At 48.6% G+C, this 57,671-nt stretch carries 42 protein-coding genes (2 of these 42 only partly in view); 9 read left to right on the top strand and 33 right to left on the bottom strand.

Annotation, left to right across the window (positions count from 1 at the left end):
* Both DL346_RS17470 and DL346_RS17465 read right to left on the bottom strand, forming a co-directional pair.
* Nucleotides 1-1,238, bottom strand: partial view of a PhoX family protein gene (locus DL346_RS17470; protein ID WP_112884024.1) — the 5' portion only. Its footprint begins 427 nt before the window's first position; the window shows 1,238 of its 1,665 coding nt (coding positions 1-1,238); it begins with the start codon at nt 1,236-1,238; the stop codon falls past the left edge of the window.
* A gap of 112 nt (nt 1,239-1,350) precedes the next feature.
* A complete protein-coding gene (locus DL346_RS17465; protein WP_420849579.1) occupies nt 1,351-1,662 on the bottom strand; it encodes a hypothetical protein in 312 nt (103 codons plus the stop codon).
* Between the two features lie 9 nt (nt 1,663-1,671).
* Between DL346_RS17465 and DL346_RS29115 the strand changes: the two genes are divergently transcribed.
* Nucleotides 1,672-2,121: a hypothetical protein gene (locus tag DL346_RS29115; protein ID WP_165822531.1), complete on the top strand. Its 450-nt coding sequence runs from the start codon at nt 1,672-1,674 to the stop codon at nt 2,119-2,121.
* Here DL346_RS29115 and DL346_RS17460 read toward each other — a convergent pair.
* The 9 genes from DL346_RS17460 to DL346_RS17420 all read right to left on the bottom strand — a co-directional run bounded on the left by DL346_RS17460 (nt 2,099) and on the right by DL346_RS17420 (nt 13,797).
* On the bottom strand, nt 2,099-3,751 hold the full coding sequence (locus DL346_RS17460) for a DUF4091 domain-containing protein (protein WP_112883433.1): 1,653 nt from the start codon (nt 3,749-3,751) through the stop codon (nt 2,099-2,101). The two genes, DL346_RS29115 and DL346_RS17460, sit on opposite strands and share 23 nt — an antisense overlap.
* A gap of 15 nt (nt 3,752-3,766) precedes the next feature.
* A complete protein-coding gene (locus DL346_RS17455) occupies nt 3,767-6,130 on the bottom strand; it encodes an alpha-L-rhamnosidase-related protein (RefSeq protein WP_112883432.1) in 2,364 nt (787 codons plus the stop codon).
* Between the two features lie 84 nt (nt 6,131-6,214).
* A complete protein-coding gene (locus tag DL346_RS17450) occupies nt 6,215-7,738 on the bottom strand; it encodes an ABC transporter substrate-binding protein (RefSeq protein ID WP_112883431.1) in 1,524 nt (507 codons plus the stop codon).
* A gap of 90 nt (nt 7,739-7,828) precedes the next feature.
* Nucleotides 7,829-8,701, bottom strand: a complete 873-nt coding sequence (locus DL346_RS17445; protein WP_112883430.1) for a carbohydrate ABC transporter permease — start codon at nt 8,699-8,701, stop codon at nt 7,829-7,831.
* Between the two features lie 29 nt (nt 8,702-8,730).
* Nucleotides 8,731-9,702, bottom strand: a complete 972-nt coding sequence (locus DL346_RS17440) for an ABC transporter permease (protein ID WP_112883429.1) — start codon at nt 9,700-9,702, stop codon at nt 8,731-8,733.
* Between the two features lie 94 nt (nt 9,703-9,796).
* Complete coding sequence (locus DL346_RS17435; protein ID WP_112884022.1) at nt 9,797-10,816, bottom strand: LacI family DNA-binding transcriptional regulator; 1,020 nt, start codon at nt 10,814-10,816, stop codon at nt 9,797-9,799.
* A gap of 114 nt (nt 10,817-10,930) precedes the next feature.
* Nucleotides 10,931-11,593, bottom strand: coding sequence for a discoidin domain-containing protein (locus tag DL346_RS17430; protein ID WP_112883428.1), 663 nt, complete (start codon nt 11,591-11,593; stop codon nt 10,931-10,933).
* Nucleotides 11,594-11,702: 109 nt separating this feature from the next.
* Entirely contained in the window at nt 11,703-12,542 is an 840-nt protein-coding gene (gene srtB / locus DL346_RS17425) for a class B sortase (RefSeq protein ID WP_112883427.1), read from the bottom strand.
* A gap of 661 nt (nt 12,543-13,203) precedes the next feature.
* Entirely contained in the window at nt 13,204-13,797 is a 594-nt protein-coding gene (locus DL346_RS17420; protein WP_112883426.1) for a class I SAM-dependent methyltransferase, read from the bottom strand.
* A gap of 366 nt (nt 13,798-14,163) precedes the next feature.
* On the opposite strand from DL346_RS17420, the gene DL346_RS17415 reads away from it, so the two are divergent.
* The 3 genes from DL346_RS17415 to DL346_RS17405 all read left to right on the top strand — a co-directional run bounded on the left by DL346_RS17415 (nt 14,164) and on the right by DL346_RS17405 (nt 16,610).
* Nucleotides 14,164-14,679 carry an RNA polymerase sigma factor gene (locus tag DL346_RS17415; RefSeq protein WP_112883425.1) on the top strand — a complete coding sequence of 172 codons (516 nt, stop codon included), beginning with the start codon at nt 14,164-14,166 and terminating at the stop codon, nt 14,677-14,679.
* Entirely contained in the window at nt 14,672-15,550 is an 879-nt protein-coding gene (gene rsiV / locus DL346_RS17410) for an anti-sigma-V factor RsiV (RefSeq protein ID WP_206098544.1), read from the top strand. Before DL346_RS17415 ends, rsiV begins: the two co-directional genes overlap by 8 nt.
* Nucleotides 15,551-15,638: 88 nt before the next feature.
* Nucleotides 15,639-16,610: a stalk domain-containing protein gene (locus DL346_RS17405; protein ID WP_112883423.1), complete on the top strand. Its 972-nt coding sequence runs from the start codon at nt 15,639-15,641 to the stop codon at nt 16,608-16,610.
* An 86-nt stretch (nt 16,611-16,696) separates the two neighbouring features.
* Here the strand turns inward: DL346_RS17405 and DL346_RS17400 are convergent, their stop codons facing one another.
* The 6 genes from DL346_RS17400 to DL346_RS17375 all read right to left on the bottom strand — a co-directional run bounded on the left by DL346_RS17400 (nt 16,697) and on the right by DL346_RS17375 (nt 26,806).
* Nucleotides 16,697-17,806: a glycoside hydrolase family 88 protein gene (locus DL346_RS17400; RefSeq protein ID WP_112883422.1), complete on the bottom strand. Its 1,110-nt coding sequence runs from the start codon at nt 17,804-17,806 to the stop codon at nt 16,697-16,699.
* A gap of 86 nt (nt 17,807-17,892) precedes the next feature.
* Nucleotides 17,893-21,288, bottom strand: a complete 3,396-nt coding sequence (locus DL346_RS17395) for a hypothetical protein (RefSeq protein ID WP_133257540.1) — start codon at nt 21,286-21,288, stop codon at nt 17,893-17,895.
* Between the two features lie 135 nt (nt 21,289-21,423).
* Nucleotides 21,424-23,277, bottom strand: a complete 1,854-nt coding sequence (locus DL346_RS17390; protein WP_112883420.1) for a heparinase II/III domain-containing protein — start codon at nt 23,275-23,277, stop codon at nt 21,424-21,426.
* A gap of 101 nt (nt 23,278-23,378) precedes the next feature.
* Nucleotides 23,379-24,896, bottom strand: a complete 1,518-nt coding sequence (locus DL346_RS17385; protein ID WP_112883419.1) for an ABC transporter substrate-binding protein — start codon at nt 24,894-24,896, stop codon at nt 23,379-23,381.
* A gap of 74 nt (nt 24,897-24,970) precedes the next feature.
* Nucleotides 24,971-25,864, bottom strand: a complete 894-nt coding sequence (locus DL346_RS17380; RefSeq protein WP_112883418.1) for a carbohydrate ABC transporter permease — start codon at nt 25,862-25,864, stop codon at nt 24,971-24,973.
* Between the two features lie 24 nt (nt 25,865-25,888).
* Nucleotides 25,889-26,806 carry an ABC transporter permease gene (locus tag DL346_RS17375; protein ID WP_240633259.1) on the bottom strand — a complete coding sequence of 306 codons (918 nt, stop codon included), beginning with the start codon at nt 26,804-26,806 and terminating at the stop codon, nt 25,889-25,891.
* A gap of 196 nt (nt 26,807-27,002) precedes the next feature.
* Between DL346_RS17375 and DL346_RS17370 the strand changes: the two genes are divergently transcribed.
* Entirely contained in the window at nt 27,003-29,375 is a 2,373-nt protein-coding gene (locus tag DL346_RS17370; protein WP_165822553.1) for an AraC family transcriptional regulator, read from the top strand.
* Nucleotides 29,376-29,524: 149 nt separating this feature from the next.
* Here DL346_RS17370 and DL346_RS17365 read toward each other — a convergent pair whose 3' ends face one another.
* From DL346_RS17365 to DL346_RS17330, 8 genes are all read right to left on the bottom strand, one after another.
* A complete protein-coding gene (locus tag DL346_RS17365) occupies nt 29,525-31,885 on the bottom strand; it encodes an immune inhibitor A domain-containing protein (RefSeq protein ID WP_112883416.1) in 2,361 nt (786 codons plus the stop codon).
* Between the two features lie 477 nt (nt 31,886-32,362).
* Nucleotides 32,363-33,250, bottom strand: coding sequence for a carbohydrate ABC transporter permease (locus DL346_RS17360; protein WP_112883415.1), 888 nt, complete (start codon nt 33,248-33,250; stop codon nt 32,363-32,365).
* Nucleotides 33,251-33,268: 18 nt separating this feature from the next.
* On the bottom strand, nt 33,269-34,174 hold the full coding sequence (locus DL346_RS17355; protein WP_112884018.1) for an ABC transporter permease: 906 nt from the start codon (nt 34,172-34,174) through the stop codon (nt 33,269-33,271).
* A 203-nt stretch (nt 34,175-34,377) separates the two neighbouring features.
* Nucleotides 34,378-35,895, bottom strand: a complete 1,518-nt coding sequence (locus DL346_RS17350; protein WP_112883414.1) for an ABC transporter substrate-binding protein — start codon at nt 35,893-35,895, stop codon at nt 34,378-34,380.
* Between the two features lie 63 nt (nt 35,896-35,958).
* On the bottom strand, nt 35,959-37,593 hold the full coding sequence (locus DL346_RS17345; RefSeq protein WP_240633257.1) for a response regulator transcription factor: 1,635 nt from the start codon (nt 37,591-37,593) through the stop codon (nt 35,959-35,961).
* Nucleotides 37,593-39,332, bottom strand: a complete 1,740-nt coding sequence (locus DL346_RS17340) for a sensor histidine kinase (protein ID WP_112883412.1) — start codon at nt 39,330-39,332, stop codon at nt 37,593-37,595. Before DL346_RS17340 ends, DL346_RS17345 begins: the two co-directional genes overlap by 1 nt.
* Before the next feature lie 34 nt (nt 39,333-39,366).
* Nucleotides 39,367-39,681, bottom strand: coding sequence for a 2Fe-2S iron-sulfur cluster-binding protein (locus tag DL346_RS29915; protein ID WP_165822552.1), 315 nt, complete (start codon nt 39,679-39,681; stop codon nt 39,367-39,369).
* On the bottom strand, nt 39,674-40,969 hold the full coding sequence (locus tag DL346_RS17330) for a DUF455 family protein (protein WP_112883410.1): 1,296 nt from the start codon (nt 40,967-40,969) through the stop codon (nt 39,674-39,676). The genes DL346_RS29915 and DL346_RS17330 overlap by 8 nt, the downstream gene beginning before the upstream one ends.
* A 166-nt stretch (nt 40,970-41,135) precedes the next feature.
* Here DL346_RS17330 and DL346_RS17325 point away from each other — a divergent pair, with 166 nt between their 5' ends.
* A complete protein-coding gene (locus DL346_RS17325; RefSeq protein ID WP_112883409.1) occupies nt 41,136-42,041 on the top strand; it encodes a helix-turn-helix transcriptional regulator in 906 nt (301 codons plus the stop codon).
* Between the two features lie 50 nt (nt 42,042-42,091).
* Here the strand turns inward: DL346_RS17325 and DL346_RS29775 are convergent, their stop codons facing one another.
* The 3 genes from DL346_RS29775 to DL346_RS29110 all read right to left on the bottom strand — a co-directional run bounded on the left by DL346_RS29775 (nt 42,092) and on the right by DL346_RS29110 (nt 49,768).
* Nucleotides 42,092-42,223 (bottom strand): hypothetical protein, encoded by a 132-nt coding sequence (locus DL346_RS29775; protein ID WP_276311564.1) that lies wholly within the window; start codon nt 42,221-42,223, stop codon nt 42,092-42,094.
* 145 nt (nt 42,224-42,368) lie between these two features.
* Nucleotides 42,369-48,998, bottom strand: coding sequence for a LamG-like jellyroll fold domain-containing protein (locus DL346_RS17320; protein ID WP_165822551.1), 6,630 nt, complete (start codon nt 48,996-48,998; stop codon nt 42,369-42,371).
* A 617-nt stretch (nt 48,999-49,615) separates the two neighbouring features.
* Entirely contained in the window at nt 49,616-49,768 is a 153-nt protein-coding gene (locus DL346_RS29110; protein ID WP_165822550.1) for a hypothetical protein, read from the bottom strand.
* Between the two features lie 227 nt (nt 49,769-49,995).
* Between DL346_RS29110 and DL346_RS17315 the strand changes: the two genes are divergently transcribed.
* The 3 genes from DL346_RS17315 (at nt 49,996) to DL346_RS17310 (ending at nt 52,593) form a co-directional block, all read left to right on the top strand.
* Nucleotides 49,996-50,592, top strand: a complete 597-nt coding sequence (locus DL346_RS17315) for a YjgB family protein (protein WP_112883407.1) — start codon at nt 49,996-49,998, stop codon at nt 50,590-50,592.
* A 168-nt stretch (nt 50,593-50,760) separates the two neighbouring features.
* Nucleotides 50,761-50,892, top strand: coding sequence for a putative holin-like toxin (locus DL346_RS29820; RefSeq protein WP_338066315.1), 132 nt, complete (start codon nt 50,761-50,763; stop codon nt 50,890-50,892).
* Between the two features lie 444 nt (nt 50,893-51,336).
* A complete protein-coding gene (locus DL346_RS17310; RefSeq protein WP_112883406.1) occupies nt 51,337-52,593 on the top strand; it encodes a stalk domain-containing protein in 1,257 nt (418 codons plus the stop codon).
* 60 nt (nt 52,594-52,653) lie between these two features.
* On the opposite strand, the gene DL346_RS17305 is transcribed toward DL346_RS17310, so the two are convergent.
* From DL346_RS17305 to DL346_RS17285, 5 genes are all read right to left on the bottom strand, one after another.
* A complete protein-coding gene (locus tag DL346_RS17305; RefSeq protein ID WP_112883405.1) occupies nt 52,654-53,589 on the bottom strand; it encodes a TauD/TfdA dioxygenase family protein in 936 nt (311 codons plus the stop codon).
* A gap of 225 nt (nt 53,590-53,814) precedes the next feature.
* Complete coding sequence (locus DL346_RS17300; protein ID WP_112883404.1) at nt 53,815-55,080, bottom strand: MFS transporter; 1,266 nt, start codon at nt 55,078-55,080, stop codon at nt 53,815-53,817.
* 27 nt (nt 55,081-55,107) lie between these two features.
* A complete protein-coding gene (locus DL346_RS17295; RefSeq protein WP_112883403.1) occupies nt 55,108-55,521 on the bottom strand; it encodes a GIY-YIG nuclease family protein in 414 nt (137 codons plus the stop codon).
* Between the two features lie 47 nt (nt 55,522-55,568).
* Nucleotides 55,569-56,333: a DUF2087 domain-containing protein gene (locus DL346_RS17290; RefSeq protein WP_112883402.1), complete on the bottom strand. Its 765-nt coding sequence runs from the start codon at nt 56,331-56,333 to the stop codon at nt 55,569-55,571.
* A 437-nt stretch (nt 56,334-56,770) separates the two neighbouring features.
* Nucleotides 56,771-57,671: the 3' portion of an MFS transporter gene (locus DL346_RS17285; RefSeq protein ID WP_112883401.1), read on the bottom strand. 326 nt of this gene lie beyond the right edge of the window; the window shows 901 of its 1,227 coding nt (coding positions 327-1,227); its start codon lies off the right edge, out of view; the stop codon is at nt 56,771-56,773.

Raw genomic sequence — 57,671 nt, 5'->3', positions numbered from 1 at the left:
CCCGTTTCGAAAATCCGCGTAATGTGACCGTGGATGTTGCCATGCGTATCGTTATTCGTGTGACTGATGAAGACCGTGTTGTCGAACGGCGAAATCTCGATGTCCTCCGGTCTGTCCGTTGGCGTTCCGCCTACCAGCAACGCGGCTTCATGACAGAACGTAACGACATCGCCCTGCGTTTGGAACTTTTTGAGCAGCTCTTCTTTTGTTCCGGAAATGCCGTACGGATTTTTGTACTTTTCGTTCGATAGAACTTTCTTTACTTCTGCAATCGTAACCGGCAGCCATTTACCCGTTTTAAGATTCGCCACATAGAGCGTGCCGTCTTCCAGCAAAGCGGAGTTATTGCGGCCCTTAGATTTATCGTATTTGCCTTTACTTACGAATTTATAAACGCATGCGTCCTTCTTGTCATCGCCCATATAGACAACGATTCTACCGTCAGCGGTGATTCCCATAGCGGTGTTCTCGTGGTTGAAACGACCCAATGCCGTATGTTTTTTGCGATATGACTGATCGAACGGATCGATTTCAACAACCCAGCCATAATGGGTTTCAGGAAGCTTAGAGGCTGCCGCTGTTTCAGAGAAGTTCTCTTCGCACGACAGAGCGGTATTCCAGAGCGTCACTCCGCCGGAGCAGTTCGCGAAGGTTCCGGTTGCGGTTGTTGCATTCCCAAGCGCGGAAGAACCTTTTGCCGGTCCCGTAAGTTCAAACTTCGTGAATCCGTTGATCCGGCGCGCATATTTCGAGAATGTGTCCATTTTCCAAGTGCCGTTCTCATCGCGGAATACTTCGATGACCGACATCCCTTGGTAGTACAGATTTTTTTGAATTTGATCCGCCGTCATTTTGCCATCGGCAATCGGACCCAGCAAGAAAATATTGGTATATTCATGGTTGGTTACCAATAATCCGCGCGTGCTGGAACCGTTGATTGGAAAGAACGCGTTGTAATCGGCACCTTGGCCAAACTTTTCGCCGGCCGTATTAATCACGTCGTCGAATGCGGCTACCACGTCGTATTTGAAGTTCTTCGGAAGCAAGAGATTGTCTTCGTTAGATGGTTGAATAGGTTCAAAGTATCCGCTAACCTTATTCGTTTTAAAGCCGAACAGATGGTCGGCAGTCGATGACATTGCGGACGCTTTGCCCTCCAAAGCACCCAGTCCCGCCGATGCTGCAGCCAACGCGGCCGCTCCGGTTCCTAGATAAGACAGAAACGTTTTACGATCCATGTTCTTATTCAAAATGCCCACTCCCCAAGATTATTATCTACGAGGACAAGCTTACTCAGCGAATGTAAACGTCATGTCATTTCATTTTGGATATATTGTAAAGCCTCCGAATCTAACTGACTTTGTTTTTGAGAACCGAAACAGCCCCCGCGGGATTTTGCTCTAAATAGAGTGCTTTATAGTAACAGTTCGCCCTTAATAATTCGTTATGGCTTCCGGATTCTACGATTCTTCCTTTCTTCATTACGAATATCGTATCCGCATGAAGGACTGTCGAAAGCCTGTGCGCAACCATAATCACAGTCTTGTCACGGCCTATCTCTTGAATGGACTGCTGAACCAGTTTCTCGCTTTCGTTATCCAAGGCACTGGTTGCCTCGTCCAGGAGGATGACCGAAGGGTTTCTCAGAAATAGGCGAGCCAAGGCAATGCGTTGTCTCTGACCGCCGGACAGCTTAACTCCTCTCTCTCCGATTTCAGCTCTGAAAAGAAAGAAGCATGGTGCGTAGCTATGGGGAATATGAAGCCGTTCAAACCGTACGTCAAGAAACAATTGGGCCTATATTCGATGGGCTTTCTCGGCAGTTTATTTCGATTTTTGATTGCTTTCCGTGCCGGTCGTGATTATGTGACCTCTTTTATTGGCATCGATTTTGATAGATATACACAGTCAAGGCAAGGGCCGCCGACAGCAGAAACTGGTTTTGAGCCATATTTGCGCGATCGGCTTCGCTGCAAATTCGGTGTCAATCTTTTTGCACAGAAAAAGGTACAGCCCTCAAAAATCTTGAGAGACTGTACCTATTCTTACCATGGAGACTTTTTCTGCGGCCTCAGCCGTGCGTTTCAGAGCATATCGGTTAACCCAAAATGTACTGTTTAATCATCCGATTGACGCGTTCCCGCATTTCGATCATCCAGTCGCTGCGTTTCTCGTAATCCTTGAAAGTGATCGGCCGATCCATGTCCTGCTCCAGGCACCGCACCGTCTCTTGCTTACCTATAAGTCCTTCCAGCAGCTGCAGTGCTCGAATATCTTGCATCGCTTCCCGCATAACGGCCATGCGGATGGAGCAGACCGGACCTTCCTTTCCCGGATAAACGAGAAAGGCGTCTCCTGACGGAAAAGCCATGTCCGCATCCGTTACCTGGTAAGGATTGATCGGCTTCAACGACTTTTGCGAGTACCAGTGGTTATATCCCCAGTGCAAAAATCCTTGAATACCGAATTTATAAAGCTGAACGCCGATCATGCGGGTACGCGACGAAGGCATGTTGAAGAACCGGTTCGACAGATGCTCCCGATATTCATTGCAGCAATAATACGCCCACAAATTCGGGGTGTTATTCTCGATAAATCGCTCAATATGACCGGTGGCTACAACCGGATGCGTCAACAGGCCCGTAGAATAGAAATCGTATTCCGATAAGGCGTCCAAGATCGGTAAATCCTCCAATAAGGACCGCACCATTTTACTCGCTTGCGTGTAGGATGGCAGATCATTCAGACCCGGTTCGTCCGACAAATGGAAATAGCTGCGCTTCTCCAGCCCGCGCGATCGAATCCAATGAACCAATTCGGGAATAAACTGGGCGAGAAATTGGCTATACTCTTCGCCGGCGGCATCGGTTTCCCAGCCGAAGATTCTGCTTTCCTCACCGTTCACCTCCGCCATGATTTTCGGAGCGTGTTTCGCGCCCCATTGGGTGAACAAATGGGAAAACTCGAAGTACTGGATTCCTTTCCGGCAACACAAATCAATCCATCTTTCAAGCCGCGAGAAATCAAATACGTAACGGTTCCGGTCCGTTCTCACGCCAACGAGCTGCACAGTCGGCCGCTCGTGGCCCGGCAGCATTTCAAGCGGCGGAGTGAATAAAGGCGTAAGAATCATGTTCATGCCGTATTCCACGTAATTGGTCAAATAAGATTCGATGATCGTCCAGTGGGCTTCCGAGAAAACGTCCACGTCATACCAGGTAGCCAGACAATCCAAGTAGAACCATTGCGTGTGGATCAGCTTTTGCTCCGGCAGCTTGGCAGCGATCGCCTCTAACCGGAACGATTCCGAACCGAGCTGGCCTGATTCGTCCGCGAATCCGATATGAATGTCATGGATCCCAGGCGTAACCCTCCCGCTGAGATGAACGGTAATCCACAAGGACCTCCATTGATGGGGAGGAACTTTCAATGATTCTTCTTCCAAAGGATATAAAGGATCGGGATAGAGCCCCGGCGCCGTACGAAGCAAATAATCGTCATGGTCTTGATAGTTAGGCAATTCCGAAGGCGCCAGTCCGACGCTTCTGACGGAGATATCGCAGGAAAGCCCGGAATCGATGGATATGCGGACTTTTGTGTGTACCGCCGAACGATAAGCGACTTGAAACGAATAGTATTCGCCGATCAGAGCGGATCCTTGTCGGTACGGTTCTTCTCTTAAATCTTCATCGGCAAATACTTTCGCGAGTGAATGGATGCATCTTGTTTCGAAATGCGGATAATGAATCATATCGGATCTCCTCATTCAGCAAGTTTCGTGTATCTTTCGCGCAACGCGCACTTCATGCCTGCTGGCGTTCCGTATTTCCAGAATGACCTCTCCATTAGCCTCTACGTTAGGCAGTACCTTCACCCCATCGAGGATGATCTCGGCTCCCGAAGCGTTCGGGAGATCGACCTTTACCGTCCAGCTGGGCTGATCCAATTCCAAGCGATACACATCCGTCGTCTCCGACAGGCTGATTCGGAATTCAAGCTTATTGGCGCGATCGCCCAATCCAATCGCCACCTGTTCCGCTGAAACCTCGTGCCAGCCTTCCGGAAGCCGCGGCCTCAGCGACAGCTCTCTCGAGTATGATTTCGGCCGGATCCCGAACATGTACGTCATGATCGGCCACGTTACGCCGTAGTTCGTCCAAGCCTGAACAAAACAACCATAATCCGGAGACATTTCCGATATCGAGCCGGGAAGCCGCTTGTTGAACGTGGAGGCAATTAACCGGACGAAGCGCAGCGACTCATCCATCCGATCATACTGCGCTTCTGCCACGGCTTGTACGCCAGTCGAGATTGTCATCATCTGATCCTGATACAGGCCGGATAAGTAGGTGCCCCAAGGTCCTGTGAATTCGTCCGTACCCATACGGTCCAGCGCCTGAATTGCCTTGTCGCGAGGAGCAAGTCCCGTCTCCATCGGCGTGTTGATGACCCAGTTCTTGAACAGCCACGGCCGCTCGCTCGCCGGATCCAGCTGCTGCATCTCTTCCTTCATCGCCTGCATGCTGGCAACGGCGCCTTCTGCCCCCATGCTGCGGGCGCGCTCGATATAGATATCAATGCGGCTCATGACCTTGCCGACCGATGCCATCGCATCGGCGTAGAGCCCCTCTTTCTCCAACCACAGATCCTGATTGATCGTATCCCCAAGGCGCTCGGCTAACGATGCATATTCAGCCGCTTGCTCCTGCTCTCCAAGCAGCATGGCCATATGCATGCCCGCGCGCAATGCGGACCATGTATATACGGCCGAATCGATCAGCTCTACGTTGAGGCCTTCAATCTCGATAATGCCATAGCCTTCGGGCAGCAAATCGTTATCCGGATCCATCTCCCCAAGCAGCCATGACAGGCCTTTCTTGACGCTCGGATACATGCTCTGGAGGAATTGAATGTCGCCGGTCCACTCGAACACATCCCACACGCATTTTATAAAATGCGCTGTTTCCTGCGTATTGCCAGGATTCGCGACAAGCCCGCTCGTAGAGAGCTCGTGAATAATACGGCCGTTTCCATTCGTTTCTTCAGAAGTCCGGCGGATCAACTCCAGCGTCTCCTGCGCCATGTCGAGTCCGCCAAGCGGCAGAATTCCCAGCAGCGTGTAGCTGTTGTCGCAGCCGAACCACCACGGATATTCCGGATGGCCCGCTCCCATTCCACGGCCAATCTCCGGGACATCTCTCACGAACCAGTCGTTATGGAACTTCACCCAGTTGAATACCTTCTGCAAGTGCTGATCAGGGATAGAAATGACCGTTTGCGCTGCAATCTCTTCATACCGTGCGCGCTTGTTCTCCCACAGCTTGTAATAGCTGGATGCCAGCTTCATATAGGTAAGCAGTGCCGATTCTTCGGATGAATAGGAACCCGCGATGAAGAAACGAATGACCGTCTCGCCGCCTGCCGGAACTGCGATCTCATCGTAGGTCAGTTCCCCGCTGATTCCTTTGCCTGCGGTCCAGTGAGGGCCGAATAGCTCGCGACCGACTTTTCCTTTGCAGCACGCGCGATCTGCACCGACGACTACGTGCCATGGCTGGTCGGCATCTTTAGCGAGGAAGAGCCCCTTCTCCCGATCGATACGCCCTTCGTCGAAGCTGTCCTCGACTCCTTTGCCTTCCGAGAACCACACTGGGCTCAAATCCGTTCTTGCAAGGAAGTCGAGGCAGAGGCTTCTAGGCTTGCCGCTCGTATCCCGCAGTTTATAGGAAATAACGAAGCCCTCGACATCATCCGGGCAGAACTGGCTGCGCTCTACTTCAAGCTGAAGCGAACGCAGAGAGTAATGGTGTACGTTATGAAATGGATAATTGTGAAAAGAGTCCGATTCCGTTAGCCATTTTCCGGCAATGGCATCTTCCGACCCGCTATTGGCAACACGAAGCCAGAAGCCGTCGAGCAGCTTAATGGGATGCAGCCACAGGCCACCCATTTCAAGCTTAACGTGATGGCCAAAGTCTGGAAATCCGCCGTTTTGACTGCCGATCATATAGGTTCGGTTACCAGGTGTAATATAGAGATCCTTCCATGATAATCCGCTCGTTTCCCGCGACTCGTGATAAGCCTCCAAAATTGGCCCCGCAATCAGTGATGCAGCCGTTGCTGATGTCATAATATTGCCTCCTTAGGCAACGGAAATGAGAAAGGCGGACGCATGTCCTGCCGCCCGCCCCAAACAATACCGCTGCATTCATTTTTATTTTTTCTGTGCCGCCACATAATCGTTGATTTGTTTTTGCGTTTCATCGATAACGTCCTGCAATCCTGCGTCCTGGAGCTTGCTCATCATTTCGTCTTTTACTTTGTTGTAGTCCGTTACGCTTAAGCCCAGATTCGTAATATATTCACCCATGATGGCCTGGATATTGCTGATTTGGGATTTAATCTTGCTCTGATCCAAGGTAAAGCCAACGAAAGGCGTGACCTCGGAACTGTCGTCCCATTTCTTTAATGCTTCAATATCTTCTTTCGGATAGTTGGTAGAGAACCGAGCGAGACGCAGGTCGTTCCACATCCATACGTTCATGTTGTACTGGTCATTATCGGCGATGCCGCTGACATCAACGGCGCCGTCGACGAGCTTATAGTTTACGCCTTCCGCTCCGTATGACCAAAGATCGTAGTTCGCTTGGTCTTTTTTGATCCAGTTGATCAATGCCACCGCTTCGTTTGCGTGCTTGCTTGTGCTAGGTACGGCCAACATATTGTCTCCGGCAGAGAAAATGTAACGTTTCTGAGGTTCCAGATAAACGGTTTCCACTTTGCCTCCCGGAACGTTTTTCGTAACCGTGTCGATTCTTTCGGATGCTCTAAAAATATTGGCGGCCAAAGCGGCAACCTTGCCGTTGTCGAATCCGCCTTCAATATCCAATTTCGTGTCGGTGTTAAGCCATCCTTTGTCTTTCCATTCTTTCTTTTTCGCAATCACTTGAGCGAACGCGTCGGAATCCAGGAATGATTTTACCGTATAAGAGCTGTCGGCAGGATCGATATATACCGGATATGCGCCGCCATCACCGATCGGGAAATAGTAGTTGGCGTACAGCGGGAACAACTCTTGGAAGTTATAACCGCCGAACGGAACCATATTCGGCTCGTTTTTGGCGATCGCGTCGAAATAAGCTTCCAGGCCCTCTATCGTCGTAATTTTCGGAACGCCATACTTTTCGCGCAGATCACCGCGAATATTATAGACATTATTAAACCCCGTCATCGGAATCGCTCTCGGGAGCGCATACTGTTTGCCTTGAATTTGGCCGCCTTTCAACACATAATCAGGCGTGCTTGCCACGAGATCGGAACCTTGCTCCTTGAGCGCGTCATCAATAGGCTGATATACCTTCTTGGCTGCCAAATCCGACAGCGTGGAGCTGTGCGCCCATGCCACATCATAAACGGTTCCGCCGGCAATATTGAGAGCCAGCTTCTGCCAGTAATCGTCAAGATATTTAATGTCGACTTCGATATTCAGTCCGTCTGCTTTCAGCTTTTCATTGATCGCATTCAATGCGTTTTTTTGCCCTGGCGATTCTTGGCCCGGGAATGCGGCCGTCAGTTTTACGATTTCTTTGCTTGCGCTGTTGTCGGAACTTGTGCTTGAACTGTTACTTGCGGCGTTGCCGTTATCTTTGTTTCCGCCTGAGTTGCTGCAGCCTGCAATCATAGCCACTGCCATCAGGGCCGTTAACATGGAGAACACCGGCTTTTTGAATCTTACCATTTCAATTCCTCCCTTTTTTCGACAGCTTTATGTTTGAAAAGTTTTACCGCTGTTGTTTCGGCATTAAAACTTTTGAAACCAGGTATAAAGTTAACCTTTGACTGCGCCAATCATGATCCCTTTGACAAAATAACGCTGGATAAACGGATAGAGGAAGATGATCGGACCGATGGTGACGAACAAGGTGGCAACCTGAAAAGTCTCCGTAGGCATTGTCATGTCGCCCATGCTGCCATACTGCTTCACGAAACTCATCAGGGATTCTATCCGGAACAGCATATACTGAAGCGGATACAAATCGGGATTATCAATGAACCATAGCGCGCTTGCCCAATCGTTCCAATAGGCCAGACCAATGAACAAGGTAATGGTAGCCATAATCGGCAGGGATAACGGAATAATGATCTGTACGAACGTTCTCATGACTCCGCAGCCGTCGATCTCCGCCGATTCGATCAGTTCGGACGGAATCGATGCAAAATAGTTGCGCATTAAGAATACGTTGAATGGCGATACCAACCCCGGGAGTATTAAGGCCAAAACCGTATTTTGCAAGTGCAAAAACTGCGTGCATACCAAGTACCAAGGCAGCAAGCCCGCGCCAAATACCATGGTTAGGTAAAAATAGATGGCGACGGCGTTTCGATATTTGACGCGCTTGATCGACATGGCATAACCGGCCATGCCGCAAATAAGCAGCGACATCGCCGTTCCTGCCACCGTAACGAATATCGATACGGTATAACCGGAATAAATAAATTCATCTTTAAATACCAATTCATAAGCCAATAAGGAAAACTCTTTGGGAATGAGCTGATAACCATAGTCCAAAATGCTCTTTTCGCTGCTTATCGAAGCCATGAAGGTCAGAATAAACGGATATACACATGTGAGGCCAAATGCAAGTAGAATAAAGTGAATCAATACCTGCATGACTTTATCGCTTAGTGATCGCTGAATCATCAGCTTCCTCCTTTCCGCAACCGCTTTTATTAGAACAACGCGCTGTCTTTGTCGTATTTCTTGACCAAGGCATTGGATCCGTAAACCAGGATGAACCCTACCACGGACTGATACAAGCCGACTGCGGCCGTTGTCCCGAAATCAGCTGCCCCTTTAATGGCGCGGAACACATACGTATCGATGACGTCCGTATGTTTGAATAACAATCCGTTATCCCCGATGATGGAATAGATGGTTCCGAAGTCCCCTCGCAGCATGCCGCCAATGCTTAACAAGCACATGATGATAATCATGGGAGTTAATAGAGGCAATAAGATCAGCCTGATTTGCTGCCAGCGGTTTGCGCCGTCAAGGGATGCCGCTTCGAACAAATGGTCATCGATCCCGGTGATCGTGGCAAGATAAACAATGGAGGAGTATCCCGCCGCCTGCCACACGTGTGCTCCGATAATGATCCAGGCCCAAGGACCCGCAGTTTGCGACCATACGATCGGTTCATGCCCAAACAGCTTGACGATCTGATTCGCCACCCCATTGTGGTCCGAAAAGACAAGCTCCGTTACGAATTTGCCAACTACGACCGCTGAGAGAAAGAACGGCAAGAACATCAGATTTTGATAGAGCTTCTTAGCGAATTTCAATCTGATCTCATTCAATAGAATGGCAAAGAGAAGACTTACTAACGTTGTCCAGAACAAATAGTTCAAATTGATAAAGATCGTGTTGAAGGTCGTGCGGAACGCATAAGAGCTGGTAAAATAAAATTTGAAATTATCCAATCCCACGAATGGACTTTTAAACTTGTCGACGAAATTAAAATCTTGAAAGGCAATTATAATTCCCGGCATCGGCAAATAGGCGAATACGAAAAGGATGATTATTGCCGGTAACATCATTAAGTAATAAGGATAATTCCGTTTCATTTCGAAAAGAAATCCGCGCTTTTTTTTGTCGACCATCCCCTGAATTACCATTTTTTCCTTGTTTACGATCCCCTGCATCACAAAATACCTCCTTTAATTTGCTGCATGGCGAGTGTTTCCACCAGTATCGTCCACGTACCGGTTTCCGCGGTTTCGACCACCGCCTCCGCTGTTATCCATTAAACGAGGAGGTGCTTTGTCTGACGATCAGTTCGGAATTCAGCACGATTTTGCGATTCACTTTTCTATTCTCCAACATATCGATCAGCAGCTGCGCTGCTTGATAGCCCATTTCGTATCGGTCCTGTCGGATCGTCGTGATCGGCGGCGAGCAGTACGAAGCGATCACAATATCGTCATATCCGACGATGGATATATTTTCAGGCGCTTTGAGTCCGAGATGCTCGAGTGCTCGCAGCGCACCTAGCACCATCAAGTCACTGGCCGAGAAAACGGCGGTGACTTCCGGATGGCGGCGCAAGATCTGGTGCATGGCGGCGTAGCCGCCCTCTTCCTTAAATTCGCCGTTAAATATAAGCTCCTCGCGAAAAGCGATTCCATGCTCCACCAGCGCATGCCGGTATCCTAGCTGTCTCTCCTTGCTGACCGACGCTTCATTATGCCCGTTGATCATGGCAATGTGACGATGACCGAGCCGAACCAAGTGCTCGACGGCGTTTTTTGCCCCGCGGACGTTATCGGTGGTTACGTGCCCCACATTCTGATGGGCGGCCGGAATATCGATCAGTACGCACGGAAAACTGGTATCTTGAACAACTTGCTGCAAATAGGGATCGTTCACCCGAAGACCGGAAAGTATGGCCCCGTCCACGTTGCGTTCCTTGCACAAATCGGCATAGGACTTGGCAAGCTGCTTTTTGGGGTTGGTGCTGAAGAGCAAAATGTCATAATCCAATTCCACGGAACGATCGTTTATGCCGCACAATATTTCGAACGCTAACGAATCTTTCGCGCCATCTCTGTTGATCTCGGACAAAATAACCCCAATCGTTCGCGTTTTTCGAGTCACCAAGCTCCGGGCGACCGCATTGGGGCGATAATTCAGCTCCTCCGCGACGCGTTTGATCTTCGATCGGGTATCTTCGTTTACGTCGTCATATCCGTTTAGCGCCCTGGAGACGGTTGTTACGGATACGCCAGCCACTCTGGCCAAGTCCTTAATGGTGGTCAACGCATCATCTCCCTCCATTTTCCAAAACGTTTCGGATAAAAGCGCTGATGAAGCCGCTCCGCCGGTTTTTCGGGCGGGCAGCTTTATCGGCACCTTATCGATTGATCTAGGCTCTTATTTATTGCCGAATCTGATTTTTTTTGTTGCAACAAATGCGGTAGCAGCCGCGAGAGCTAATACGATATAAGGAAGAGTACCCATATCTCCTGTTTTCGGATTGCTGGCAGCCGTATCCGCTTCTGCACCCGAATCGTTCGCAACCGAGTCCGCAGCTGCTTTGGTTCCGATAATCGTAATTTTTTGCGCCGCCAAGAAATCATCTTTTACTGATTCCAATTTCACGTATTTGGCCTTTACCGGATCGAAGGATGCGGATTCTTCGACTTTATTGCTGCTCTTGTCCCATGTCCCGGAGGCTACTTTATCAAACGTCTTATTATCCATGCTGACGTAAACATTGTACTCTGTAATATGGCCATTCGGGTTGTCGTTATCTTGTCGCGGTAAGTATTTTAATTCCGATACGGTAAACTCGCCTTGAAGGTCCAGAACGACCCAGTGGGGAGGTTTCGGCATCGGTTCTTCCCACTCCGTGTGCCAGAAATTGGACCCGTCTCCTTCGAGGTTGCTCGCAGGATAATCCTTGTTCTGGCTGGAGAATGCCGCCACTTTGTATTTGATTCCATCAGCGGCAAAAGCAACCGAAGCCATCATCGTCATCATCATGACGACAATCATAAGGCCGATGAGCGGTTTAAACGTTTTCATTTTGTTCATTCGAAATGCCCTCCCATTTTCTTTGTCGATAATTTCGTTCGATACGGGTACTGCTCCGAATGCTGTCCGCCGCTTTACATACAGACCCCTCCTTGCCGTAATATCGTCCTTACTTCGATGTGTCCGGTACCGCTTGTACGACCAAACGAGCGTTGTGGAATTTGTAACTGCAAGTGGACAGAGTAAGAATCCGTTCTTCTTTGCTTATCGTCCAGTCATCCGGCAGCTTCGCCTTTGATTTGATCGTGTCGACAAACAAACGAAAATCATCGTCGGACTTGTATTGGGGACGAGTGTAATCGAATCCGACATCCGTCACGTAGACGGCGAATATACGCCAGGCCGTGACCTCATACTTGGTTTTCAATTGAATGGTAGGATGTTTTTGCAGAAAGGCTTTGTCTTGGAACTTGACCAAATCATTGAACATGGAGCCGTCTTTCATACGGTGCCCGTATAGAACCGTGTTTTGATCGAGAAGATCAATCCCATTGCGGTAATCCATGAATATGGATCCGCCGCTGCTGCGATTTTTCTTGAAGTCGTGTTTGAGGTAGAATTGATTATCCTGCGCTTTGACGATCGGGTAATCGATTCTCGTTCCCTCTATCCGGATCCAGCCGACGGCCTCCTCATTCAGCTTTAATAGCGGAATGATCGTAGGCAGTATGGAGCGTTCTTTCGGTGCCGCGGTTTTCCGACCTTCGACGGGCACAGGATTCACGGAAGACTCCGAAGATTGTGAAGATTCCGAAGATTCATCTGATACGGCATTGGCGACCGCACGGATTTCCTGGTAAGTCGAACGGCTTTTGGAATAATCGGCCCATTTCAGCGCGATTTGAAGTACCGCAAAAACAAAAACAAAGACGCTGATTATTTTCAAGGCCATCACCGCATGACGGATTCGGCTTCGAGGAAACGTTATTGAAAATCGATCGTTTCTCATCGTACGAATTCTCCTTGAGCGCGGATTATGTATTTTGTTATTAATTATCCAAAACGTTTCGGATCAACCACATAGCCCATTATATTCTCTGACGAAAGCGTTTGCAATATTTATTTTACTAACTTTTTATGATCGTATAATAAAAAACCTACTATTTACGCGAATTTCATTTCGTGAAACAGTAATTACAATTATTTCGAATCATTTGTAGCCACCTCCAACCAGAACAGATCGGACTCGGACTTCCTCGAGCTTTTTTCCCCATGTGTTGGGGGTATTACTAGACTCTTTTTATTCACTTCTAGCTAACTTTTAAATAAGATACTCGCGGCAAGCCATTCATTGAGCGTCATTTAGAGCATTAGTTAATGTCGTCTATGATGAGCGGACGGTCAGCGGCGCGCATAGACACGGGCTGCATTTGGGATAAAAAAAAACCGCCTTAATTAGGACGGTTAGATACGGCGTATTCGTTTTATGTTTTTCTTCCCTGACCATCCAATTGTAAGGGAACATGGTTGGAATAATACTCCTTCTCTTCCTGGAAATAATTAGCGTTTTCGACAAACGCAAACCATCAGGGGGCTATTCGCTTGAAATGGACTTAAGTCAAAATCCCCATACATTTCCTCTAATTTAAATCCGTTATAATATAGTAAACTTATAAGCTCTTGGGGGAAAAGTACCGCAGTGCAAAGGGCTGTATAGATTCATTAACAGCAGATTCATCTTTCCATTTGCGATCTGTAAAGACGTAATGCTCTAGCTGAGTTTTGTGATCTTTTTCAATGTTTGTTTCCGAAATTAAAAGCGATAGAACGGGATTCCGAGTCTCGAAAGCAAATACTCCATTTTGATCAAGATGCATGTAAATAGTTCTAAGTAATCCGTCTACTGATTCTCTGTCTAAAAAATGTTGGAATGAGTTTCCTGTGGTAAATATGAAGCGAAACTTACGCCCAAGCTCAAAATGTCTTGCGTCCGCATGAACCCAATTGATATTGACACTTAGTCGTTCAGCCTTTTGCTTTGCAACTTCCAACATTTCTGGCGTAAGATCCACACCCGTCAAATCAAACCCGCGTTCTGCCAAAGGAATCGTAAACCTTCCTGTTCCACATGCAACGTCCAGAATCGGACTCCCCAGTTGGTATGCAAGATCAAAATAAAACTTCCATTCTGTTTCATTTAAATCGTTTAATTGGTCGTAAGTATGAGCATTCCGGTACCCCGCTAAATTATCGAAATCTATCATAGTCACCTCTCCACATATCGCTTGATGTGCTAGACCTCACCCATCCAATAGATATTCATGACCTTAAGATTTCAACACAACAATTGATGCTGCCGTTCACGACGGCGTGCCCGGATGTAGCCGCTTCATCTTAAAATCTTTTACATCAATATCGCAGCTGTCTTCTAATCGCTGCGCATAACACCCGGCCAATACCGGGAACGCCAGACCGCTTTATGACAGCTTAATAAAACAAAAAGGAGCAGTTGCCGCGGCAAACTGCTCCTTTTTGCTTTAAACGTTGGTAAGTTATTCCTCACCAAACTTTTTGCTAACCTGGAACGTCATAGTCTTACGGCCCTTATCGTAAAGGAGAGTTAATTCATCATGTTTGCTTCCCCATCTTCAAAGGAAGTGCTGCAATGCATATTACTACACAAAGATAACGCCTATCGATTGGCATATACATACGTCAGAAATCCCGATGATGCGCTGGACATTATTCAAGAGGCCATTCAGAAAGCGTTAGCCGCCTCTAAGTCGCTCAAAGATGTTTCCCAGGCAAAGAGCTGGTTTTATCGCATCGTCATAAACGCTGCGTTAGACTTTTTGAGAAAAAAGAAAAACGTTGTTACGTTCGACGAGGAGACGCTTGAAACATATGGTTTAAGTTCACAAGACGCTTATCGCGACTTCGATTTGGAGCATGCGATGAGCTTGCTCCCTCCCCTTTATCGAAGCGTAGTCGTGCTCCGCTATTTCGAGGACATGAAAATTGAAGAAATCGCCCATGTCTTAAACGAAAACGTCAATACGATCAAGACGCGATTGTACGAAGCTCTTAGAAAATTGCGCTTGTTCATGAACGATGAAAACTTTAGTAAGGTGGATGAAAATGGATAACAAGTTGAACGAACTGAAGCGGCAATATCGCGAAATTCCTATCCCCGAGGGCCTGGACAATATAATAGATGAAGCAATTAGCAAGCATGTCCATAGGAAGAGGATACGTATTCGATGGATCGCCGCTGCGGCTGCGATTGCGATATTGTACATTTCCGCTTTAAATATCAGTCCCTCGTTTGCGAATGCGTCTTCGAAATGGCCGGTAATCGGCCCCCTTGCAAAAGTGCTTACGATCCGCGAATACAAGGTAGAAGAACCGACTTATAAAGCCCATATTCAAGTACCGGCCATTGCCGATCTTGGTGACAAGTCGTTGGAACAACAGTTGAACAACAAATATTCCGCGGAGAGCAAACGGCTGTACGATGAGTTCATGGCGGAAATGGATGATTTGAAAAAAAACGGCGGTGGAGAAGCTGGTGTTGAAAGCGGTTATGTTGTCAAAACCGATACTGATCGCCTGCTGTCCATTGGGCGCTATGTGGCGAATACCGTAGGTTCTTCCTCTACCACGTTCAGATACGATACGGTAGACAAAGTGAACCATGTGCTCATCACGCTGCCGAGTCTCTTTAAAGACGACCGGTATATCGATCTCATCAGCAACAACATTAAGGAACAAATGATAGCGAGAATGAAACAAGACAAAAACTCGTTTTTCTGGGTTACCGGAAATGGCCAGCAAGAGTCGGACCTGAATTTCAGAACGATTGAAAAGGATTCAAATTTTTATATCAATACGGACAACAAACTGGTCATTTCTTTCGATAAGTACGCTGTCGCCCCCGGTTCGATGGGCATCGTCGAATTCGTCATTCCGACGGAGCTAATAGCTGACGTTCTGGTCAATCAAGCATACGTAAAATAATTCAGTTTCGGAGAATCCTTCCAAACTTTATCGTGAGGCTGCCCGTCATAGCTATGTGCACGCACAATAATCTTACGGAGGAATTCCCATGAAGAAAAAAACCGTTATCGCCGCAGGGCTAACCGCAACCATGACATTAGGGCTAGCGGCTGGTGTATACGCATCCGGGCATTTGACCCAAGTGAAGGCTTTCTTAAATCCGTCCGTACACGTCAATGTCAGCGGTAACCAGGTCGAATTAAAGGATGAGGACGGCTCGGCAATGACGCCCCTTGTTTATAACAACCGGACTTATTTGCCCGTTCGCAGCGTAGCCGGCCAACTCGGTTACGACGTATATTGGGAAGGAAAGTCACAGACGGCGTATTTCACCCAACAAAGCAAGTTTCTCGAATATCGTATGGATGAGCAATTGATTTTGGACAAATACGGCTACTCCTTGCAGATTCCATCATCGTTTGGCGGCAAGCTCCGCCCGACCGTATGGCCGACGGAATCGATCGCGGACGGAATTAAATCCGGAGCATTGTCGGCGGGCGCTCTTAGCGCGATCGACTTGCTTTACTTGCCGCAGGATGCAGCATCCCCTGAAGCACGTGTTCTCGCTACCGTAGAGGTTATTGATCAGGCAAAATGGAATGCGGATAGCCACGACGCCAAAGATTCGGTATTAGGAACCAAAGGCGAATACGTGTACGTCCTGCGAGACGCGAAGGAGAATCCGTTCGGAGCAGGCACCGCAGATAACGCCAGCTACAAGGCGATCGCCGAGCATTTGACGGCGAGAGGATATGATCTAGTCCTCTCCCCTGCCGTGTCGGCAAGCGCGGAAATCGTTTCTAAGCTAGTCGGTTCTTGGACCGAATCGCGCAAAGGAACCGTGATGGAGCTGACCGCGGACGGCGTCTTTTATCGTGCGGGCCAAGCGGTAGGAAACTACTTGATCGTTGACTCGTCCCATATCCGTATCGTTGCGGACAAATCCGTTAGCACGGTCGAGTTCACCGTAAACGGCGATACGCTTGAATTGGCCGGTCAAACGTTTACTAGAAATAAATAGAATGCTATGACAAGAAGGCCAAGAACCAAAAAAGAAACCCAACGTTTGCAAAAAAACGTTGGGTTTCTCCACATTCTGCGCTCCTCTTACCAGAAGGTATCTTGCATGCCACGCAGCTTACAGACCGCTTCAGCGAAGAAATAGTCCCCGTAGATCAATGGAACATTGACATGCGTGTTTCTTGGACAATTAGCCGTCCCCATTCTTAAGATCGCTTCCTCATTCGGATCGTTCCATGCGGTGTACCGCTCATTCAGCTTACGAACCAGCTTCTCTGCACGGCTGCGGTACAACTCCGACTCCTCCTTTGGTACAAGGAGGCTCAGCTCCAGCATGCCGCTGGCCGCACACGCCGCGGCACTGGAGTCCATGGCCATGTCTTCATCCCAAGGTGCCCGGAAGTCCCATGGCGGCAAACCATCTTCAGGCAAATTCGCGAGAAAGAAATGCGCGGCGCGTTTGGCCGCGTCTATGTATCGTACTTCTCCCGTATAACGGGCGCTCAGCGCCATCCCGTATAAGGACCAAGCCGTACCGCGCGACCATGCCGAATCCGGCGAATAGCCTTGACCACCATGTGCTTCAATTCGCTCACCCGTCTCCGGATCAAAACATACGATGTGATGCGTTGATCCATCCGGACGAAGAAACTCCCTCAGTGTTGTATCTGCGTGTAGGATGGCTGCGTGGCGGAAACGCGGATCATTCGACTCCTCGCTGGCCCAATAGAGCAGCGGCAGGTTCATCATGCAGTCGATAATCGCCCAGCCCACTCGCTCAGGCTGATTCCAAGCTCTGATGAATTGTCCCTTCGCGTTATAACGCCCGAGCAGGTGGCTCGCGGCTGTCATCGCCCGCCTCTTGGAAAGCTCGCTTCCGAGGAGCTTGAACTGCGCGACGGATGAAAGACTCCACATGAAGCCTACATCATGATGCAACGGATAAAAATCCAGCAGAACAGCGTCCATTTTCGTTTCTATATCAGAGGCGATTTCCTTAAGGGACTCGTTCCTCGTCTCGCGGTAAACGAGCCACAGCAGACCCGGCCAAAAGCCGTTCGTCCACCAGTCAACTTTCTCATGCTCATACCTGCCCTTATATGAAATATACGGGAACCCGGCTCCGATCGTTGTGCTCGTAAGACCGACTTTGTCCACGATATTGTTCCATAATTCATTTGCCCACTGAGTCGTCATGATTAATCTTCTCCTTTATTGAGCTAGTGGCTGACCCGGAAACAATGAAAGCAGACGATCCATATCCTCTGTCTTGTTCGCCCTATTTATTGAATGCTCACATCGTCGAAATAGACAAGTCCTGTGTTGCTTGACCACCAATCTCCCATCGAGATTTGATTAAAACTCGTGACGCCGGTCGGTGATGCAACGAGCGTGCCGTCAATATACATATCGACCTTTGTCCCTGACGTATAATCCCACTTGAACTCGTGCCAGCCTGTCGTTCTCGTAACGGTAGTCGCCGCATATGTGCTCCCTAGTCTAGTTACGTATTTCGTTGCCGATGTCGGCGTATTGACACCTAAAGCCCGGGTTAATATAGAGTCGTTCACATCCCCTATGGTCTGTAACGAGGTATCAGCAGCGTTGTCATAGAACCACATCGTTACGATCTTGTTATAACTTGAGGTAAAGCTATGGGCAATGACATCCATATCTTGGTCGATAACATAGCTGTAAGATCCTGAATGGGCTTGAGCCGTACTGAGTGACGGCGTTCCTTTACCCGCTACGGCCGTCCAATTGCCAAGTCCGCTCTCGAAATCATCGGCAGTATATGAAGGCGGAACGCTTGGATCCATAATGCTAATATCATCAAAATACGCGCTGTTCGAACTTCCCGACCATAAATCTCCAATTGTAATCCTGTCAAAGCTAGCCGGTCCGCTCTGCTGATTAACGATAGTACCGTCTATGGACATGTCTAGGCCAGTACCTGAAGAATAATCCCATTTGAACTCATGCCAGCCTGTCGTTCGGGTTGCACCTGTCGCATAATACGTCCCGTTAATACGAACCACATATTTAGATGTCGAAGTCGGGGTATTGACTCCGATCCCCCTAATGCTGGCGGCATCATTCACCATGCCTAGCATTTGCATGTTCGTCGTGCTGCCATTGTCATAGAACCACATCTTCACAATCTTGTTATAACTCGCGTTGAACAACTGCGATATGGCATCCATATCCTCATTGATGACATAGCTGCTGCTGCCGGAATGCGTGACGGCCGAGCTAGTCGATGGAGTGCCTTTACCCTGAACGGCTGCCCAATTGCTAAGCCCGTTCTCAAATCCGTCAGACGTGTACAGCGATTGATATACGATCGGTTCTGCCATCACAAGGCCAGCGTCATCAACGTAGGCTTCTCCAGTTGCCGAGGTTTTCTTGAAGGTAATGGTGGCGGTTGTATTCGATGCTCCCGTCGTAAATCGGATCGTCTTAAAGGTCCAGGTGGAGCTTGTAGAGGCGGCCGAAAGATCCGCTCCTCCATAGCCTTTCACGCCCAGTTCCGCCGTTTCGCCTGCAGGCGTTCTTAGCCATCCCCCCGCGATATAATCCGTATTGGGCTGAAGGCCGGTGATCGTCTGCTCGACGCCGTCAACGCCTCCGCTTAGCTTCACTCCGTAGAACTGGGAACGGGACATGCCTGCGTTTGCAGCCTTTCCCCAGTGGCCATCAAGCAAGGTGACGGCGTTGTTGGCATCTGTCTTCGTCCATCCGGAAAGGTCGCCTTTCTCAAAGCCGCCATTGGTAACTCTATTCATATACGTTGTAGATGGAGGCGTATAGGCAGGACTTGGCGGATTTGCGAAGTTATGGCCCGCCGTCCAATCTGTCCCTCCGTACTCGTAGGCTCCGATATCCGGCGCGCTGCCGACATAGCCATCGGTTATGCCTGGGATCACGATGCCCGTATCGACGGCACCCGAATTGGACAGCAAATGATAATCGCGCGCCGTCTCATTCACAAAGCCAGGGGATGCAGTGAGATTGGAGCCGTAGACGGTGTAAGCGGCAGTTTCCGCATCGTAGCCTTTGATGATATTGTTGAAAATCCGGTCCCCGTACATATCCGTACCGAAAACATTGCCGAATGCTTGAACTGCCGAAGCACCCGTCCAGGAGGTATTATTGTAAACCAGATTATAATTGGAAGGATTGTTGAACTGGAGTCCTAAGTTGTTCCAAGTCACGTTGTGATGAACGATAAAGTTATTCGTATAGTTGTCGAGGTATATGCCGACTCCGGCTGTCGCGGCCTTACTGTCATGCACGAGATTATGATGGATCTCGGTGTTCTGTCCATCCGTATTCGGTCCGTACAGCATGCCAAGGTCAGTCGTCAGCCAGCCGGCATTAGAGATGTCGTTATATTGGATTTCATTCGCGCTCATGCTGCCATAGAAATACACGGTTACCCTGCCGGCATTGCTCACAGTATTGTGGCTGATCAGGCTGTTAGCCCCTTGCAGGTTCACGAGTCCTTCCCAGGAAGGCACATAGCCGCCATCATGGATGTAGCTGTTAATTACATTGTTGTAGGCGCCTCTTACGCTGACGAGACTGCCGGAACTATAGGCAAGCTCGCTGTCGCGAATTCCGTTGTAGCTGCCGTCCAAGATGATGCCCAAGCCATTTTGCTCGTAAGCTGGCGTATTTACTTTCGTATGGGAGATATAACGACTGATCATATCCTGCAGCAAGCAGTGATTCGTCAGACTGTCCATTTTAATTGTTGCGGCCGTGGTTTGAATGCCCTTGATTTCCACATACGCCTTGCCGGACAAGTCAATGGCGTTCATTCTCTTCTTGGCCTCCACCACATGGCTCGAAGGACTTCCACCTCCCGGAGACCATAGATATAGCATGGATGCAGCCGAATCGTACCACCACTCTTTCTCCGTATCCAGCGCGCCCTTGATGCCTGATAAGTAGTACTTGTTGCCCGATCCGATATTGTAATAACTGCTGCCGTAGCCGACATAATTGGTAGATACCGTCAGCTTCTTCGTGGCCGCGTCATAGTCGGAAACCGTCGTTGTACCGGCAATCCAGGCAGCTCCTCCGGTCACCCATAGTGTCGCTCCGTTCCAGAAATCATCTCCGCCCGGAAGGCTCGTATCTACAATCTGAGCAGCGTTCGAGCCTGATCCGGCTGTTGCTCTTGTCGGCTGCACCAACGTTCCGGTCTGATTGGGCCAACGTGCTTCGTCCATCATCGCGCCGTCCACGAAGATCTGATTGCCTGCTCCCAAGCTCCAGTTCATTGATGCCTTGTATATATTTCCGCTGTCTACCGTCCACCCGGAGACGATGTCATTTCCGCTTACGATAACGGTCTCTCCGTCATAGTTCTGATAAGTAATGGGGCTGCCCGCAGATCCGGAGTTGGCAGGGGTAACCGTCTCCCGATATGTGCCACCTCGAATATAAACGGTGTCTCCGGCCTGCGCCGTGTCGGCAGCCTTCTGGATGGTTTGGAATGGCATGCTTAACGAGGTTCCGTTATTGCTATCGCTTCCCGCGACGTCTACATAATAGGTGTTTCCCGCCGCATTAACGCTTGTAGTCGGCGTTACCGCAAACAATGAGGAAATGAACGCCGTGCATAACAACAATGCCCTCCCCTTGCGCTTACAGTCTCTAATCATTCTCATCGCTCCTCATCCTTTTTTGTTCGTGCGTGACCTCGTTTGACGCAGAAAAAATGGCGGATGCAACAAAATAAGCTTGGTTTATCGACTTAAATAATCCCCCCTCTCATTGCCTCAAGCATCTTAGTGGTCATTCAATCAGGTTCTATCGGCGATCTCAAATCGGATGTTAACTACCAGTTCCTGTGCGGGATTGCGATGCGTGAGCAGCAATCGATAGAATAAGCTCCCTTGTTTCGTATATGAATCAACCTCTACGGGATCCACATCGTAACTCCACTGCTCCGGATCGTATATCATCGTCACGCTATTCAACTGAACACGGCCTGGCCTAATTTCCCTAGGCTCTACGCTGCTTATGAACACTTCTTGAAATTCAACAGGCGTACGGTTGAAGACCGCTTGTTCCGTAATCGTGAGCCGTGGGTATTCATCCGCACGACGCTCCCATATAAATCTTCGGGTTAGGCGCTCAAGGGAGGGACACGAATAGGCTTTCGTCATGTCTAGCGCGAATTGAACCTCATCCTCTGTCTGGCTGGCGTGGAGCAATTCCGTCCGATAGTCTTTACCAAAGCTTTGCCTGTAGCCGTCTACAATAGGAACCGAATGTCCGTGTGAACCCGCGTTAATCATTTGGTAGCGATGCTCGGGCTGAAAATATTGCCTTGTATACATGCCAATACCCACATCTGCAAGCACGTTTACACCGTCGGCATGCAATATAAAATGACCTAAATCGTTATGGTTGTGGGGCTCTTCGTTATGTCCGCCTTTGGCGGCAAATGCAAACATACGGCCATCGGATCGGGTAACCTTCGAGATCACCCACTGATTTCCGTAATAGATTTGTTCCTCGACTCCGGCTTGCTCCGCATGTCTGCCGGACGGTTCGCATTGCGATGACCACAGCAAGAGTCGGGACGCATCCACCCAGCTCAAATACGGCTTCGCGCGATAGGCATCGGGAAGCGGCCTAAGCGATGACTCATAATCCCGCAAGCGATGCATGACACCTTCATTTAAGTTCACTTGATCGGAGTTATCCGAGAAATTGATCACTTTCCCGCCGGAGAGCAAACATGTCTGCGGAAATAAGGCAATCCGCCCGACCTTCTTGTCGGCAAGCAGCGAGATTCGTCCTTGCGTGCGCTCCTTCAGCAATTCGGCGAAATAGACGAAATAAGAGAATCCGTAGTGGCCGTAGCCGGGTCCTTCCGGCGTCGCTCCTTGTTCATCGAAGCCGGCGATATAATTGCGCAAGACGCCTATGACGCGCCATAGCATTCCTGCCAGCACCTCGCTGTCTTCGACCATGTAAACCGCGACAGCTCCGATACACGACGCACAGACCGCAGGCCAATTGTTGGTCTTGAGCTCCCAATTTTGCGGTATGGGACTATCGAAATACACCTTTAGAATGCGCCGCTCGATTTCCTGCCTCGCACGAAGGACGACCCATGGATGCAGACGCTCCCGATGATGATGGAGAATCTCGGCAAGGGCGAATGCAATGCCGCCCGCATAGAGATCCACGGTTTCGCGCGGAGGCTCCGGCTGATCCCAAATGCCGTTCGGGTACTCGTTGCGGTAGAGACCTACGTGAGCAGGCATCACCCAGGTATATTCGTTACAGATGCTCCAGATGGCATCACCGAGCCCGGTGTTCCACTTCGTTCCGCCATCCGTCATGGCAAGCAGGCTGAATAGATGCAGCCCGCTAGAGAGTTGACCGGCTTTCTTCTGGTAAATCTCCCTGTCCCCGGTTTCTCCAAACAAAATGAATTCGGAGAATAGCGGGGAGGATGGCGGCGATTGCAGCCATCGCTCGGCTTGTACTTCTACGTCCCTCCAGAATTCCTCGTATCTCGCATTCTCGCGGACTCGCTTCCAATTATCAGGCGTGCTTGCTTCCGCGAAGAGAGAATACGGGAGGCTCTGCGTTTCCTCCAGCGCTGTTTTGAGCTGCTTCAAGGTCAATTCCGTCAGCATGTCGATCCATCCTCTTTTCCGATCAGGTGTTTGTTCATGAAAGCTCCATTAAATGAAAGCGGGGATCTTTTAAGAAGATCCCCGCTTTGTTCATCTGGTTGTTATTGCTGAGCTGCGCGCCATGCGTCTAGCTGCTTTTGTACTTCAGCCAGCACCTTGTCATGTCCTGCAGCTTTCCGTTTCTCCAGCAGCGCCGACAACGTTTTGTCTACGTCTTCCAAGCCGTTACTAAGAACAGGCAAATATTCCGCGTTAATCGCTGTCAGCTGCGCGATTTCGTTCTCGACGGGCGTACGGTCGAACACGAATCCGATGGCAGGGTCAATCATGGCGGAGTCGTTCAGCACCTTCGTCTGATCCCACACATTATCATCCTGGCCTGGAAGAACATAGCTGTTGAATTCGTTGCCGAACATCCATCCCGCCATCGCATAGCTATCCGGTTTTGGCTCGATCCGATTGTCCGATACTTTCGTATAATCCTGTCCTTCGATGCCGAATTTCAGCAAGTTGAACAGCTCTTTATTCGTATCCACCAGGTTGATAAGCTCTAGCGCTTTATCCGGGTGTTTAGAAGTGGCGCTGATGGCATTCAATGTACTCGTTACCGCCCCTTTATTAATAACGGCCGGACCGGTTACGACGCTAACGACATCGAATCCGTTGGTCGCTTTCAAAGCGGCTTCATTTCCGGGCTTTTGACGGCTATAGCGGCTGAATACTTTTCCTGCCTTGATCAAAGATGCTTCGTCCTTCAATGTGGCAACATCCTGCGGGAAGAAGCCTTTCTCATACCACTCTCTTGTCAGCTTGTACCCGTCCGTATATTGATCCGGCGTATAGACGACCTTCCATGTTTTCGTATCGATTGCAAATAAGTCCACTACCGAAGAATAATAATCCGCGAATGCACTGGCAATCCCGAATCGAATCGCTGAAACGCCCGGCTCGCCGTCTTTGATTTTCTGGAATACGGATGTAAAATCAGTCAGCGACTTGATGCTGCCTGGATCGATCTGATATTTATCGACGAGATCCTTCTTCAGCCAAACCCCCGGCTGATCGGCCATGATTTGATTGTTCGGCACGCCATAGATTTTTCCGTTTATTCTGGCGCCGTCCCAAATTTCCTCTTTAAGCATCCCTTTCAGATCAGGGAATTTTTCCAACAAGTCGTCTAAAGCGAGATATGCGCCTTTGTTGGCATTCTCGGAATAGCTGTTTACCCAGCTCGCCGTAAACGCGATGTCGTATTCTTCGCCGGAGGACATGGCAAGCTGCATTTTGGCATTGTAATCGCCCGGATTGACATATTTGAATTCAAGGGTCGCATTGATCTTCTCTTGGATGATTTCGTTGGCTTTCTGCAAGACGGCTGCCGCGTTCTTAGGCTCCGCGCTGTAAACGTACCAAGTGAGCTTCACAGGCTCCTCTGTCGGCGTATTCGAGCCTTCTTCCGTTACGGGCTCGTTGCTTTTCGTTTCGTTGCTTTGGGTCGCGTCGGCCTGCGATGCTTCGTTTTTCGGTTCTTCCTTCTTGCCCGAGCAGCCTGTAAGCAACAAACCAACAACCATAAACAACGCCAGCATTACCGTCATTGAGCGTTTCATCTTCGTCATGCCAAACCCTCCTGTAAAATGGTTTTATCTATCTTAAAAATCGGAATGCCGATTTTTAATTCGGTCGTCTTGGTTTAACCCTTCACAGATCCAACCGTCAAGCCTTTGGCAAAGTACTTCTGAAAGAACGGAAAGATAAACAGCATCGGCCCGATGGCCAGTATGCACATCGCCATTCGCGTGCTTTCCGTTGGGATCTGTACGGCCGCCCCTGCATCCACGGGAACGTTCTCTTGCATATTTCGGAGAATCTCCTGAATATTGCTCATCATGACCTGAAGCAAATATTGCAGCGGGTATAGCTCCTGCTTGTCAATGAAGAGAAGCGCCTGATACCAGGAGTTCCAATAGGCGAGCAGCTGTAGCAGCCCTACCGTTGCCATGACCGGCGTGGAGAGAGGGACGATCATCGTGAAATAAATGCGCAGCTCGCCTGCCCCGTCCAGCGTAGCGGACTCCACCAGCGAGTCGGGAAGCTGCTGGAAGAAGGTTCGCATCAAGAACACAAACCACACGCTGCCGAGCAGCGGGATGATGAGCGCCGCATAGCTGTTTTGCAGATGCAGCACTTTGGTCATTAGCAAGTAATAGGGGACGAGCCCCCCGCTAAACAGCGTCGTAAAAAATAAATAGAAGGTTATGATGCTTCTGTATTTAAAGTCGGATCTGGACAATGCGTACGCGCACATCGAGATCATCAGCACGGAAAGGCAAGTACCTGCAAACGACATAATCGAAGTAACTTTGTATGCGTTCAGAATGGGGAGCGGATTATCGAAGATGTACTGATAGGCTTGAAAATCCAGGTTCAGCGGGATCAAGCGATAGCCCACCGTCACGAGATCGGACTCCTTCGATAAGGAGATCGAAATAATCGACCATAACGGAACGATGAAAACGACGGAAATGGCGATAAAGAACAAATGAATGGGCAGCTTGGACCATGAATAATCTGCGGTTCGTTTCATGCTAAAACCTCCTCTCGGTTGCGTTTAAAACAGCGAATTATCGGCATTGATCTTTTTGACGACCGCATTGACGCCCAGGACAAGCAAGAAGCCTAATAGCGATTTGGTCAAACCGGCCGCGCTGGACATGCCGATGTTGCCAAGCACCGTCAGAGCTCTGAAAATGTAGGTATCGATGACGTCCGTCGTGGCTAGTAAAGTCGGCGAATTCATGGGCAGCTGATAGAAAAGTCCGAAATCCGCGCTGAAGATATGCCCGATCGCAAGAATGGTCAGAATCGTAATCAGCGGATAGAGAGACGGCAAGGATATCTTCCTTACGATCTGCCACTTGTTGGCCCCGTCGATTTTGGCGGCTTCGAAGTAGGCCGGATCAATGCCGAGCAAAGCCGCATAATACATGATCGCCCCAAATCCAATGTCTTTCCAAATGTTCGCAAGCGGTAAAATATACATCCACGCAGTTGCTTCGTTATACCAATCGACCGGAGACCAGCCTATGTCCGCGATCCAATGATTGAGCATGCCCGACCGCGGGTTGAGAAAGGCATAAGCCATGTAAGCGACGACGACCCAGGATAGAAAATGCGGGAAGAACATCACCGATTGGTAGGCCTTGAGCAGCTTTCGGCTAGTCAATTCGTACAGCAGGAGCGCCACCGTGACCGAAGCGACAAGCGAGGTCATAATGAAGACGGCGTTATAGCCGAGCGTATTTCGTACAAGCCTCCATAAATCCGGGGAGTTAAACAGAAATTTAAAGTTGCTGAGTCCGACCCAATCGCTCCCCAGAATGCCTTTATTGTATTGGTACCTTTTGAAGGCTACGATCGCGCCGAACATCGGGGTATAACTGAACACGAATACATAGATCACCATCGGTAGCGTTAACGCGAGTAAAAATTTGTTCTTCCGGAAGTCCTTCATCATTCGGCTAAGCATCTTCGTTCCCTCCTCGATGGCTTCATCCTACCAGCACCGGAATGAGCTCCGTAAGTGATAAAAGCCGCGAAAGAGTTCAAAAACGCGGTTCAAAAAAGGCGAATCAGTTCAATTTGGCAGCGCTTCCATTCCCATGATGATGCTTGTACTTTATAATGAAGACAGGTCAGTCAGAAATTCATTAAAGGAGAATTCGATGAAGACTATTGTTCCGATAAAGCGTCCACTTTACTTCTATAGTCTGCTTATGAAAATCACCTTTTTCATCACGCTTACGGTCCTGATCTTGTCCTTCTTCTTGAACTACAACTTCAAAAACTACAGCATCGACCTCTTGAACACGTCCAACGAGAAACTGATGAATCAAATTTTCCAAAATGCGCTGCAGACCCACAATTATGTCAAGAACTATACCGTTACCATGTTCAATGATCCGGATGCGGCAAATTTAATGTACGGTGAGGACGTTTCCATCGTTAAAATCATGACGAGCCTGCGCAATCTTGACACCTCCATTGGCAGCACGCCTTATATCCATTCCGCGTATGTCTATAACGGGCGTACAGAGACGTACTATTCGGTCGGACCGAATGTAAGCATCCGGAAGAGGGATTCTTTTCTCGATACGGAATTGGTACGCATGCTTTCTAACCCTATAAGCTTGCATGCCCTCGCTCCTATTCCGAGGAAAATTCCGATTTCCGAACTGGATTCGAACCGTACTGAAAATGTATTCTCATATATCGTGCCGGAATATTTCAGAGGTACAAAGAAAGTGAAGAATGCGCTCGTTCTCAACGTGAGAATGAATTGGATCTTCAATACGCTCTCTACCTATCAAGAAACTGATTCCTTGAAAGGAAACGATATTCTCATTCTGGATCCGCAAGGGATGGTCGTCGCGAATTCAAATTCGGGAGATGACTTATTCCTGAAGAACGTATCCGGCGAGTCCTTCGTTGCCCCCATTTTAACTTCCGGCCGCAAATCCGACGTATTCCTGGCGGATGTTCGAGATGAATCTTCCGTCATCACGTATGTCACGTACGATGCGTCACCGTGGGTGCTTGTCAACATCACCCCCTACAAATACATTTCCGATAGCATTGGCAAAGTGAAGAGAGTGACCCTTACGATCGGATGCTTCATGCTCGTCATCTGTCTGATTACGGCTTTCTTGTTAGCCAAAAATTTGTATGCGCCTGTAAGAAGTCTCCGGCATATGGTGGGGCAGCTGGGCGACAGGCAAACGGCAGAGCAGGATCCGCGCAGCGAGTTCGACTATATTACAGAGACCTTTAAATCAACTCAGCACAAGCTGACCTCATTGGAAATTTTCCGTAAGACGAATCAATTTACGCTCAAGCAGAAGAAATTGAAAGAGCTTCTTTATAATCAGCATGCAAGCGAAGCGAATTACGATGATTTATCCAAAGAGCATCCGCTTGCGATCGATCCAAGAAGCGGTATGGCGGTTATTCTGTTCAAGATCGACAACTATGCCGATTTTCAAGCCCGCTACCCAATGAGAGATCAGACCTTGCTGAAATACGCCTTGTTGAATATCATAGATGAAATTATTCATCCTTACTTTCGGTGCGAGTCGCTGGACAACAGCGAGGATGAGGTCGTTACGCTCCTTAATATTGAAGCGCAGGGCACAGCACCGGACGAATCCGCTACGTATGTAAACCGATTAAGGGAACTCATTCTAGACATCCAGCATGTGTATGCCACATACTGCTCCATCAGCGTTTCCGCTTTTATTAGTCGTGCCAGCGAAAGCGTTAGGGAAGCTCGCGGCCTACTGGAAGATACGATCGATCTCTCTCATTACCGATTGAAATACGGTCATTGCTGCATTGTGGCTAGACAAGAGTTCGATGGCGTCCCACGGTCGGACTTCAATATTCATAACGAGTACATCGCCAAATTGCTCGAAGCGCTAAAGAAAGGCCGATTGGAAGATTCTGCCGACTTGTACCACAACTTGATGCTGTCGTTGTCGGGCTGCAGCTACAATAACATCATGTTCGCCCTGTCCTATTTGTCCTCGAATATCTTCAATACGATCAACCTGATGGAGAAGAACGGCACGATCTCGTTTGCCCTGGATTTCGTGTTGTTCGACAACAAAATCAAGTCGCTGGAAACGCTCGAACAAATCAATACCGCGTTCAACGATTTAATGAAGACGATCGTAGGCCGAATCGAACAAAATCGCGATGAGAAATCCGAGATTGTCGTCTTGAATGCACGTCGCTACATTGATGCCCATTATTTAGACAAATCGCTGTCTGCCAATCTGGTGGCCGATCAATTCAAGCTAACCCCCGCCTATCTGGGCAAACTGTTCAGGGAGCACCTCTCTCAATCGATCGCCGAGTATATCTCGGAGATCCGTCTGGTTAAATCAGCCGAACTGCTTAAGGAATCGTCGCTTAACATCGACGAGATTCTGGAGCGAGTCGGCTGGGAGAACAAGAAACACTTCTTCACGCTGTTCAAGAAGAGGTACGCGGCCACGCCTACCGAATTCCGTTTGAAGTCAAAGACAATGGAGATCTAACAACCGAATCCGGAAAACGGCCTTAGTTCGAGAAGCTGCTTAAATTATAATTGAACCGCTTTTCAAGCTGTATTGGGGGAATTTCATACCCGGCCAAGAACCAAAAAAAGAAACCCAACGTTTGCGAAAACGTTGGGTTTCTCTCCATTTTATTTATAAATCAAGACTTTACCGACTGTACCATCCGCACTTTCACCCACCACGCGGAACTTTAATCCGTATGTTGGAATGCTGCGTCCCGCATCGATTAGACCAGGGTTTGAGAAGTCCGCACGGTCATCAAATAATGGGTTACGAGCAGTAAAATTGTCTTTCATCGTAATGCCTAAAAGGTTTTTGTAATCTAAGAACATGGAATATGATTGATTCATTCCAAATGCAGCGTCATGGACTTGGTAACGAGAAGAAGCAACCGCTTTATCGCTCCAGTTCATTGGATGCTGATCCGCATCGACAACGCCTAGGAATCCGTCACCTGGGTGAGCACCGGTCCAGTTATTGTCAAAGGTTTCATCCACATACCAAACCACTAGACCTGGGTCATAACTCATAAGGCTTGCACCGCGACGGATGTGTCCTAAAGCCGCATCCACCCCGTTATGGGATCTCCATTCTAATAGATAGTAATTTGTAGAGAAGTAAGTTCCTTTGTCTTTTGCGAATCCTTGGAACGTAAACGCTGTATTTCCTTCTGCATTATCAGCAAAAATCGTTTGACCATCAGATGTGATTTGAATATCGTCCACGTAGAATCCACGTTGAGCGACATAAGGGTCCGTCCAATAGTTAAACTTAATGCTCACTTGTTTTCCTGCATAAGCACTTAAATCAAATGTAGCCGGTATCCACCCGTTTGATGTACCCGTAATCCCGTGACCTGGATTTTGGTTGTTCGGATTGCTGTCCTTCGTGATGGTTCCTGGAACGGAAGTCCATACGTTAGACCCTTCTTCTTTCACTTGAACAGACGCATAATCCCAATCTTCTTCAATGTCGTACCAAGCTTGGAACGTTAAAGTCGGATGAGCAGCATTTGTCAGGTTAACATTTGCTGTCATCGAATGTTCCATATCATTTCCTGAACCGCTATAATATTCATAGGTTCCGCTTGTTGGAACGTTCACGTGATTTTCTTTATCCGGCAAATTCACGCGTACCGCGTCATTGTTGGTTCCTTTAGTGGAAGCCTCGTCCAATAGAACCGTTGTTCCCGCGCTCGTTACATCATTTGCGTGAATAGTGGTTCCGCTGAGCCAGTTTCCGCCATGTAAATTCTGTAGCATTTCTTTATCATATGGGCTGAATCCAGATGGTTCTGTACCTGGAACGGCTCCTGCCCAGCTTCCTGCTGACATGATGGACCAATACGCGACTGGTTCACCAGCACCTGTGTATTGCGTGTCATATTCATCTGGAAGGCCTAAATCGTGACCAAATTCATGAGAGAAAACACCTGCAGCTCCGTCTTCTGGTTCAATCGTGTAATCCCAAGCGCCTAATAATCCGCCAAAGCGATTGCTATTGGATTTTCCGCCTGGAACCGCAATTGGGCCTGAAGCAAGTTTCGAGCGGTGTGACCAAATCGCATCAAAGCTTAAGCTTCCGCCGCCCGCTTCTTCACCTGCTCCGGAGTGAATGACCATTAAGTGGTCAATAATGCCGTCTGGCTCATTGTAAATGCCGTTTCCGTTGTAATCGTCCCGATCCCATACATCGTAATCGGCTAAGTTGATGGAAGGATCTTGAGCGGCTTTCTTCAGCGCCTCTTTCACCAGGCCTCTGGCGTTAATGTCGCTGCCATCTGGCGTTGGATAGTTCGCTCCGTAGTAAGCAGCCGGATGATCGGCTGTATACCAGCCTGCTACCGTTCCTTCTACGGTATAGCTTCCGCCCGATTGAGCCTCATAATATTGCTTCATGGAAATCATATTTTTACCATTTGGCCCTGTATAGCCATTTGGTCCGAAAATCATATTTTGGAAATGTTCATGGGTGTAGTCTTCATAAAACATATCCGTTTCTTCTTTGGTAATGGAACTTTTCGGGTAATCCGGGAAATCGATCGCTAAAACGAGTACTTTGTCCGTACGGACACCGCCGTTATAGTCTTCTTCTTCAACAGAGTCGACCGTCGATTTATTTGCTTGCCCTAATTTATTCCCCTTGCCTTTCACCAATCCATTAGCGTTTGAATTCGGTTTATCTTTCAGAATTTCCAGAACATCGGTGTCGAGCCCTTTTGGTTTCGCTGCTTGATTTTTCGCTTTCAAAAAAGCCGTCAACGCTTTTTCGGCTTCCGCAGGACTTGCATCCTTTGCGATTTTCCCTTGCTTTTTTAGCAACTCAATCAGTCTTGCGTCATTGGCCACCCCTAAATCAGTCGTTGTCCATTCCTGAGATGCTGCTTTTGCTGCCTGTTTTTCCGCATGAGTACCGACGCTAAATAAGGTGCTCGCCACAATGGCACTGGCGGAGATGCTGGAAAGTACCTTCCATCCTGTTCTGGGCAATTCATTTACCCCCTAGTATGATGTAATAGACTACAAGAGTAGTATACATTAGACGAATTGTAGAAAAATGCGGTGTTTTGTCGAATGTAAATTCCCCCAATTATGCTTCGCTATAACAGCTCCATTAGTGGAACTGCCTATAAAACGAAGTATTTATATTAGAAAAATAAAACAAATTCCCCCAACTTGCTTCCACTTAGAATTTGTATCTCATGTATAATCATTGCAGAAACTATGAAGTGAACCAAAAAACGAGGATATATCGGTGACACAATTGTAAGAACATGGTGTATGGAGACTCGCCAAATCATTTTCCCGTTAGAAACGACACATCGTCACAATTAGTGATAATATCCTCTTTTACCAAAATGAATAATAATGCAATACATAATGAGACAACAAAAAAGCCCGCGATTTACGCGGACTTCGGATAATCTCCTATCGTATTAGGAGGTAGAGTATGGTTGAACTGCTGATTTATTTCACTGAGCCGATGGTAATTCCTTTGATAAAATACTTCTGGAAGAACGGATACGCGATCAGAATGGGCAGAACCCCTATTACGGCAATCGCCATACGAACCGATGTACTTGGGACTTGAGCGATTTCTTTAGCTGCGTTTCCGGCAAGATTGCTGCTGTTCGTTAAAAACTCAATGTCTGTCATCATTTTGTTGAGAATCATCTGAATACTGAAATATCTCGAATTTGACATATAGGTTAGACCGTTGAACCAATCATTCCAATAGGCAATCGTTTGAAACAAACCAATCGTTACCAATATCGGTAGAGATAGCGGCATCACAATGCGATGAAAAATTTTAATTTCTCCCGCTCCATCAATACTTGCCGCTTCAATTAGCGCAGATGGAATCGAGGTTTTAAAAAAAGTTCGCATGAGCAAAACGTTAAATCCGCTCATTAGCAACCCTGGGACGATCAGTGACAAAATCGTATTTTTAATATGAAATATTTGCGTATAGATTAAATAACTCGGAACGAATCCACCGTTAAAAAGAAGCGTAAAGAATACGAGAAACGCCCAAAAGTTTTTGAGCGGCATGTCGCTTCGAGATATCGGATAAGCAAGCATAGAAGTTATCGCGAGACTTACAGCCGTTCCGACGACCGTTACGAATACGGTAATGCCATAGGCTCTGCCCAGGTCTGTTCCATGATTCCACAAATATTCATAAGCTTTCAAACTGAATGTATCCGGGAAGAAGGAGTAACCGTGCTGAATAATGCTTTCCTCACTTGTTACGGAGGACATTATTAGTAGAACAAAAGGAATAAAGCATGTGATGGATATGGCCATCATAATGCTGCTGATGATCCATTGATAGCTTTTATTTAGTAATTCCATAGGTATTCCCCCTGACAATCAGAATAAAGCATTCTCTTTATTGGCTTTACGAACGATATAATTCGAAAAGACAATGAGGACAAAACCGACAACGGATTGATAGATCCCTGCTGCGGAAGACATACCGATATCTCCGGAGGTCATCAAAGCGCGAAAAACGTAGGTATCAATAACGTTGGTTGTGTCCGCTACGGCGCCGGAATTCATCGGGACTTGGTAGAACAATCCGAAGTCTGCATAGAAAATGCGTCCGATCGCAAGCAAAGTAAGGATTGTAATAACCGGCGTGATGAGCGGAAGCGTGATCTTACGAATTTGCTGCCACCTGGAAGCGCCATCCAACTTTGCCGCTTCGTAGTACTCCGGATCTATACTAATAATCGAAGCCAAGTAAATAATGCATGATAATCCAACGGTTTTCCACATATGAACAATCGTTAGTATATATGGCCAGTATTTCGCTTCCGTGTACCATGAAATTTCAGCAATGCCGAACATCGGCAGTATGGTCTTGTTTAGAAGTCCGCTATCTACGCTAAGCAATGCATAAACGAGATAACCCACAATTACGAAGGATATCAAGTGGGGCAAAACGATGATACTTTGGTAGAAGCGGTTAAGCACTTTGTTTCGGATATCATTGAGCAGAAGCGCAATCGCGATGGAGATGATCGTCCCGAGAACGATAAAAACCAGGTTATACAAAATTGTGTTTCTCGTAATAATAAAGGCGTCCGAGGTCTTGAACAAATATTCAAAGTTTTGAAGACCAATCCATTCACTGCCGAGAAGCCCCTTCGAATAGTTGATGTTTTTAAACGCGATGAAAATGCCGAACATCGGCATGTAATTGTTTACAATTAAGTATAGTAAACCTGGTATCATGAGCAGAAATAAAGGAAAATATCTCTTGAATTTCTTCATGCCGGCCTTTTTTTTTACCGTTTTATAACCAACAGCCTGACGCAGCTCCGCTGAAACGGTGTCATTCCATTCTGTTATACGTTCCACTATCATCACTTCCTCTTTGAATAAGATTACTGCAATCAGCTTGGTTAAAGCACACAATCCAATCTGCTATACAGCGGATTGGATTGAGTCAAATACATTTATCAATTATCCATTTTTTATGGATTTACGTTATTTTCTTTCGCCCAAATATCCAATTGCTTTTGCTTCTCTTCGATGATTTTGTTGATTCCCGCATCCTCAAGTTTCTTTAAAAATTCTGGAAGCACCTTATCTACATCCAATACACCAACCTCCAATGGTTTTGTATATTGATTCAGAACCGCTGTGCTTGCCGCAATCTCTGCTTTCACCGGCTCAGCGTCAAACGAAAAACCTAGCGCCTTCGATCTGAGTGCCGTTTGATTAAACTCTGCCAGTTTCTTGTATATTTCCGGATCCTCGCCTTCGAAAACATAAGACAATAACTGATTGCCATGCATCCAACTGGCACCTGTATATCCGACATTATTAATATCTATGCCATCCGGATACTTAATCACGTTCTCTTGGTCTTGCACTTTCACGTAGTGCTGACCTTCAATACCCCAGTCGAACAAGTTCACGATATCTTTATCGGTGTACATCAGATTCAAAAATTGAACTACTTTTTCAGGCTTCTCGGCGTTAGCCGATACCCCAAGCATTACGTTCGTTACAGTGCTTGTTTTCGCAGCTGGAGGGGATACTCTGACCGCGACCATTTCCTTCCCTGTTGCCCGGCTCTCTTGAGCTTCGAACCCGGGTTTCATATGTGACGTGGCGCCAGCAATTTTGTCCGCTTTAATAAGCGTTATATTCGATTCCTTGTTTTGCGCGGCATCTTTCAGGACATAGCCTGCTTGATACCACTTTCTCATCGTCTTTAGAATCTGAGCATATTCATCCGTAGCGAACCAGTTTACAACTTTCAGATCAGTTTGACCGTTATTCAATAAAACGCCAAGAGAGTTATCCAGCGGGTCTATTTTACCGTAACTGCTTGGATTAATAGCTGCCATATTGGGCTCTTTTTCTTTGATGACGCTAAAAATCTTTTCGAAATCCTCAAACGTTTGCACTTGACTTAAATCGATATTGTGTTTATCCACCAAATCTTTTCTAATTTCATATCCATAATCTTGAGCCATATCGCGAATACTAGGCACGCCATAGCTAACACCCTTAATTTGGGTTGAGTTATAGTACTCCTGGCCCAAAGCGTCAATAATTCCTTTGCCGTTCTGCTCCATTATATTGCCAATCGGATAGAGTTTTCCATTTGCAACCTGAGTCGTGTAGTTGAACATCAGAAACATGTCCAGCTTCTCATTACTTACCGTCATCAAGTTGATTTGATTATCCATGGTGCTGCCGTCAATAGGCAGCAATTTTACTGTCACATTAATTTTCTCTTTAGAAATCTTGTTGATTTCATCTTGTACTAACTGAAGATCTTTCGGAATGCTTCCCCAAAAAGGAAATGCATAAACGACTTCATACGGTTCTTCGCTTACAGCCTCAGAGTCCGTCTTCCCGGCATTAGTGCTTGTCCCATCGTTCGCGCTGCCGTTTGCGCTTTTGTTCGTGTTGCCACCGCAAGCTGAAACGAGCAGCATAAGTGCCAACAGAGCAGTTAACCAACCCAGCTTTTTCATGGTACTCCCCCACATCTATAATTTCGATCCGAGTGCCTCGAACCTATTTTTATTATAGAGCTGTCATTGGAGGGATTGCCGCTCCATTATCGACATGTCATTTGTCCGATTTCGACTATTAAGCTGACGATATTCATTGGGATTCAAATGGGTAAGTTTCTTAAACCGTTTTGAAAAATGGGATAGATTCGAATATCCGACATAAGCGGCAATCGTGCTCACAGACATTTCCGTATTGGCAAGCAGCTCTTGTGCGATTTTAAGACGCTCCTGCACTAGATAATCCGTCACTGAAATTCCGATCTCCTTCTTGAAGATTCGATCCAAGTAATCAGGATTTAAAAAAACATGGCTCGCAATTTCTTTCCGAGATAAGTCCCGTGTATCCAAATGAAGCGATATATACTGAATGACTTTCTCCATCAAGGATTGTGACTGCTCCGCAGCCGTTGCATACTGCATGGCTTTGTTGACCATATGCTTGATCCACATGATCATATCCAATACGGAACGAGTCGCATGAGCTGAAAGATCCACCGAATACGGGTCACTGAACAATTGCCGGGCTTGAATGCCTTTAAGCTTAAATACGAAATAAACCATCTGCAGAAAATCTTGTTGAAACTGATGCAGCGTCCTCGCATCCAATCCATCCGTATCGATCAGCCGTTCGAGAAAGGTTTGCGCTTCGGCAAGCAGTTTTTGCTCCGAGCCTTCTTTCAGCAGGATAGACCATAAGTCCATATCCGGCTTTGGGACAGCGGCATATGCAGGAGCTTGCATGCTTAATGTGTAAACCTTGTTATTGTAAGCAACATTATTCTTTTCCAGAAGGAATAACTTTTGAAGTACTGCTGTCAACTCATGACTGTATGCTTGATCTCCGATGTAACAAGAGAGATCGCAATAGAAGTACTCGTTGCACGATGAGATATATGAATTACAGCTTTGTTTCACCTTCTCCATCGCGAGGTTTCCATTCTCACACGGCAAAAGAGCTAGAAGCTTTCTTTCAGCTAATGCAATGATTTGACCTTTCCCCTGATGAAGAAACAACTCTTCGGCACAATTTTTTAAAGCGAACTCCAGAATCTTCTCTTCACGCGCATTCAATTCTTTATAGTACCGCTGCACACTTATTAAGATCGGTATGATCACTAATTTCTCCGCTATTGGGATATTTCTTTCCTCAGCAGCTTTTTTGATCGCCACGGGATTCGAGGGAATCGTATGATGTATAATATCCAGCCAGAACCGCTCAACAAGAAGCGGCTGATGCTGAAACCAATATTGGCCATACCGGCTGTACTGCAGCTGATCGCTTTCTTTATTGATTTTATCAATGGCTTTGACGACAATGTTCTCCATATCGTCAGGAGGAACCGGCTTCAACAAGTAATCGAAGCTGCCTAATTGTACGGCTTGCTGTGCAAATTTGAAATCGGCATGGCAAGTCATGATAATGGATACTGTCTGCGGATAATGCTCCATTACCCACGAAATGAGTTCCAGCCCGTTTCCTTGAGGCATTTCGATATCACAAAACATAATGTCAATCGAATACTGGTTGAATTTTTCTTTCGCTTGCCGGATGTTATAAGCGGTTAAGACAGACGAAACTCCAAACTTTTCCCAATCAATGACTGTTTTCGCCGCTTCTGAGACGAGAATTTCATCATCCACAATAAGAACTTTCATTATATCTCCCTATTTCTTATATCGGGTTGTAATGGCAACAGGACTTCAACTACAGCACCTGATGGAGCTGCATTTGCAAATAACACTTGTGCTCGATTCTGATACAATAATTGAAGCCTTTGCTGAACGTTCCATATTCCGATATGGTCTCCTTCTTCATCCACAATCCGGTTGCCTTTACGAATCTCCCTCAATACGTCGGCGTTGAAACCCTTTCCTGTATCTCGAATGGTAATGAGCAAATACGGCTCATCCTCCATTCTGTACAGTTCTACCCGAATCGTCAGCAGGATTGGCTCATCCATCGTAACCGCGTGCTTCACAGTGTTCTCGACAAAGGTTTGAATGACTAACGGCGGTAGAGGAGTAGAAAGTATAAACTCGGGAGCCGCGATCTCACACTTCAAATAATCAGGGAACCTTAACTCCTGAATCTGGATATAGTTACGAATATGCTTCAGCTCATCCTCTAAAGCGACAAAGGTTAGATTGCTTCTAAACATATACCGGAAATATTGGATTAAACATAGCGACATTTCTTCCATAAGCGAAATATTTCTCGTCCGTGCAAGCGTATACAAAATATTAAGCGAATTCATGTAAAAATGAGGATTAATTTGCAGCTGCAAATGTTGAAGCTCGGCTCTCTGTTTATTCAACTGTTCCTCATAGACATTGTTTTTCAACTCTTGAATTTGGGACATCATTTTGTTGAAGGTATCGTTAACGATTTGAAACTCATTTGACGTTGAAAACGGCGGAATACGTGCGTCGAGGTTCCCGTCCCTAATGCGTTCCATTGCTTTTAGCAAACGTTTAATCGGAACGAGCAGTGATTTTCTCAATAGCAAAATACAAACAGGCAACAAGATTACCGAACCCAAAGGAATAAAAACGATGATTTTTTGGAGGACGGGCAAATTCTCAAGTATTTTCTCATCCGGAATAAACGCGAATAAGCTGAAATCCCCTTTTGAGGAATGTTTACCGACCGCTAAATAGCGATTATCGGTTCCCGTAAGATAATAATTCTTTTGAATGTCCTTGCTCAAATCAATTTGATTATTGGATACGAATTCGGGATTGACGATGGGCTCGTCATGATCGCTTACAAACAATGACGCGCCCTTATCGCCAATATTGATTAATCTTAGCGGGATCATTAAGTTATCCATTTTGATCCATGCGCCGACAAACGTGTTATCTTTTTTTAGCAGGCGAAACAAGTAATACTTGGTATTGAATCGCTGCACAAACCAGCCTTTTTCATATAACATGTTTGAATTTTCATCGTTTTTTGCCATCTGTTCGATAGTTGACCTTACGTATTGTCTCTCCTCAAAGGTTGTTTTGGCTGAGGAGGTTCCTATATAATCCTGGCCGGAGGCAGAGTAGATAAAAAAACCGTCTATCGGTTGATAAGATAAAATATTCGTTATCTTGTTGCTTAGTCGTGTAATCGCTAGATGATAACGGTCCGAGTCTGTAGCAAAGTATTGCAAGTCTCTCCCATCCTCGTCCTCTAACATGAGGTTGATCAAATACTCGTCAACCACATCTAAACTATTATCGATCTGTCCCATATACAGCGATACTAAGTTATAGTTGGATTCGGCAATCTGATTTCGGACGACATAAACGGCGTAGTCGCTTAAATAAATGAGCAGTGAAATCAGGGGCACGAGGATGATCAGTACAGCGACGATCAACTTGAAACGAATCGAGTTCCAGGATATCATGTTTTTTTACCTCAATACTCTCCGCGACTTTTATCTATTGAACAGACTCCGCAGGGTTCCTTCGCCTGCGCGGCTGCACCTTCTCCATAACGATGTCGCTACGGCATAGACTCATGCATAGAAGGCGCCGATTCGATTCAAGCTCTTGATCGGATATCATACAAACTTCCACATCTACCGGTTGGACGGTACCTTCTTTGACTTCGAATAAGCATGTTCGACATGTTCCGTTGCGGCATGAGTAAGGCACTTGAACGCCTTGCCGAATAGCCGCATCAAGAATGAGTTCATCACGACCGACCATAAATGCCTCATTGGAAGGGTGAAGCCGGACCTTAAATTCACTCATGACGGTTAGCCGCCCCTGCTTCAATTTCCGCAATTCTCGCTTGAATCCTACTGGTGAATGGTTCATAGTCCCATTCTTGATGCTTTTGGACCATCCAATCGTGCCAGCGTTCAATTAACTCTTCCTTCAAATCTTCCAGCACATCCAAATCTCCATTTAGTCGATGCAGTACCCACTTGTGCCCGTAAGCAAGGTGAATGCTCTCATCCGCCCAATCATAATCGAAGTCCTGAGAGCTGGCAGTATCTCCGGCAGCTTCAAATTCCGCTTTCAATCCCGCTTTCCAAGCCGGCCCCCCCGACTCAAATGCATGCAGCAGCGCCAACGTTTCCACTTCGCCATTGTCGATGGTAGAAATGTAGTGATCCGCCACGACCGGATAATCGAGGCCAACCTCGAATCCCCACGCCTTCATCCGTTCTTCTCCCATCATGCAGTGGCGAGATTCGTCGAATGCCCAACGGGAACAATCCAGGTAGAAATCCCATGGCATATTGTCCCATTTCCACAATACTAATAATGGAATCTCCGCGGCCCATATTTCATTCACATGATTGATTCCTTGCCAAATTTGCCGTTCAATGAATTTCTCTGGATGTCTCGGCGGCATGTGATAAACGGCAGGAGTAAATCTTGGATCCCTTCGCGGGGTTGTAGGGGGAACATATTCCGGACGCTTGCTGACTTCTGACGGGGTTTCGTCGCTCCTCTGACCTTGGCCTATCACTCCGCCTATATTTTTGAGGAATTGTTGCAGGGCTTGTCGCCATGCTTGAATCTCTTCTCCGGAAACGGTTTCTTGAATTTGAGCAAAAAGCTGTTGAATTTCATCCAATTGGGAACGAATTTGCATAGGAAATCGGCTCATAAACTCAACCGTCGGGGCATCATCCAACGGATCTGCATCCCGAAGATAGGTTTCATAAGCTTCAACCAGCGCTTCCTTCGCAACAAAATAGACACCGGTGATCAGTTCGACATCGCAGTTACACCGGATCAAGGAAGCGAGAAACTTCGACAAATAAGGATCATGTTCCTGATCTACATCTCTGCGCGGATATCTCATCTCCAGCACTCGGGTTCTTAATGCATCCGCCCGCAAAGAATCCTGCCATATATGATGGGGGAGCTTCTTTTTCAGTTCCCAATTGGCAATGTTGACATGATACCCGCCAAGTGTCCGCATCAATTCCCTCTCTACAAGATAAAATCTTTTTACCATATCAGAGGCTTCCTCTACCGTGCGTTTCCCGGGCATCCCCATTACGAGCACCTGTTCTAGTGACATTTCTCATTTCTCCTTATTAGAATCGTGTAGTTGACTAATGATTTTTTTAAATATAACAGCCCCGGTAATAAAAGAACATTTACGTATGTTGTAAATTCTTATATATTTGTTATGTGAATTCATTCGAATTGTTTATTTGTTTCATTGGGGGGAGGGGGGAACGGTCATGGAACAAATCTTTAAAATACAGCGATTGTATGCTTCCATTCTTCTGGATGGAATGCATTATGCAAAGGTTCCCAAAGGCTGGTCGTATCCCCGTCACCGGCATTCCTTCTTTGAATTTATTTACTGCGCCTCCGGGAAAATGGAACAGTGGGTAAACGGCCGGTCTTTTATGCTGATGAAAGGGGATGTCCTGATCGTCAAATCCGGTCTCGTTCACCACACTGCCGAGGTTGCCGAAGATACTGAATTTTTCGTATTCCATTTCGATATGGATATGAAGGAAGTGCAAACGATCTTTCAGGTTGTTCCGAACCCGCATATTCCGTTCGACCCGGAGGAGGATACCAAGTTGTCCTTCAACTGCCGAGTCAGGGAATTTCTCGATGAATACAAGGAAGTGTTAATTCACCATAACGAACTGAATGAGAATCCCTTCAATCGGATGGAGCAATCCGTAAAGCTTCTGAGAATGCAGATTGGCATCATCGATTTGGTCTGCTTAATGGCCGAGCATTTTACGGAAGATTCAAATGTTTATTTAAATAACTCCATGACTCCGGCACAAATCAACCTGGCACATGAAGTGGCGTACCAGATCGAATTGCATTCGGGGGACCGGCTGCAAATTAATGATCTGGCGGAAAAAACCGGATTTCACCGTTCATACTTGAGCAGTTGTTTCAAACAGGTATATGGAATCTCACCCAGCGAGTACTTGAAAAAGATTAAAGTCCGGACAGCAAAGCAGCTATTGCAATATACCGAGCTTACCGTCACCGAGATCTCGAATAAATTGGAATTTTCTTCTCCTGCTCATTTTAGTAAATTTTTCTTGAATAGCGTAGGCCTGCCCCCTTTGAAGTATCGAAAATCAACTTTTCTAAAAAATAAAGGATCGATATAGAAATTGGCTGCCTTGACACCGTCAATTACGATACATTGATACGTTAAAATTCAACTGTAAGCTGACACATCGAAAAGCTGCCGATCGCAGATGCGATCGGCAGCTTTCTCCAAGTTCATTCGCATGACTTGGCAAAACTCGTCCTCGATCTCGCGATGGGAATCGTCGGCGGGTCGTGCCACTCCCGCACTTCTCCTCTGGAACGCTATGCACAATCCGCCGATGGACAATACCGTACCTCAGCTTCTTTCGGCGGATGAGTTATCCGAGATGGGCTAACGAAATAAAAAACCGACTTGCTCTCGCAAGTCGGTTTATTGCTTATTCTTACAGGGAACTCTTCAGAGCTTCGATGCTTTGCAGCAACTGATCCGCGAAGGCGGCGTCGATCTTTTTGCCTTTTTCCTTGTTGATATTCTTTTCTAGCTGTTCGAAATCTTTCGCGTCAAGCTTGCCTTTCGCTTGTTCCTTTTGGATAGTGACAATATCCGATTGAAGAGAATTCGCGGTTTTGGCGTCCGCGATCAAACCGCCGGTTTCCCCGAGAGTGATCAGTTCGTCTAATTGAGCGACTTCCATCGTGATTTCCAAGCTGAACGTCTGCGTCGTTTGATGACCGAGATTATCCGTCGCCGTAACGACGATCGGATACGTTCCAACCGCGAGGCCGAGCGGATCTTCGGAAACCGTTCCGGATGTCGTCTTGCCGTTATAGGATACGGTCAACGATTGCAAGCCGCTTCCGCTGTCGCTTGCGGAGAACGCGATCGATACCGCTTCCGTTTGGAGGAACGACAGATCGCTCGGAGCAACGATTTCCGGCGGCGTCGAATCAATCGTGACGAGGCGTTCGCCCGTTACGCCCGATCCGTCCTTCGCCGTGGCTACGACTTTGACTACGCCGTCCGCGACCGCGGTCAACAAGCCGTTCTCGTCGATCGTCGCTTTGTTCGTTGCGTTGCCATCCGTGCCGGCGACCGTCCAGGAAACGGATTTATCGGTCGCGTTGTCAGGCGTTACGGTAGCGGTCATTTGCGCCGTTTCTCCCAAATCGTCTATCGACGATGCACCCGTTACGATGATACCGGTAACCGCAATTGGTGCTTTCACCAGATCGGTTATCGCCGCTTGAAGTGCCGTAACCGCCGCGTCAATCTGCGCTTGGGTCGCGGCGTTGTTTGTCACAACAGCCTTCGCATTGTCTAAGGCTGTTTCAAAAGCTGCCCAACTCGCCTCAGTGTACTCGGCTTCAACAAGCTCTTCGCCCTCAGATATCAGCTGTTGCAGCGCGGAGGTATCCACAGTGCCGTTGCCTGGCTTATCGTCCGGGTTGCCGATGACAGGAACATAAGTACTCTCGCTTGGCACTGAGATCGTCACCGGCTCGGTGTAGCCGCAGATGCCGAAATACCCATCGTTCAGAAGATAATTGTTCTCGTCAATCCAACTTGCGACGATCGTGTCGCCTGCCTTGACGCGGATCCACACCCCATAGTCGGTGTTCACTATGCTGACTTTAACGAGCGTGTCTGTATACGCCGGCACAAAGCCTTTGTTGTCCGCCAGCGCCGATCTGCCGTCATCCGACAGAATACTTGAACCCGGCTTCCAGAGTTCCTGCCAGTGCTGAATCTCAAAGGAGCCTTCCTTGAAGATCACACTGTATTTTGCGCCGCTCCAAGGGTTGTTCAGAAGATCCTCCTCGGTCGGAGCCCGCAGCGTAAAGTTGGGGAACGCCCCGGTGTTCATGCCGGACTCAAAGCCCACCACGAACTCTGCGTCGCCGAATGTTCTGCCGGTGTAACCTGCGGTTGCACTCCCGACGGGGGTCAACTTGGTATCGTTATTCACCCAGTTGATTGAAGACCCGGATTTCCAGTTGCCCTTATCCGCGATGACTGAGCCCATATCCACATATTCGGTCACGCGTCCGAGTTCAATGGAGGATTCAGTCGCCAGACCGAAGTAGCCGGGGGTGGAGACGTTTAAGTTATTTTCATCCCTGTAGGAGAACAGCGTATTGTTCCCGCTCTTGAGGGTCACGGTCACGCCGCCGTAACCGCTCTCGTTGACGTCGTCCCATACTGCGCCGGCCTTCAAGAGCCGGTCGTTGATGTCTACCGTCCACTGACCCAATTGGGTGCTCGTGCCGCTGTAATAACGGGTCAGCGTGGCTGTCGTGCCTTGTATAGCAATTTCATACCTGTTGGCAGTACGCGTCGCCGCGTTTGCCCGGAGTATAATGTTCAGGTCGAGAGCGTCAAGATTTTCATTCTCGCCCAATTTCAAATAGAAGTCCTTGTCTCTGTACTTTTCCTGGGTGTAGAACGCAGCCGCTGATTGGCCGGGCTGAGCTTCCAGGGTGAGGCCGGTCGTTTCGTCTTTCACAAACGACGATTGGTTGGCTACAGTCCACTCGGAATCCTCAAACAGCATATCGTCCAGCAGTGCCACAGGGGAGTTAAGCATCGGGTACAGATCGTCGCTGACGGGCCCAAGGTCGGGCACCAAATCGGCGCTCACAACCGAGAAGTCGTCTATCAGGACCTGTGAGCCGGAAGTAGTCTTTATGGCGTAAACCGTGGCTTCTCCGGTCTCGTCTGCCGTAAATTTGATCGAAACCGATCGCCATGCGGGCCGGTCCACTTCACCCTTGAGGGTATTCACACCTACGCGTACGCCTATTTCCGCCTTTTGTCCAGCGGCTTCGCTGCCGCTGCCCATCCGAGCAAAGCCGCGCAGAACATAATCCTTACCAGGCTCCAGACCGGTTATGGTCTGCTCGAGACCGATGTTCTGACCGGTCAGCGCCACTGCGTACTGCTCGCGGGCATGAGCGTTGTCGGCCGATGAAGAGGCTTGCACAAGGGATGCGCTTCCTATCCCTGTCTTTTTCCAATATGGTAATGAGCCCATGCCTTGGACATCGATGCGCGGCCACTCAAAACCACTGTTGAACAGCAGGTTTCTGTTCGCGTAGAGCTGGAGCTGCGGGCCGCTACTAACTTCTTCGACCGTTACCGGGGTGCCCTTCAGACCGGCATTCCAGGTATCTCCCGGCTGATAGGCGCCCATACCGACCGCGCCGGATCCGGCTTTCAATGTAAAGTCAAACGTCGATGGGTTGTTAAAGGTTGCGGTTCCATCGATGTCGGTTTCCGGCCTGCTGTAGTTCTCCATCACTACCGCGCCGGCGTTGACGTTGTCAGTACCCACGCCGCGGGAATCCACGATGTTGTTCATATAAACGTCCATGTAGGCGTCGCCCGGGGAGTTCGTGTAAATTTCAGGGTTCGGGTGAGCTTCCGCTCCTTGGAATACCGTGTTGTTGAACACGGATACAAACTCGGAGCTGGAGTTTACAAAAGTAGCCGCCCATGGCAAATTCCAAAACACATTGTTGAATACTTGGGCGTTTTTGCAGCCCAGGTCAAAGTACACGCCATTGGAAAATTCGCTGTGGGAGTCATGGATTTTGTTGTGGTGAATTTGGCTGTTACCCAAATCAGTATAAGCGAAATACATCAATCCGGCGTCGGTGCTGTGCCAGTTACCGTCATGGATGTCGTTATAGGAGATTTCGCTGGCGTAGAAGCTGCCGCCGATCAGAGTGCCGCTGGCGTTATATACCTGGTTGTGGCTGATCAAGTGGTTTCTTCCCGTAATCGTTATCGAGAAGGTAAACATTGTAGGGCCGGTAGTAGCGTCGTGCAGCTTGCTATTGACGATCTTGTTGCCCTCGCCCTCGACGGTGACCAGCGCACCGGCAGAATAGGCGATCTCGCTGTTGATCAAGGTGTTGTTCTTTCCGCCCACGATGATGCCGCCCCGCTCATTATGTGGGGACAGGAACTCGGTGACGTACTTGGCCGTCATATGATCAACTACATTGCTCACGCCGTTACGCATCGTCAGGTTGCTGCCGTTCAGGTCGACGCCTTCGATATGGATGTACTTGCGGCTGGACAGATCCAAGCCCCATTCACGCGCTTTGTAACGAACATCCAGATCGTTGGGGTTCATGCCGCTCGGGAGCTGTAAATACAGGGTTGCGCTGTTCTGGTTATAGAACCACTCATATGGCGCGTCCAGGGCGGCCATAGCGTTTTGGATATAGTAATGGAAATCGTCGCCTGAGGCGTAGCCGGTTGGACCCAACTCATAAAAGTTCACGTTTGTAAGATTAAGCCAACCGGGCGTGGATGAGACGACTTCCGCGCCGGATAGGTTCCATCCGCGGTTGTCCATGCCCACGATGGCCGCACCGTTCCATGTACCGTCGGGTTGGTTCAACTCGGGGTCGCGAAGCTTGCCCGTGGGGGTAGACCATCCGCCAGTGCTGGCGTTCACGCCGTCGAACACATAAGTCAGCCAGTTCGGACGATAGTACGCGTCTTCCTTCGCAACGTTCGGATATCGTGCAGGGAGCATGGCTTCGCCGTCTACAAAAATTTGATTGCGGTAATTGCCCATCGGCAAGCTAACGTTTACTTTCCAGAGGTTTGCATCATTTGCGTTATATTCCACCGCGCCCGGGTTTGACGTCGCCTGCCAAACCTCGGTGATCAGGTTCGCGCCGGAAATGACCACTTTCTCGCCGTCGCCGCTTTTATAAGTAATGGGGTGATCAGCCGTGCCGTTGTACTTCGGACGTACGGATTCCTCATATACGCCCTCGTGAATGATGACGGTTTCGCCAGGCAGGAGAACATCGGCCGCCTTCTGAATCGTAAGGAAAGGCTCGGCCTCGGTGCCGGGGTTGCTGTCGCTGCCGGTCTTGGCCACATGATAGGTTTTGTCGCCTACCTGATCGGTGTCGGCTGGATCAGCCTGCTGACCGGTGCCGCCTGTATTGGGAGCTCTGTTATAAATCGCTTCTTGCGCGGCGTCGTCAAGAGCTGCGGTGAAAACGGAAAGCTCATCTAGGAGACCCGTGTACGCGCGTCCCTGATAGCCATTCCCACCGAACCACTTGTAGGCTTGCAGATTGATCGGGGCTAGGTAAGAATAATCTTTTTCGCCGATCATCTTGCCGTCCACATACAGCTTGATTGTCAGATCTGTTACGCTGTAGGAGAACGCCACATAGTGCCAGTTACCGTCGGCCAGGTTCCCTGCTGTCGCAGAAAAGCCGCCATCCCAACCGGCGTTGTCCGATCCTACATCTAGGAAGTCTAATGTTGTGTCAGCGTAATTGTTTTCTTCGGTGCCCCATTTGATATTCCACCAGATGTCTCCATTAGGGAGTCCCCAATCGCCATTGGTGCCGCCATAAGGTGGGGCCATTAAATAACTGACTCTTCCGACATCTGGAATTTCGGCAGGGATTGTAGGCTTAACCCAAACGCCCATCGTAAGATCCTTTACACTCGCGAACTGAGTACCGTAGTCGATCGTGAGCCCGCTTGCGCCTCTGTCGTCAGAGGAGATCGCGGGAGTACCGCCTCGTCCGTTGTTGTCGGTATCCCACAAATAGTTGTTCAATGTAGCCGTAAGACCGCCCGAAATGGCGCTGGAAGTCTTACCAGTACCCTCATTGAAAGGGAAAAGGTTCTCGCCTTGGATGGGATCGCCCGGATTGCCGCCAACGCTCGTATTAGGCGCTCTATTATATAGCGCTTCATGAGCGGTGTCGCTAAGAACTGAAGGGACAATTGAAAGCTCATCCAGAAGGCCGGTGTACGCGCTTCCATTATAGCCAGCTCCGCCGAACCATTTGTATGCTTGCAGATTAATAGGGAATGTGGACGTGTAGGTCTTTTCACCGATCAGACTGCCGTCCAGATACAGAGCTACTGTTTTCGCTGTTGCGCTGAAGGAGAACGCCAGATAGTGCCATTCGCTGTCGGCCAAATTCCCCGCTGGCGCTGAAAGGTTGCTATCCCACTCGGAGCCATCCGATCCGTAAGATGTGAAGTTTATCGTTGTGTCGGCGTAATTGTTTTCGCTGGTGCCCCATTTGATATTCCACCAGATTTCTCCATTATTTAACCCCCAATTGCCAGTGGTACCGGCATAAGGCGGGGCCATTAAATAACCGGATGTTCCAGGACTTGGAGCTGCGAGCTTAACCCAAACGCCCATGGTAAGATCATTTACACTTGCGAACTCAGAACCATAGTCGATTGAGATCCCGTTCTTGCCGGTTTGGTCGTTGGAGATCGCGGAAGTATCGCCCCGGCCGTTGTGATCGATATCCCACACGTAGTTGTCCAATGTGGCAGTCAAACCGCCCGAAAAGGCGCTGGAGGTCGAACCATTACCCTCATTAAAGGGGAAAAGGATCTCGCCTTGGATGGGATCGCCCGGATCGCCCGGATCACCCGGATCGCCTGGATCTCCGTTAACGCTAGTATTAGGCGCTCTGTTATATAGTGCTTCATGCGCGGTGTCGTCGAGAACGGAGGGAAAAACGGAAAGCTCATCCAGAAGGCCGGTGTACGACTTAGCCTGGTACCCATTTCCGCCGAACCATTTGTAGGCTTGCAGATTGACAGGGTATAGGGCACTATAATTTTTTTCGCCGATCAGATTGCCGTCCACATACAGAGCGATTGTTTTCGCCGTCGTACTTAAGGAGTACGCCAAATAGTGCCAGTTGCCGTCGGCCAGATTCCCTGCTGGCGCTGAAATGCCGCCATCCCAATCGGAACCATCCGATCCGTAAGATAGTAAGCTTATACTTGTGTCAGCGAAGTTGTTTGCACTGGTGCCCCAGTTGATACTCCACCAAATTTCTCCGTTACTGAATCCCCAATTGCCTGTGGTACCGCCATAAGGCGGGGCCATTAAAGAACTGGTTTGTCCAGGACTGGGAGCTGAGGGCTTAACCCAAACGCCCATGGTAAGATCATTTACGCTCGCGAACTGAGTGCCGTAGTCGATCGTGATCCCGTTCTTGCCTGTTTGGTCATTGGAGATCGCGTGAGTAGCGCCCCGGCCGTTTTGATCCCACACATAGTTGTCTAATGTGGCCGTCAGACCGTTCGAAAGGGCGCTGGAAGTCGAACCATTACCCTCATTAAAGGGGAAAAGGATCTCTCCTTGGAAGGGATCGCCGCCGGTAGAGGTTTCTGCGAAAGCTGTCGCCGGTAGTGCAGTTGCCACCAGCAAAATGCTGAGAACCAGAGATGTCAGACGTGAAGCCAAGCGTGATGTCAGTTTGCGCTTGTTCATATTATCTTCCCTTCTATGGTATATTTCGTAAATCTTTCAATGTTTATCATAATGGCAAAGAAATCATCTCCCCTATTTAAAATACTTTTCTTCGACGTGTTGCAAGCAGGGATAATCTAGCTTTTCACCCCACTCTCAACATGTTGTCATACAGTTTGCAGCGACAAAAAAAACCGCTGCAATCTCCAAAAATAGGTATCAAGATGCAGCGCTTATTCATTGTCAACTTGTATTTTAGTGTCAGCAATAAAAGGAGAAAATGAACTTTTCTACGATTTCCGGACAAAACATGTTTAAGCTCCAAATTACGCCTCTTTATTTCGATTGGAATCAAGCTAGCAAAAATAAAACGGCTGCCCCTTGTCTGACAGCCGTACTGTATAGGGTTCAAGTGGGATTTACACGTCGTAACCGACTGGAGATACGAAGATATTCACCTCCCCCGCCCTGATCGCAACCGAGTCTTTGTTAAGACCGGATCTATCGTAGCTGGAGATTCGTTTGGTTCTTCCGTTACCAATATAGTAAATGGAGTCTAGCGATTTCATCATGGATGCCCTCCTATGCGTTCGTTAACCACATAATAACGTGCCGGCGGAGCTCATCACACCGCAGGAAATCATCATTTTTTGTCATTTCTACAGGTCTAATCTTTCGTTACCTTCTTGTAACTGATTCGTTACCGTTCTGTCATTCCTTTCGAGGGCGGGCTGGGTAATATGAGGTTGTAAAGCCAACCGTCCCTTGTCTCCAATAAAAATAAGAGGTGAAATTCTACATGTTGAACAAATCGAAACACTCGTATAAATTAGCAGCCAAGCTGGCCTTGACCGGATTGATCGCGGTAAGCTCCATGACGGCCATCTCCCATTCGAATGTCCACGCGGCAGCAGCCAGCGCTAGCGCTAGCACGAACGCGAGCTATATTAAGAGCATCTACAAGCTTGCGAGCGTAGGAAAAATCCCGGGCTTAAACGCCATCGCGGGCAAAACGCCGATCTCCGCCGTTCATTACAAATGGGGCGAACCGGATGTAGGCGGTGACCTGAAAGGCAACCATTACGAAATCTACAATTTCGGCATGGGAAAAGGCGCATTCGGCTTCGGCGTCAATAAATCCGGCGTCATCTACGATTTGCGCAATTTTGGGACATCCATCGATCGGACAGGGGGCATCAAATCGCTGACCTTCGCGTCCGTCATCAAAACGCTTGGCATGCCTAAAGAAGTCCGCTTCACCGGCACGGACAAAATCTATGTTTACCATCCATCCAAAGCTTACGAACTGAAATTCGTCGGCCCAAGCAAAGTCGCCAAAGGCAAAATCGCGCATATTGACCACATCAACGTCTATTCGGGCAAAGCGAATACGTAACGCGCGGCAGCGCGGAAAAAACCGTCCCGGCACAGCACTCGCTGAGCTTGGACGGTTTCTTTTTTGTATATCACAGTTTAAATCACACCTCTTGATCCTACTTCCAGCATGCCCCAAAATTCCGATAGACACACGAACAAATGTTCGTTTATAATAAAGAAGCGATGAATGGCTTGCAAGGGCGGTCGGCTAGTCTCCCGGGAGGGAGGTGACGCCATGGAGGTACAAGACGCGATGACGCTGATGTTCACGTTCGGCATGTTTATTCTCGCTCTGCTCACTTACCTCAAAAAAAAATAGACCGCCCTCTCGCGTAGGTATGCGGTCTACTTTAAATCCCATATCCTGTTACAGCCTGCCGCCCTTAAAAGCGGTTATCGCGCTGAGAGTCGGTTGCCGCCGGCTCTCTTTGCCCGTAAGGATTATTTGCCAATATCATACCACAATGAGGAAGTAATTGAACATACGCTTCAGCAGAATTCGAAAGGATAATTGAGCTGGCGGAATTGGTATTGACGAAATCAAAACCATCCCATTACGAACCCTCGGCTGGAAAATTATGTGTTGTCACCCTCTAAATTCATACCATTCTACTTGGTAATACCCCTTATAATAGAAACGGTCTATCAACTTTTTGCAACCTATCGGCTGTTTGAAACGTCTTATTTATATTCGTATGTCTCTTAAGCCTGATTCACTAGATTCGTAGATAAGGAGTTGAAAGATCTCGTGTTACGATCCAAAATGAAATCTTCCCTGCTGGTTGGATGCACAGCAGTTTTGCTGGCGTCGGGGCTTCCCTATATTTCTCCTGCCAAAACTGCGGCTGCAGCTGCAGCCAAACCCGTCACGATCATGCTGGACGGATATCCGCTTCCGTTTCCCGTTGCTCCGTTCGTTACGCAAGGCACGACGATGGTACCGTTTCGCGCGATAGCGGAGGCGCTAAGCATTCAAGTCGTCTGGTCATCAAAGACGCAGTCCGTCACGGCGACGAAATCAACCGATGGCGTAACCACGAAAGTCATTCTTTATAAAAATAACAAAAAAGCGATGGTTAACGGGCAGCCGCAGCTTCTCCGTGTGGCCCCGCTGTCGAGAAACGACTCTATCTTCGTGCCGCTCAGTTTCTTCAGCACATCGTTCGGCGCTGCCGTGGGGTGGAACGGCGAGACGAAAACCGTCTCCATTACATCGCCGAAGGAGAAAATGTACGCGGAAGCCTTCTACGCCATATCTTCCTTCAAGGAAGTCGGCTTTATACCGAAATTCAATTCCGTTTCCTTTGGATGGACGCGCATCGATGCGACGGGCGAGTTGACGCTGAAGGGAAAAGATTTTTACTGGCCGCCAGCAGCTGGCAGCGTGACGCCGGAATCGATCGTTGAGGACGCCGCCGCTGCCGGCAGCAAGCCGAAGCTGATGGCCGTCGCTATGGACGGCAATGGCGAATTGACTAAGCTTTTGCAAGATCCAACACGCCAAGCAAGCGTCATCAGCCAGTTGGTATCGCTCGCATCGGACAATCACTTTAGCGGGATTACGCTCGACTTCGAAGGCCTTGGCCTCGCCGGCGATTTGCCTGCCATTCAGCAATCGTTCACCGCTTTCGTCAAACAGCTGGATGCAAGCGCGGAAGCAGCGAATCTGTCCTTAACGCTTGCGCTTCATCCGCTTAACAGCTCCTATCGTGGCTACGACTATAAGAACCTGGCCGCCTTTGCGGATGAGATCATTATCATGGCCTACGAATATTCGTATGAGAACGGGCCGGAGCCGCTGAACCGAGTTGATGAAGCGATTCGGCTTGCGCTCAAAGCCGTTCCGAAGTCGAAGCTCGTGCTCGGGATTTCGATGGGCAGCGAAACCGCCCAATCGGTAGCGGGCCCGATCGGCCTAGCCAAACGGTATGACCTCAAAGGCGTCGCCTTCTGGCGCCTCGGCCTCATGGGCAGCAATACGATGACTGCCATTCAGAAGACAATTGAGCTCAAATCCTAATTGAAAGGGTTGCCCCAAGTCGATGACTTGGGGCAACCCTTTTTATCAAGCCAATTTCGATCAAGCCGTTGCAGAGCCTGCTTGCGGGGAAGCCGGCACTTTCGTACGGATCACGCTTCTGCGCCCGTCGATGCTTACCGGCACATCGCCATCAATCGTCACACGGCGTACGACACGGTGCTGGTTGCCATAGTCATTGACCGCGTAATGCTGCGTCGCCCGGTTATCCCATATCACGACGTCGCCCGCTTCCCAGCGCCAGCGGACCGTATTTTCAAGCCGCGTCACATGATTTTGCAGCAGCGTGAACAACTGCGCCGAATCGACCGACGACAAGCCGATAATCCGTTTCAAGAAATGGCCGAGCACTAGCGTCCGCTCCCCGGTTTCCGGATGTACGCGAACGAGCGGATGCTCCGTTTCGTATTTAGTAGATACGAAAATTTCGCGATGGCGGGAAAGCGCAGCGGCATCAGGCTTATTGTGATAAGCGGCATAGTCGTATTCGTTCGTATGAATTGCCCAGAGTCCGTCAACAAGCTTCTGCAAATGCTCCGGCAGATTGTCGTACGCTGCTGCTGTATTAGCCCATACCGTATCTCCGCCGGCTTCCGGCACGACGACCGCCCGCAAAATGGAGGCTTTCGGATATGCGTCCACGAACGTCACGTCCGTATGCCAGGAGTCCGCGCGTCCGCCATGCGTAGAATTCAGCTCCAACAAATATTCGGTACCTTGCTTGGTCGGCACGTTCGGATGGGCCACCGGACTCCCCAGCAGCTTAGCGAATGCTTCTTGGCCCGCATCATCCAGCTGCGACTGCCCGCGGAAGAAGATGACTTTATGTTTAAGCAGCGCCTGCTTGATAAAGCCCAGCGTCTCCTCGTTTAATCCCGACGAGAGCGTTACGCCTCTAATCTCCGCACCTATTCTTCCTGCTACGGGACGTACCTCGATCGTTTGCTCGATCTTTTCATTCTGATTCACTTTGCTCATGTTACTTCCTCCTTGGCATAAGTTATTTTATTTGCGCAAATCATCGATGCTCGCGGGAATCACAGAAAAAAGCGATAAAAAAAGGAACGCATTCATCTTCCGATGAACGGTTCCTCTCCGGTGATCCGGTGGATTCAAAGTATTATTTACCTATCGACTTACTATGATTTAATCATGATAATACCTGTTGATCATTTCCATGTCAACAGGTATTCAAATAATAATTTAGGCGGACAAGCCGGCAGGCTCCGCTTTCTCAGGCGCTTGCTGCTTGAACAGCGGAACGAGCGACAGCGTTCCGGCAACCATCAATATAGCGGAGATCGTATAGATGACCGTCAGAGGCAGGACGGTTTTGAGCGGGCCGGTAATAGCCATCATCACGACCATCGCCCCCATGTACATCGGACCCAGCGTACCGCTGACACGCCCGATAAATGCGGCATCCGACCATTTCAACATAATCGTATTGATCGAAATATGAATCATCGGGAAAATCATGCCCATCATAAATTGCAAGGCGAGCGTAAACGGTACATTCGTCGAATAGCCGACGCCTAACGTGCCTACGGCGCAAACGGCCAGCGCGAGCGCCAGCATTTTGACCGGAGCCATCTTCTTGGCGATCACGGCGACAGCGGCGCCGCCGACCAGCATGCCGAAACCGCTCATCATAAGCATGAATTGCAAAAATTCCTTTGGCTTCCCGAGCCGTTCCGTGACAACGAACAGCCCCATTACATGCGCGATCCCGCCGGAAAGTCCGGCCAGCGCGAATGTTATGCACATCGTCCGAAGCACGCGGCTGCGCCATACATAACGCAAGCCTTCGACCATTTCCGTCATGACGGTTGTCTGTTTCGTCTCATCTGGACTTGCAGCTTCTTCGTCCTGAGGAATCCGAAACAGGATAAGAGCCGATAATAAGCTTGCAACGCCCATAATGGCGATCGAAACATGAATGCCGAAGTTCTGATAGACAATCGTTCCGAGCGATGGCCCGGCTACCATGAAAAGCGCCATCAGCGTTTGGAAAATCCCCATTGCGCCTTGCAGCTGCTCCTGAGGCACATGCTGTTTAAACAGCTTCATCGATGAAGGGGCAGAAAACTGAGATAAGATAGCTGAAATAAATGTGGCAAAATAAACGGCAGCCCAAGATTCATATACGAGCGCCGCGAGTACTACGGCAACGGAAGCTGCGGACAGCAGGTCGCACCAGATCATCGTCCGTTTCGGCTTCCAGCGGTCTGCAAATGTTCCTCCGATAAAGGCAAAGAGGAAAATCGGCGAAAACTCAGCGACGGAAATCAACGATACGGCAATCGGATCGTTGTTCGTTTGTTCCGTGACATAGAGCAGGATGGCGAAATTGCGCACCCAAATTCCGATTTGCAGAAAAATATTCGACATGACAATGGTTTGGAAAAAACGGTTGCGAAGCAGCGAACCCGGCTTATTGCCCGGTACTGCCGCTTGGTTACTGGTCATTAATACATACTCCTTTATTATCTTGTTCTATTTGGGCGGACGGTTATACCCGTTCGGCTCATAGGGCTGAAGCTCATTCAGCCATTTCTGCTCAAGCTTCTTGAGCGAGTCCCGGTAGGACTGGACGACGCTTCGGTTAAGTACGGACGTCCCCGGAATCATTGAATCCTTATAATCGTTGCGTACTTCATCGCCGAGCTTCAATCTCTCCAATTCTTCATAGCGAAAATCGGCGCTTGCCTGCTCCTTATACTCCTTCTGCAAGGCCGAATTGATATGGCTGCCCATATCGAGCATGAACTTCTCCCTCTGCCAGGCCGAATCCAGCGTTGGGGAGGCAGCGATATACCGCTTCCCGTTGCGGTCATTGACGATTTGAAATACGCCCATCGCGCGCTGCTTCATGCCGTATTCATTCTGCAATTCCTTACGCCTGTTCATGGCTGATGCACCTCCTAATAAAATTCACGCCTCATGCGGCCGACCGGTTAAACGCTCAGCCAGTATGAGCTGCCATCGCTTTCGCGGCTAAGGAAGCCGTAATCGACCAAGTACCGTCTTAAGGTCACATACTCATCGGCCATAAAACGTTTCAAAACGTCGTTGACTTCCGGTTCCTTGTACTTGCGGCCTTTCTTAAAGCTGCCGGCAATGTGGCGAAGCAGCGCGGCTTTGCGTTTCTCCTTCCGGGGCAGCCCGGTTAACGGACCGGACAGGCCATGCGGCAAAAACTTGTTCAGCAGCGCCGTGTATTCATCCTGCGTAAGCGCGTAGCGTTCATCGACGATCGGCGCGGTGCGATGAACGGGCACGAATTTGGCCCCTTGCGCGAGACCGCCGTCCATAAGCTCCATAATGGCCAGAAACAGCTTCGCCTGCTTTGCCTTTTCCTTCAGCGCAAAGCGGTGATTGCGGATCGTAGAGGCGCTTCCTCCGCCCGTCAGCTTCACGGTGTCCGCATCCGACATGCCGGAAGCGAATGCGCTGATCAGCTGCTTCTGCAGATCCGTTAGACCTGTCGCCTTCTTGTCTAGCTCCAAAAGATAGTGAAGCATGGAACCGTGCGCATTCCCGATATGGTGGGCAACGGCTTTATGGGCCTCCATGAGCTTTTCCTTGACTGGATAAATGACTCCCTCTTCAAACTGTTCGCCGCAAATTAGGCAGTAATAGCTGTCGGTTTCGCCATGATATACATAGCCCTGCTTCAGTTCCGGCAATGAAGCGGTAAAGAAGGATTCCGAAATGTCCATTTCAAACAACTCCGTCTACCGTTTGATGAATACATAGATAATTTATCATTTTGTTTGGTTTTATTCAATAACTTTCGTACTGGATAAAAAAAGAATGACGATGATCCAATCTTTAAGCCGCTTCCGTCCAGCTGCTTAAAGCCTCGATCATCGTCATTCTTTGGGTACGCGTATTTTCGTTTATCCGGTTTAATCTTCGTGACAGGCTTTACGCCGTTCCAGCTGCCTCTATGCAGCCTAGGATCGATCCCGCCTTGCCGCAGCTTCTTCTCGAGCTGCTTTCGTGCCATGCTCTTCGCCATGCTTCATGCACGCTCCTTATTCGGTTTTGCAGCGGTTTCCCGCCTTCATTAGTTTACGCGATAAGAAGGCTGAGATTCAAGGGATAAACGAACAAATAAAGAGGGAACGGCTCAACATCCGCTCCCTCTTTACATCTAATAAGCTTCGCGCCGATCCGGCGGCAGCAGAAAGGCTAGAAGGCCGATAAGCGGCAGCACGCTGGAATACGTCATCATCTTCTGCAGGCCCCATGCTTCTGCGGCATGCCCCAGTATAATGGCGCCGAGCGCTCCCATGCCGAAGGCCAGACCCGTAATGAGCCCCGATGCCATGCCGACATTGTTCGGGATGAGCTCCTGCGCGTACACGACGCTGACCGAGAAACCGGACAATAGGATGAAACCGAGCACAAAGCTTACCGGGTAAATCCAGCCGAGCGGTAAATGCGGCAGCAGCACCGCAAACGGCGAAGCGCCGCCGATCGAGAACAGAATCATCCGTTTACGCCCGAATTTGTCCGCAAGCACGCCGCCGAAGAACGTACCGAGCACGCCGGCAGCCATGAAAATGAAGATCGGCACTTGGGCGGCTTTCACGGACAGCCCGTATTTCTGCTCGGCGAAAAAGTTGTAGAAGTTCGAAATGCCGCTGAAATACCACGACCTCGAGAACACGAGCAGAATCAGAATCGTCATCGCCAAAACGATGATGCTCCGGCTTTGGCCTGCGGCGCCGTTAACCGTGCCTGCTTTGGCAGCAGACTTCTTCGCCGGCTTGCCATACAGCTCCAGCTGCCCTTTGTACCACGGTACGACGCGGAGCAAAATGGCGATTGCCGCAGCAGCCAGCAGCGTGCCCCAGATCGCACCGGGCTGGCCAAGCGGCAGGAAGATAAAGATCGTCATAAGCGGTGCCAGCGAGCTGCCGGCGTTCCCGCCAACTTGATAAATCGACTGAGCCAAGCCGCGACGGCCGCCTGCCGCGAAGTACACGACCCGAGAGCCCTCCGGATGGAAGATCGCGGAGCCAAGGCCGATAAAGATAACCGCCAGGATG

It is taken from the genome of Paenibacillus montanisoli (assembly GCF_003268025.1).
GTDB lineage: Bacteria > Bacillota > Bacilli > Paenibacillales > Paenibacillaceae > Paenibacillus_Z > Paenibacillus_Z montanisoli.
Note: the sequence above shows the minus strand (reverse complement) of the source record. Positions and strands in the feature narration are given on the sequence as shown.

Excerpts from the sequence above, each read along its gene's own strand:
- DL346_RS17420 (WP_112883426.1), bottom strand. The coding sequence starts at position 13,797 with ATGATAGATTTCGATAATTTAGCGGGGTACCGGAATGCTCATACTTAC.
- DL346_RS17340 (WP_112883412.1), bottom strand. The coding sequence starts at position 39,332 with ATGATATCCTGGAACTCGATTCGTTTCAAGTTGATCGTCGCTGTACTG.
- DL346_RS17370 (WP_165822553.1), top strand. The coding sequence starts at position 27,003 with ATGAAGACTATTGTTCCGATAAAGCGTCCACTTTACTTCTATAGTCTG.
- DL346_RS17325 (WP_112883409.1), top strand. The coding sequence starts at position 41,136 with ATGGAACAAATCTTTAAAATACAGCGATTGTATGCTTCCATTCTTCTG.
- DL346_RS17380 (WP_112883418.1), bottom strand. The coding sequence starts at position 25,864 with ATGAAACGAACCGCAGATTATTCATGGTCCAAGCTGCCCATTCATTTG.
- DL346_RS17400 (WP_112883422.1), bottom strand. The coding sequence starts at position 17,806 with ATGACGACTCAGTGGGCAAATGAATTATGGAACAATATCGTGGACAAA.
- DL346_RS17440 (WP_112883429.1), bottom strand. The coding sequence starts at position 9,702 with ATGCAGGGGATCGTAAACAAGGAAAAAATGGTAATTCAGGGGATGGTC.
- DL346_RS29820 (WP_338066315.1), top strand. The coding sequence starts at position 50,761 with ATGGCTTGCAAGGGCGGTCGGCTAGTCTCCCGGGAGGGAGGTGACGCC.
- DL346_RS17385 (WP_112883419.1), bottom strand. The coding sequence starts at position 24,896 with ATGACGAAGATGAAACGCTCAATGACGGTAATGCTGGCGTTGTTTATG.
- DL346_RS17430 (WP_112883428.1), bottom strand. The coding sequence starts at position 11,593 with ATGAACAAAATGAAAACGTTTAAACCGCTCATCGGCCTTATGATTGTC.
- DL346_RS17450 (WP_112883431.1), bottom strand. The coding sequence starts at position 7,738 with ATGGTAAGATTCAAAAAGCCGGTGTTCTCCATGTTAACGGCCCTGATG.
- DL346_RS17445 (WP_112883430.1), bottom strand. The coding sequence starts at position 8,701 with ATGATTCAGCGATCACTAAGCGATAAAGTCATGCAGGTATTGATTCAC.
- DL346_RS17305 (WP_112883405.1), bottom strand. The coding sequence starts at position 53,589 with ATGAGCAAAGTGAATCAGAATGAAAAGATCGAGCAAACGATCGAGGTA.
- rsiV (WP_206098544.1), top strand. The coding sequence starts at position 14,672 with ATGGATAACAAGTTGAACGAACTGAAGCGGCAATATCGCGAAATTCCT.
- DL346_RS29915 (WP_165822552.1), bottom strand. The coding sequence starts at position 39,681 with ATGAGTGAATTTAAGGTCCGGCTTCACCCTTCCAATGAGGCATTTATG.
- DL346_RS17395 (WP_133257540.1), bottom strand. The coding sequence starts at position 21,288 with ATGAGAATGATTAGAGACTGTAAGCGCAAGGGGAGGGCATTGTTGTTA.
- DL346_RS17460 (WP_112883433.1), bottom strand. The coding sequence starts at position 3,751 with ATGATTCATTATCCGCATTTCGAAACAAGATGCATCCATTCACTCGCG.
- DL346_RS17295 (WP_112883403.1), bottom strand. The coding sequence starts at position 55,521 with ATGAACAGGCGTAAGGAATTGCAGAATGAATACGGCATGAAGCAGCGC.
- DL346_RS17405 (WP_112883423.1), top strand. The coding sequence starts at position 15,639 with ATGAAGAAAAAAACCGTTATCGCCGCAGGGCTAACCGCAACCATGACA.
- DL346_RS17415 (WP_112883425.1), top strand. The coding sequence starts at position 14,164 with ATGTTTGCTTCCCCATCTTCAAAGGAAGTGCTGCAATGCATATTACTA.
- srtB (WP_112883427.1), bottom strand. The coding sequence starts at position 12,542 with ATGAGAAACGATCGATTTTCAATAACGTTTCCTCGAAGCCGAATCCGT.
- DL346_RS17360 (WP_112883415.1), bottom strand. The coding sequence starts at position 33,250 with ATGGAATTACTAAATAAAAGCTATCAATGGATCATCAGCAGCATTATG.
- DL346_RS17310 (WP_112883406.1), top strand. The coding sequence starts at position 51,337 with ATGAAATCTTCCCTGCTGGTTGGATGCACAGCAGTTTTGCTGGCGTCG.
- DL346_RS17345 (WP_240633257.1), bottom strand. The coding sequence starts at position 37,593 with ATGAAAGTTCTTATTGTGGATGATGAAATTCTCGTCTCAGAAGCGGCG.
- DL346_RS17350 (WP_112883414.1), bottom strand. The coding sequence starts at position 35,895 with ATGAAAAAGCTGGGTTGGTTAACTGCTCTGTTGGCACTTATGCTGCTC.
- DL346_RS17455 (WP_112883432.1), bottom strand. The coding sequence starts at position 6,130 with ATGACATCAGCAACGGCTGCATCACTGATTGCGGGGCCAATTTTGGAG.
- DL346_RS17300 (WP_112883404.1), bottom strand. The coding sequence starts at position 55,080 with ATGACCAGTAACCAAGCGGCAGTACCGGGCAATAAGCCGGGTTCGCTG.
- DL346_RS17330 (WP_112883410.1), bottom strand. The coding sequence starts at position 40,969 with ATGTCACTAGAACAGGTGCTCGTAATGGGGATGCCCGGGAAACGCACG.
- DL346_RS29110 (WP_165822550.1), bottom strand. The coding sequence starts at position 49,768 with ATGATGAAATCGCTAGACTCCATTTACTATATTGGTAACGGAAGAACC.
- DL346_RS17375 (WP_240633259.1), bottom strand. The coding sequence starts at position 26,806 with ATGCTTAGCCGAATGATGAAGGACTTCCGGAAGAACAAATTTTTACTC.
- DL346_RS17290 (WP_112883402.1), bottom strand. The coding sequence starts at position 56,333 with ATGGACATTTCGGAATCCTTCTTTACCGCTTCATTGCCGGAACTGAAG.
- DL346_RS17390 (WP_112883420.1), bottom strand. The coding sequence starts at position 23,277 with ATGCTGACGGAATTGACCTTGAAGCAGCTCAAAACAGCGCTGGAGGAA.
- DL346_RS17315 (WP_112883407.1), top strand. The coding sequence starts at position 49,996 with ATGTTGAACAAATCGAAACACTCGTATAAATTAGCAGCCAAGCTGGCC.
- DL346_RS17355 (WP_112884018.1), bottom strand. The coding sequence starts at position 34,174 with ATGAAGAAATTCAAGAGATATTTTCCTTTATTTCTGCTCATGATACCA.